The 57,671-nt window shown below is 51.6% G+C and carries 51 protein-coding genes and 1 other RNA gene (2 of these 52 cut by a window edge); 25 read left to right on the top strand and 27 right to left on the bottom strand.

Going from position 1 to position 57,671, the window contains the following annotated elements:
* The 15 genes from ACO0LM_RS20925 to ACO0LM_RS20855 form a co-directional block, all read right to left on the bottom strand.
* A protein-coding gene (locus ACO0LM_RS20925) for a hypothetical protein (protein ID WP_423039566.1) crosses the window boundary here: on the bottom strand, positions 1 to 416 show its 5' portion. It extends 193 nt beyond the left edge of the window; the window shows 416 of its 609 coding nt (coding positions 1-416); the start codon lies at positions 414 to 416; its stop codon lies off the left edge, out of view.
* Between the two features lie 12 nt (positions 417 to 428).
* Positions 429 to 1,631 (bottom strand): DUF3322 domain-containing protein, encoded by a 1,203-nt coding sequence (locus ACO0LM_RS20920; protein WP_423039564.1) that lies wholly within the window; start codon positions 1,629 to 1,631, stop codon positions 429 to 431.
* Positions 1,628 to 5,011, bottom strand: coding sequence for an ATP-binding protein (locus ACO0LM_RS20915; protein WP_423039562.1), 3,384 nt, complete (start codon positions 5,009 to 5,011; stop codon positions 1,628 to 1,630). The genes ACO0LM_RS20920 and ACO0LM_RS20915 overlap by 4 nt, the downstream gene beginning before the upstream one ends.
* On the bottom strand, positions 5,001 to 5,660 hold the full coding sequence (locus ACO0LM_RS20910; RefSeq protein WP_423039560.1) for a DUF4194 domain-containing protein: 660 nt from the start codon (positions 5,658 to 5,660) through the stop codon (positions 5,001 to 5,003). The genes ACO0LM_RS20915 and ACO0LM_RS20910 overlap by 11 nt, the downstream gene beginning before the upstream one ends.
* 2 nt (positions 5,661 to 5,662) lie before the next feature.
* On the bottom strand, positions 5,663 to 7,117 hold the full coding sequence (locus ACO0LM_RS20905) for a DUF3375 domain-containing protein (protein WP_423039558.1): 1,455 nt from the start codon (positions 7,115 to 7,117) through the stop codon (positions 5,663 to 5,665).
* Positions 7,118 to 7,438: 321 nt separating this feature from the next.
* Entirely contained in the window at positions 7,439 to 9,007 is a 1,569-nt protein-coding gene (locus tag ACO0LM_RS20900) for a sensor domain-containing diguanylate cyclase (protein WP_423039556.1), read from the bottom strand.
* 585 nt (positions 9,008 to 9,592) lie between these two features.
* Positions 9,593 to 9,904 (bottom strand): HigA family addiction module antitoxin, encoded by a 312-nt coding sequence (locus ACO0LM_RS20895; RefSeq protein WP_422985650.1) that lies wholly within the window; start codon positions 9,902 to 9,904, stop codon positions 9,593 to 9,595.
* A gap of 10 nt (positions 9,905 to 9,914) precedes the next feature.
* The gene (locus tag ACO0LM_RS20890; protein ID WP_423039554.1) at positions 9,915 to 10,196 is read right to left on the bottom strand and encodes a type II toxin-antitoxin system RelE/ParE family toxin; all 282 of its coding nucleotides are present in this window, start codon (positions 10,194 to 10,196) and stop codon (positions 9,915 to 9,917) included.
* Between the two features lie 647 nt (positions 10,197 to 10,843).
* Complete coding sequence (locus ACO0LM_RS20885; protein ID WP_423039552.1) at positions 10,844 to 12,817, bottom strand: tetratricopeptide repeat protein; 1,974 nt, start codon at positions 12,815 to 12,817, stop codon at positions 10,844 to 10,846.
* A 616-nt stretch (positions 12,818 to 13,433) separates the two neighbouring features.
* Positions 13,434 to 14,795, bottom strand: a complete 1,362-nt coding sequence (locus tag ACO0LM_RS20880; RefSeq protein WP_423039550.1) for a Fic family protein — start codon at positions 14,793 to 14,795, stop codon at positions 13,434 to 13,436.
* 411 nt (positions 14,796 to 15,206) lie between these two features.
* Positions 15,207 to 15,566: a transfer-messenger RNA gene (ssrA, locus tag ACO0LM_RS20875) on the bottom strand.
* A 44-nt stretch (positions 15,567 to 15,610) separates the two neighbouring features.
* Positions 15,611 to 16,288, bottom strand: coding sequence for an HAD family hydrolase (locus ACO0LM_RS20870; RefSeq protein ID WP_423039548.1), 678 nt, complete (start codon positions 16,286 to 16,288; stop codon positions 15,611 to 15,613).
* A 57-nt stretch (positions 16,289 to 16,345) separates the two neighbouring features.
* A complete protein-coding gene (gene ubiG / locus ACO0LM_RS20865) occupies positions 16,346 to 17,050 on the bottom strand; it encodes a bifunctional 2-polyprenyl-6-hydroxyphenol methylase/3-demethylubiquinol 3-O-methyltransferase UbiG (protein WP_423039546.1) in 705 nt (234 codons plus the stop codon).
* Between the two features lie 204 nt (positions 17,051 to 17,254).
* The gene (gene ompA / locus ACO0LM_RS20860) at positions 17,255 to 17,914 is read right to left on the bottom strand and encodes an outer membrane protein OmpA (protein ID WP_423039544.1); all 660 of its coding nucleotides are present in this window, start codon (positions 17,912 to 17,914) and stop codon (positions 17,255 to 17,257) included.
* A gap of 306 nt (positions 17,915 to 18,220) precedes the next feature.
* The gene (locus ACO0LM_RS20855; protein WP_423039542.1) at positions 18,221 to 18,838 is read right to left on the bottom strand and encodes an OmpA family protein; all 618 of its coding nucleotides are present in this window, start codon (positions 18,836 to 18,838) and stop codon (positions 18,221 to 18,223) included.
* Positions 18,839 to 19,107: 269 nt separating this feature from the next.
* On the opposite strand from ACO0LM_RS20855, the gene gyrA reads away from it, so the two are divergent.
* The 12 genes from gyrA (at position 19,108) to rfaE1 (ending at position 33,883) form a co-directional block, all read left to right on the top strand.
* A complete protein-coding gene (gene gyrA, locus ACO0LM_RS20850) occupies positions 19,108 to 21,771 on the top strand; it encodes a DNA gyrase subunit A (protein WP_422985676.1) in 2,664 nt (887 codons plus the stop codon).
* A gap of 21 nt (positions 21,772 to 21,792) precedes the next feature.
* Positions 21,793 to 22,896, top strand: a complete 1,104-nt coding sequence (gene serC, locus ACO0LM_RS20845; RefSeq protein WP_423039540.1) for a 3-phosphoserine/phosphohydroxythreonine transaminase — start codon at positions 21,793 to 21,795, stop codon at positions 22,894 to 22,896.
* A gap of 229 nt (positions 22,897 to 23,125) precedes the next feature.
* Positions 23,126 to 24,199: a prephenate dehydratase gene (pheA, locus tag ACO0LM_RS20840; RefSeq protein ID WP_422985680.1), complete on the top strand. Its 1,074-nt coding sequence runs from the start codon at positions 23,126 to 23,128 to the stop codon at positions 24,197 to 24,199.
* Between the two features lie 7 nt (positions 24,200 to 24,206).
* Positions 24,207 to 25,115 (top strand): prephenate dehydrogenase, encoded by a 909-nt coding sequence (locus ACO0LM_RS20835; protein WP_423039538.1) that lies wholly within the window; start codon positions 24,207 to 24,209, stop codon positions 25,113 to 25,115.
* A 134-nt stretch (positions 25,116 to 25,249) separates the two neighbouring features.
* Positions 25,250 to 26,587 (top strand): 3-phosphoshikimate 1-carboxyvinyltransferase, encoded by a 1,338-nt coding sequence (gene aroA / locus ACO0LM_RS20830; RefSeq protein ID WP_423039536.1) that lies wholly within the window; start codon positions 25,250 to 25,252, stop codon positions 26,585 to 26,587.
* Between the two features lie 47 nt (positions 26,588 to 26,634).
* The gene (cmk, locus tag ACO0LM_RS20825; protein WP_423039534.1) at positions 26,635 to 27,312 is read left to right on the top strand and encodes a (d)CMP kinase; all 678 of its coding nucleotides are present in this window, start codon (positions 26,635 to 26,637) and stop codon (positions 27,310 to 27,312) included.
* Between the two features lie 132 nt (positions 27,313 to 27,444).
* The gene (rpsA, locus tag ACO0LM_RS20820) at positions 27,445 to 29,148 is read left to right on the top strand and encodes a 30S ribosomal protein S1 (protein ID WP_422985688.1); all 1,704 of its coding nucleotides are present in this window, start codon (positions 27,445 to 27,447) and stop codon (positions 29,146 to 29,148) included.
* Positions 29,149 to 29,173: 25 nt separating this feature from the next.
* Complete coding sequence (locus ACO0LM_RS20815) at positions 29,174 to 29,479, top strand: integration host factor subunit beta (RefSeq protein ID WP_110256992.1); 306 nt, start codon at positions 29,174 to 29,176, stop codon at positions 29,477 to 29,479.
* Positions 29,480 to 29,735: 256 nt separating this feature from the next.
* Positions 29,736 to 30,050 (top strand): LapA family protein, encoded by a 315-nt coding sequence (locus ACO0LM_RS20810; protein WP_422985690.1) that lies wholly within the window; start codon positions 29,736 to 29,738, stop codon positions 30,048 to 30,050.
* 131 nt (positions 30,051 to 30,181) lie between these two features.
* A complete protein-coding gene (gene lapB / locus ACO0LM_RS20805) occupies positions 30,182 to 31,357 on the top strand; it encodes a lipopolysaccharide assembly protein LapB (RefSeq protein ID WP_422985692.1) in 1,176 nt (391 codons plus the stop codon).
* 168 nt (positions 31,358 to 31,525) lie between these two features.
* Positions 31,526 to 32,905 (top strand): UDP-glucose dehydrogenase family protein, encoded by a 1,380-nt coding sequence (locus tag ACO0LM_RS20800; RefSeq protein ID WP_423039532.1) that lies wholly within the window; start codon positions 31,526 to 31,528, stop codon positions 32,903 to 32,905.
* A gap of 60 nt (positions 32,906 to 32,965) precedes the next feature.
* On the top strand, positions 32,966 to 33,883 hold the full coding sequence (gene rfaE1 / locus ACO0LM_RS20795; protein ID WP_423039530.1) for a D-glycero-beta-D-manno-heptose-7-phosphate kinase: 918 nt from the start codon (positions 32,966 to 32,968) through the stop codon (positions 33,881 to 33,883).
* A gap of 66 nt (positions 33,884 to 33,949) precedes the next feature.
* Here the strand turns inward: rfaE1 and ACO0LM_RS20790 are convergent, their stop codons facing one another.
* Positions 33,950 to 34,753: a DODA-type extradiol aromatic ring-opening family dioxygenase gene (locus tag ACO0LM_RS20790; protein ID WP_423039528.1), complete on the bottom strand. Its 804-nt coding sequence runs from the start codon at positions 34,751 to 34,753 to the stop codon at positions 33,950 to 33,952.
* A gap of 226 nt (positions 34,754 to 34,979) precedes the next feature.
* Here ACO0LM_RS20790 and ACO0LM_RS20785 point away from each other — a divergent pair, with 226 nt between their 5' ends.
* From ACO0LM_RS20785 to cysM, 3 genes are all read left to right on the top strand, one after another.
* Entirely contained in the window at positions 34,980 to 35,879 is a 900-nt protein-coding gene (locus ACO0LM_RS20785) for a LysR family transcriptional regulator (RefSeq protein WP_423039526.1), read from the top strand.
* A 185-nt stretch (positions 35,880 to 36,064) separates the two neighbouring features.
* Positions 36,065 to 36,505 (top strand): ComEA family DNA-binding protein, encoded by a 441-nt coding sequence (locus tag ACO0LM_RS20780; RefSeq protein ID WP_423039524.1) that lies wholly within the window; start codon positions 36,065 to 36,067, stop codon positions 36,503 to 36,505.
* 292 nt (positions 36,506 to 36,797) lie between these two features.
* Positions 36,798 to 37,700 carry a cysteine synthase CysM gene (gene cysM, locus ACO0LM_RS20775; protein ID WP_422985706.1) on the top strand — a complete coding sequence of 301 codons (903 nt, stop codon included), beginning with the start codon at positions 36,798 to 36,800 and terminating at the stop codon, positions 37,698 to 37,700.
* A gap of 316 nt (positions 37,701 to 38,016) precedes the next feature.
* On the opposite strand, the gene ACO0LM_RS20770 is transcribed toward cysM, so the two are convergent.
* The 5 genes from ACO0LM_RS20770 to ACO0LM_RS20750 all read right to left on the bottom strand — a co-directional run bounded on the left by ACO0LM_RS20770 (position 38,017) and on the right by ACO0LM_RS20750 (position 43,753).
* Positions 38,017 to 38,316 (bottom strand): hypothetical protein, encoded by a 300-nt coding sequence (locus ACO0LM_RS20770; RefSeq protein WP_110257001.1) that lies wholly within the window; start codon positions 38,314 to 38,316, stop codon positions 38,017 to 38,019.
* 312 nt (positions 38,317 to 38,628) lie between these two features.
* Positions 38,629 to 39,735 (bottom strand): lytic murein transglycosylase B, encoded by a 1,107-nt coding sequence (mltB, locus tag ACO0LM_RS20765; protein ID WP_423039522.1) that lies wholly within the window; start codon positions 39,733 to 39,735, stop codon positions 38,629 to 38,631.
* A gap of 49 nt (positions 39,736 to 39,784) precedes the next feature.
* The gene (locus tag ACO0LM_RS20760) at positions 39,785 to 41,830 is read right to left on the bottom strand and encodes a transglutaminase TgpA family protein (RefSeq protein ID WP_423039520.1); all 2,046 of its coding nucleotides are present in this window, start codon (positions 41,828 to 41,830) and stop codon (positions 39,785 to 39,787) included.
* A 5-nt stretch (positions 41,831 to 41,835) separates the two neighbouring features.
* Positions 41,836 to 42,846, bottom strand: coding sequence for a DUF58 domain-containing protein (locus ACO0LM_RS20755; RefSeq protein ID WP_423039518.1), 1,011 nt, complete (start codon positions 42,844 to 42,846; stop codon positions 41,836 to 41,838).
* Positions 42,833 to 43,753: an AAA family ATPase gene (locus ACO0LM_RS20750; protein ID WP_423039516.1), complete on the bottom strand. Its 921-nt coding sequence runs from the start codon at positions 43,751 to 43,753 to the stop codon at positions 42,833 to 42,835. Before ACO0LM_RS20750 ends, ACO0LM_RS20755 begins: the two co-directional genes overlap by 14 nt.
* A 264-nt stretch (positions 43,754 to 44,017) precedes the next feature.
* On the opposite strand from ACO0LM_RS20750, the gene ACO0LM_RS20745 reads away from it, so the two are divergent.
* On the top strand, positions 44,018 to 44,956 hold the full coding sequence (locus tag ACO0LM_RS20745; RefSeq protein WP_423039514.1) for a histone deacetylase family protein: 939 nt from the start codon (positions 44,018 to 44,020) through the stop codon (positions 44,954 to 44,956).
* A 53-nt stretch (positions 44,957 to 45,009) separates the two neighbouring features.
* Entirely contained in the window at positions 45,010 to 45,549 is a 540-nt protein-coding gene (locus ACO0LM_RS20740) for a nuclear transport factor 2 family protein (protein WP_423039512.1), read from the top strand.
* Here the strand turns inward: ACO0LM_RS20740 and ACO0LM_RS20735 are convergent.
* A complete protein-coding gene (locus ACO0LM_RS20735; protein ID WP_423039510.1) occupies positions 45,546 to 46,073 on the bottom strand; it encodes a DUF4952 domain-containing protein in 528 nt (175 codons plus the stop codon). The genes ACO0LM_RS20740 and ACO0LM_RS20735 overlap by 4 nt on opposite strands.
* A 237-nt stretch (positions 46,074 to 46,310) precedes the next feature.
* Here ACO0LM_RS20735 and ylqF point away from each other — a divergent pair, with 237 nt between their 5' ends.
* Together ylqF and ACO0LM_RS20725 are read left to right on the top strand one after the other, a co-directional pair.
* Positions 46,311 to 47,243 carry a ribosome biogenesis GTPase YlqF gene (gene ylqF, locus ACO0LM_RS20730; protein ID WP_423039508.1) on the top strand — a complete coding sequence of 311 codons (933 nt, stop codon included), beginning with the start codon at positions 46,311 to 46,313 and terminating at the stop codon, positions 47,241 to 47,243.
* Entirely contained in the window at positions 47,240 to 48,025 is a 786-nt protein-coding gene (locus tag ACO0LM_RS20725) for an enoyl-CoA hydratase (RefSeq protein WP_423039506.1), read from the top strand. The genes ylqF and ACO0LM_RS20725 overlap by 4 nt, the downstream gene beginning before the upstream one ends.
* Before the next feature lie 77 nt (positions 48,026 to 48,102).
* Here the strand turns inward: ACO0LM_RS20725 and ACO0LM_RS20720 are convergent, their stop codons facing one another.
* From ACO0LM_RS20720 to ACO0LM_RS20700, 5 genes are all read right to left on the bottom strand, one after another.
* The gene (locus ACO0LM_RS20720; protein ID WP_423039504.1) at positions 48,103 to 48,531 is read right to left on the bottom strand and encodes a hypothetical protein; all 429 of its coding nucleotides are present in this window, start codon (positions 48,529 to 48,531) and stop codon (positions 48,103 to 48,105) included.
* Between the two features lie 139 nt (positions 48,532 to 48,670).
* Complete coding sequence (locus ACO0LM_RS20715) at positions 48,671 to 49,393, bottom strand: TorF family putative porin (protein WP_423039502.1); 723 nt, start codon at positions 49,391 to 49,393, stop codon at positions 48,671 to 48,673.
* Positions 49,394 to 49,406: 13 nt separating this feature from the next.
* The gene (locus ACO0LM_RS20710) at positions 49,407 to 50,744 is read right to left on the bottom strand and encodes a S8 family peptidase (RefSeq protein WP_423039500.1); all 1,338 of its coding nucleotides are present in this window, start codon (positions 50,742 to 50,744) and stop codon (positions 49,407 to 49,409) included.
* Complete coding sequence (locus ACO0LM_RS20705; RefSeq protein WP_423039498.1) at positions 50,741 to 51,421, bottom strand: zf-HC2 domain-containing protein; 681 nt, start codon at positions 51,419 to 51,421, stop codon at positions 50,741 to 50,743. The genes ACO0LM_RS20710 and ACO0LM_RS20705 overlap by 4 nt, the downstream gene beginning before the upstream one ends.
* Entirely contained in the window at positions 51,418 to 52,020 is a 603-nt protein-coding gene (locus ACO0LM_RS20700; protein ID WP_422985734.1) for an RNA polymerase sigma factor, read from the bottom strand. Before ACO0LM_RS20700 ends, ACO0LM_RS20705 begins: the two co-directional genes overlap by 4 nt.
* Positions 52,021 to 52,552: 532 nt before the next feature.
* Here ACO0LM_RS20700 and mrtJ point away from each other — a divergent pair.
* From mrtJ to dsbD, 6 genes are all read left to right on the top strand, one after another.
* Positions 52,553 to 52,939 (top strand): JDVT-CTERM system glutamic-type intramembrane protease MrtJ, encoded by a 387-nt coding sequence (gene mrtJ, locus ACO0LM_RS20695; RefSeq protein ID WP_423039496.1) that lies wholly within the window; start codon positions 52,553 to 52,555, stop codon positions 52,937 to 52,939.
* Between the two features lie 26 nt (positions 52,940 to 52,965).
* Positions 52,966 to 55,155: a choice-of-anchor D domain-containing protein gene (locus ACO0LM_RS20690; RefSeq protein WP_423039494.1), complete on the top strand. Its 2,190-nt coding sequence runs from the start codon at positions 52,966 to 52,968 to the stop codon at positions 55,153 to 55,155.
* A 57-nt stretch (positions 55,156 to 55,212) separates the two neighbouring features.
* On the top strand, positions 55,213 to 55,734 hold the full coding sequence (locus ACO0LM_RS20685; RefSeq protein ID WP_423039492.1) for a TlpA family protein disulfide reductase: 522 nt from the start codon (positions 55,213 to 55,215) through the stop codon (positions 55,732 to 55,734).
* The gene (locus ACO0LM_RS20680) at positions 55,731 to 55,982 is read left to right on the top strand and encodes a DUF4266 domain-containing protein (protein ID WP_423039491.1); all 252 of its coding nucleotides are present in this window, start codon (positions 55,731 to 55,733) and stop codon (positions 55,980 to 55,982) included. The genes ACO0LM_RS20685 and ACO0LM_RS20680 overlap by 4 nt, the downstream gene beginning before the upstream one ends.
* Positions 55,983 to 55,996: 14 nt before the next feature.
* Entirely contained in the window at positions 55,997 to 57,217 is a 1,221-nt protein-coding gene (locus tag ACO0LM_RS20675) for a DUF3570 domain-containing protein (protein WP_423039489.1), read from the top strand.
* 129 nt (positions 57,218 to 57,346) lie between these two features.
* Positions 57,347 to 57,671 carry the beginning of a protein-disulfide reductase DsbD gene (dsbD, locus tag ACO0LM_RS20670; RefSeq protein WP_423039487.1) on the top strand. The gene runs 1,592 nt beyond the window's last position, so only the first 325 of its 1,917 coding nucleotides appear in the window; it begins with the start codon at positions 57,347 to 57,349; its stop codon lies beyond the right edge, outside the window.

Raw genomic sequence — 57,671 nt, 5'->3', positions numbered from 1 at the left:
GCATAAATATTTGCGTCCCAGGTAATCGGGTAGTGGCCATCCCTGATTAAAAGATACAGGTCATAACACCAGCTCGCAGAAAACATCCACAAACCAATAGCGACCAGTACATGCCTGACCCTGGCCTTGCCCCTTATTCCCAAATAGATCGTTCCCGTCGCCCATGGTGCAGTCAAGAATGTTAACGCGGACATCATGGCAGCGTCAAAATAATCCCAGGTAGGATCAGCGGTATAAGGTGCAACCACAGTAACCCCAATTGCAGCAATGCTGAAAGTGATCAGTTTCCATGGCACCAGCAGAAATGATTTGTAGCCTTGCAAGGGAAAGGCGCTACGGTCGGAAAGATATAGCCACGTACACAGGATGCAGTAGCTGATCCAGGCGGCCAGATAAAATCGAAGTTCTGTTGTCATTGGGGATAATGTTCAGGCTTGATTCTGTATCTGTGGTGCATTGGTAATTTTGAATAATTCATTCATTACATACTCAAATTGTATGCGTTCTTGTTCCAGTCTCAGGTTTTTTCCCAAACGTTGGTTACGCAAGTCTTCAAACACAGAAAGCTCTTCAGCGTTTAGCATGTGCAGATCATGTGTGACTTGATTACCCTCCTCACACCAATGCATTTCATGACTCAGCAGACTTTCCCTATCCATTAAAAATGAAGTGACATGCCGGAAATGTTCACGCAACTGGTTGAGAATCGCGAAGCCATGCGTATCGATATCTCCCCAATAATACATTGTGCAGTTATGCAACCATTGTGCGGGTGCCAGTGCGTCCCAGCCATAGCCCGAGCCAAAAATAGCGATGGCATTAGCGACTTTAGGAAAAGCCAGGAAATTGGTTTCATTCTCGGTAATAAAAACAGTCTTGCCAGATAAGTCAAGACGGGCAAAGCTGTCTGCGTCCAGGGTGATGTCCGGGTGACTGATGCCAGCTAAAATTTGCATACGCTGGTCAAGTACCCTAAAGCGCAAGCGTAATGGCTTGTCCAGAAATCCATATCGCGCCGCGAACTGGCTGCTCCCTGTGTAGTGCTCATCAATGGCATCTGGAGTTAATGCCAGATCCAGCAACTCTGATAATACGGCACGGTTTGCCTCGATGAATTTGCTGTGTACGCCAGCAATATCTACCTGACGCAGATAAATCGCAGGGCGTGGATGTGCGCATAACCATGCGACAATGGCCAGCAACTGCGGCCAGCGATCATATAATTCCAGCGCCTGCATAGGCCGTTTCTTTAGCCACGATTGCAAGGCCGGGAGTTTATGAAGTGTGTCATCAAACATCAATTGAAAACGTGCAGCTTCTCGTTTTCTGCCTGCTACAGCTAAAGCCGCATCCAGGCTGTCTACCCACACTTGACAGGGCAGGCGTTGCAAGCCATGTACGCGGTGGCGTACTTCGCGCCACTCTATGCGTATGTGGGGCGCTAAAGTCAGTTCTGCAATCCATTTCCGCACAGCGTCAAAGCGATCACTTACATCGCTGGATGTTGGCACTTTCAAATTCAAGCGCAGAGGGAAGTGCACATCTGGCTCCAACTGCATGCGCGATAAATCGCCACGTTCCCATAGACGATGCAACTGGGCTTTTAGTTCTGATGGACCAGTCCAGCTCATGTCAGTGCATCCACCAGCATATGCATTTTTTGCTCGCGATATTCTTCTATCGATAAATTACGCAATTTGGATGCCTGGCCATCTTCGTTGTGGACATAACCGACACTGGATACATAAGGTTCAATAATATGGATTTTTTGCAATGGCGTGACAATCAATAATTGCAGATTCAGCTGCTGAAACAGATTCAAGCCATATTGTGCTGATTCGTCAGAGCCACGTCCAAACGCTTCGTCAATCACCACAAAGCGGAATGAGCGTGAACGTTGCCTGTCCCAACCGAGACCAAATTGATAGGCCAGGCTGGCAGCCAAAATGGTGTAGGCCAGTTTTTCTTTTTGACCGCCTGACTTACCGCCCGAATCTGAATAGTGTTCATACTCGCCGTCGTTGCTGCGCCATCTTTCACTGGCGGCGAACAGGAACCAGTTGCGCACATCCGTTACTTTGCCGGTCCAGCGCTTGTCCTGTTCTGACAATCCTTCACGCCCGCGAAAGCGGTCTATGATGGCCTTCACTTGCAAGAATTTGGTCTCTGAATACTGTGCTTCATCTGAACCGCTTAAAGTACCCTCGGTACAGGCCCGCAAATCAGCCTGGAAGTCGCGTATGTCGGCATCCGGGCTGATTTGTGACTCTACGATGATGTAGCGGCCAGGGTTATAGTCAATCTGTATCAGTGACTGGTTGATATGCGCAATGCGTTCTTTGATGGTTTCACGTTCCCGTGCCAATTGCGCATTGAAATTGGCCAATTCATTGATGGTATTGACGTTTAGCATTTCTTTGAAGCGTGCTTCAAAGCGTGGCAAGTCATCGCGATGCAATTGCTCCAGAAGGTTCTTGTATTCAAACCCGGCATCAACGTGGGAATCAAAATCAGCGGTCTCAAGCTTGAATTCTGCTTTGAACATGAACATTGCTTCTCCGACCTTTTTAGCCAGTTTCCTCAGCTTATCGTCTTCCGCTTCTAAATTTTTTTGTATAAAACTGCGAACCTCCTGCTCTTGTGGGTCGCATGATTCAACCGTGAGTGTGTGCTTGCCCAAAGCCTGGTTACGTAATTTCTCAAGGAGTATGCTGACATCATTTTGTGGTGTGAAGCGTTGTAGCAGTGCCAGTGCTGCGCTCTGCAAGTTTTCGGCCAGTTCTCTATTGTTATTATTGATGGAACGCTTACTCTTGAAATCGTCAAGCTGGGCTTCCAGTTCTTTCAGTGCATGCCTGGCATTTTTTAAATCCTGGTTCAATGACTGCAGTACATCAGAGGCAGCTTCCAGCCTTTGCCTTTCAAGCTGCAGATTGGCAATCTCTGCGACCAGACCTGTCCAGTTGATTTCTTCAAAATCCTTGAATTCTTCCAGTTTGTCGAGAGCGCTAATCTTGGCTTTTGCTGCGTTTTGTACGGCTTTGGCGTCGTTCATCAACTTCATGACGCGGTGCATATCGGCTTCCAGTTGGCGGCCTTTCTTTTCCAAAGCTGCAAGCTTGGGGGCATTGGACCAACCCAGTACATAACGGCTGCGGTCACTGATGCTGTGGCTATCATCTTTCTCGTGACGGCCACTGGGGTCTTTGATTTGCCCGGCCATGGTAATTGCCCTGGCCTCCTGGCGGAATTGCGCCTGACTTGCGCAACAGGCCACATCAAAGCGGTGCAGCAGCTCACGTTCCAGCCATTCATAGAATGCAGAATCAGGTTTGATGGCGAGTTTCCTGGTCAGTGAATCAGCATGAGTGGCCGGCAGGTTGCCACGTCTTTGCTGATGTACACGGAAATACACGAAGCGCCCATACAGATGATTACTATTGACCCATTCTGCAACTTGCTGATAGTACTTTTCTGGCACCAGCATGGACAGAGCAAAACCGCGCATGAGTCTCTCAGCTGCACCTTCCCATTCTTGCTCGTTATCGCGGATTTGTATCAACTCACCGCAAAAGGGCATTTCATCTTCTGTGATGTCCAGCGCATCGCACAAGAATTCACGTATTTTGATCTGCTTACTGTCGATATTATTGGGGCGGCGTTTCAGACTGTTGATTTCAGTCTGCAATTCGTCTCTTTCAATTTTTGCTTGCCTGAACGTAACGCCATGTTCTGTATGCGTATTTTGCAGGCGACCTTCATCAGTCTTCAAGTCCGCAGCCAATAAGCGTAAAGCCTGGTTTTGATCCAGAAAATCGTGCTGCTGGTCGGCTGCTTTTTCACCGAGTTCGCTTAACAACTGGCGATAACGGTCAGCCTTGTTCTTGCGATTTTCGCGCAGGATTTCTTTTTCTCTTATCTCTACCTCGATTTTTGCCAGTCGATCTCCACCATTGTGGGCAATAGCAATGATGATGTCGTCAATCTCAAAACTCTGCTTTTCACGTTGCAATTCCAACTGCCTGATCTGCGCATTGTGTTGGAGCCATTCTTCTCCCAAATGCGCAAGACGTTGCGTCAGCAAGTGCAATTTCAAACTGGCGAAATGACTGGGCAAGCCTTCGCGGCATTGCTTCAATTGTTCGATTTCTGCCGCCTTGACGATATGCAATTCATAATCTGCGACCAGCGGTGTCAGCATATTGGTCTGCCGCTTTGCCTTCAATACTGCTTCGTGGGCACGATTTAAATCTTCAAAGTGAGAAATCAGCGCATCGGTACGACTGACTACATCAAAGGGTTCCAGCATGTGGGTACGTACAAAGTCGGTCAGGTTACCGACAGATTTCATCGATACAGTCTGATGGAATAACTCCAGCGCCTGATCATTTTCTATACCAAAACGCCGCCTGAACCAAGCCGCATATTTAGGAAAAGTCTCTTCTACATCCGCGCCTGATGCACGTAGTCTTTTGCGTAATTTATTGATGTCTGCATCAAAATTGGCAAAGTCAGTTGTGATAGAAAGATCTTTTTCTGCCCCGACAAAAAAGCGGGCAGGTTGGCCATGCGGCTCTTTCATCCAGAACATCTGTGCCAGTGTCACGGTCTGGTCAAAACCAGCGTTGCGAAAAACAGCCAATATCACGGAATAACTATTATCTTTGCGCAGCGAAACCGGCTTGGCAACACCGCTGACTTCATTACGTTCTGATTTGAAATAGCCCAGCACATACGAGCGCAAATTTCTCTCCCGGCTGTCAGCGCCAGCGGCCTTGTTGTACGCCGCTTTTTGTGCCGGCACCAGCAAAGTGGTGATCGCATCGACCAGAGTGGATTTGCCTGAACCGATGTCGCCTGTCAGTAGGCCATTTTTTCCATCCAGATGCAGTGTCCAGACCTTGCTGTCAAAGGTACCCCAGTTCAGCACTTCCAGTCTGTGCAGGCGAAAGCCTGACAGCTCTGCCTCTGCCATGAATTCACTGTTTAATTGTGTCACATCATTCATCATTGCTATTGTCCTGCACAGGTTCCTCATCTGCAAGTTGCGCCTGGTAGCTGGCTAATCGCACATCAAAGTCGGCCAGCCATTGCGCATCGACAAAGGCTTTCAGTATACGTCGCACCTCATAATTCTGTGGATTGTTGCCCGTTTTTAATTTGCGCACGAAGCCAAGGTCTATCACCTTGTTGATATGGGTTTCCACCTGATCGACCAGCCGGGCCTCGTTACTGCTGTCGGGCAAAAACACACGCATTAGTCCGGCGATATCGTCCTTGCTCAAAACCAGGCGGGTGTCACCACCACTGGCATCAAATTCTGCCAGCCTTTTTCTGAGCAAAGCCAATAACAGACTGACAGGAAATGACAGGGGGCGTCGCGCTATCAGGCGCGGTACCCTGGTTTTGGTTTTTGCCTCCTGCTCGCCTGGCTCAGGGCAGCTTTTGAGAAAGGCGTAGCCTTCTGCTTCATCAAGCACCAGATCAAGATTGAGCATCGCAACATAGTCACGTACCCTCGCTTGCAGCCTCAATAAAGCCCCCCACAATTGCTCGTCATCTTCACGATATAGTACCGTTTTGAGTAAATTGATCAGTAGCGGGGGTAAGGCATTGTCCTGATCGGATGTAGATTGGCTATTGACAGTATGCGCTTCCACGCTCACCTCACAAAAATGACACGTGGCAGGGTAGCCTGTTTTTGCACCTGCTTGCCTTGGGCCGTGACCGCATTCCAGCCTATGGTTTCAGTATGATCTTCATCGATAACGGTATTGAAGGACTCGCTTCCCAAATGCAGATAACTGATCAATTCTGCCAGGCCATGCTGCAAGGGATGCTTGACGGTGATTTCTTGCAACGTCGCTTGCGATTGCAATTGCAGCGCATGGCGTATATGCAGCATTAACTCTGCTTTGTCTATGGTGAAGTGATTGTACAAGGCATTGGTATCAAGGTCGGCTTCCCCCGCCTGCAATATCAGGTCCGCAATGACAGGTTTAAAAGAGGGTGTGTGCAAAGGGCGTTCCATCGGCAATTCTATCTCAGCTGTCAATTCATCTATGCTGGTAAATTCGCCTGTTGGCTGCTGCTGGCGCAGAGCCAATGACTTGGATTCTATGCCACGCAATATATCCATGATGCGGCGATTTTCCAGCCAGGTCTGGTCATCCAGAAAACGCCTTAGCTGTAGCGATAATTGTGCGACTGTGCGTTGAGTATGCTCACCAGCTTCCAGCCAGTCATAGTGTACTCGTCTGGTACGCGGGCCGGGGGCCAGTTCCAGCACGGGCGTCAAATTCAAAACGCGATCCAGTAGCTGCGTTAGTTCCTCCTGGCGGCGGCTGGACATCAAAAAATCCCAAAAGGCACGAAAACTCTTGCCCTGATCCGAGTCGCTGATCGCATCACGTTCGCCCATGATCTGTTCCAGCAACGCACCTTTGGATCCCTCCCACAAAGCAATATGCTCACGCACCCTGCGGTCAAGCTGACGGAAGTTGTATTCAACTTCACGAAAATCAGTCAAGAGATCACGAGAAATTTGCATGAATTGCTGAAAACGATCCTTGATCGCCGTGTCATCCAGCAAGCCCAGATCGCCACTCAAGGCACGGCTGATCTCTGCATCAATATCTTCACGCTTCTTTTGTAGCTCTGCGACGCGCTTTGCGGGGTCAGCTTCGCTGCCCTCACTCATTTGCTTGAGCAAGTCAAACAAGGTCAGCAAGCGAGATTCCGTACCGACAAAGCTGCGTTCAGTCAGACTGCTCAACCAATTGATGGCTTTTTCTGTTGCTGGCGTCAGGTCAAACTGCGCGTCATCTGAACCTTGTTGATAAAATTTGCGCAGCCAGGCTTTGTCCGGACTGGCCCAGTCATTCAAATATTCCTGCGCCCGCTTGGGAAACTCGTTTTCGCCCAGACGCTCACGCAATGCAAACAACTCGTCTTCCAGCATTTCAGCCAGATCGGCTGCATTCACAACACGTACATTGGGGGCGACAAAGATACGATGCAAAAAACTGGCAATCAAAGGTGCATGGTCAGAACATAGCAAGCGCCAGGCAGGGTGATGAGTGCGCAGGGCGGACAGGGTAGTAAAGTCCAGGGACATGCGGGATTGCTCGCTATTCGAATGAGATATTGAAGGACAATTATCCTACTGCATAAGGAAGGATGCTGCCATGTTAATTTGGTAATGATGCTTCATTTGATTGTATAGTTGGCAAGTAAATCATCCATTTCGTCGCCCACGCTATAGCCAAAGCGGTGGCAAGTGATAGATTCTTTCTCAAGCCTGTCCTAGCATGATTGAACTTGTTTATCAGGGGGATATGAGATGTTTTCCAGGGCTTGCTCAGACATTTTGATCAAGGCATCAAAATATGCCCTATCTCGGTCATTGAGAACCACTTGCAACAACTCCTGCGACCACTTAACTGGCCGCACTCATTATATTGAAATTGCTGCAAACACGATTGCGTCCGCTTTTTTTGGCCGCGTAAAGTGCGTTGTCTGCGGCTTCAATCAATTCAATGGGCTTGTTCACATCCTTGACGGGAATCATTGCGTCCACTCCGGCACTGATGGTGACGATGCCAGTCTCGTTACCTGCATGTGAGATTCCCAGATTGCGGATTGTGGTGCGGATTCTTTCGGCTATGATTAGCGCGCCTTCGGCATCTGTAGTGGGAAGAATAACGGCCAGTTCTTCACCTCCATAACGTGCTGTCAGGTCGCCAGCGCGATTCTGGCAAGATTTGACTGCCTGACTGATTTTGCGCAGACATTCATCACCGGCGGCATGGCCGTAAAGATCGTTGTATTGCTTAAAGTGATCAACATCAATCATGATCAGAGCCAGTGAACTGGCATTCCGGATAGCACGGCTAAATTCTTCTTCCAGGGCAATGTCAAAATTGCGCCGGTTGGCCAATTCGGTCAGCGCATCCTGCAGCGACAGTTGTTCCAGCGTTTTATTCAGGACGATCATTGCATCGCGTGCCCTGATGACTTCTGCTTCTGCATTGAGGCGCAATTTCATTTGCCCAATCAGATAAAAGCCAATGGAACCCAGTGCGATGACGAGTAGCGCTACGCCAGCAGAATGCAAATACGTATCTGTCAGCCAGTCGGCAAGAATTTCATCTTCCGATACGGCTGCTGAGACAAACAAAGGGTACTTGTCCAGACGCCGAAAGCTGTTGAGTCGCTTTACACCATCCTGCGCTGATTTGACCGTGAACGTCCCGGACGGCTTGGCGCTACTTTCTTTAAAAACCGTGGTTGACTGCATATTCTTGCCGATAGAGTCTGGCAAAAGCGGTCGGCGAGTCATCAGGTTGCCACTATTGGATACCAGAACGATTGCCCCCGATTCGCCAATATCAAAGCTGTCATAGAATTTATTGAAATAATCAATTTCTATCGCGGCCAGGACCACACCCGCAAAACTGCCATCCTCATGATTAATTCTGTGTGACAAAGTCATAACCCAGATCCCGCTGGAACGACTGCGTATTGGTGGGCCGATATATGAGTTTTTGTCCTGATGCGTGCGGTGGTAGATGAAATAGTCACTATCTGCGTTATTCATGTTTGCAGGTGTGGAAGCCAGCGAACTCACTACCGAGTTACCATTTTCGTCGTAAATGAACAGGCCCTTCAACTGAGAGAGTTCGGCCGTTTTGCGTACCAGCAGATGGTGAAGTCGCTCCAGGGCGGCAGGGGTAGCCCCGTCAGTCTGGATTCGTTCGTCAATTCCCAGAAGCGCAGTGTCTGCGGCTTTGATGGTGTCGTCAGCGTGTTGTGCTATCGCGCGCGCCATATTGGCCGTGGACACCTGCATCTCACGCAATTGATTTTTTCTGGCAGTCCAGCTACGCCCGGCATCTATGCATATCAGTGACACACAAACAAAAATCACAAACCCCATAGCCAGCCACGTCAACGACAACCTGGGTGTTGAAGCAGGCGCGTTGTTCAGTGTTGTTGGAGGGTTCATAAATGGTCAATAAAGGTGCAATGTTTTTTTGCTGCAGCGACCTCAGTTATTACATAAGCCTGGGGGATGATGGCACCCAGAACCATACCGACAAAGTTTGCAATGCATATGTCTCGCGACTTGCCGGGGCTACGGGGGCGAATCATTGGGTTTTGATACAAATTAAGCCAAAACAATGACTACTACTTTGTAGCCTGGCACGTTGTCGAATGTGATTGATGGTTATGGTCTGGCCATTATTATCTATCTCGCACTGCGACTGTAAAAATCTTATATCACGCGTCAATATGCGCGTCATCAATAAATGATTGTCAATTTGCAATATTTTGCAGTTTTGTGCCTATGGTGTCTCGTTACGCGATTCGGATGGTGAGTTTCTTAGGGCCTGTTAGTTTGGGGGAAATATAGTGAAGATGAACTATTGGCGTAGTATCCTGGCGTTCTTGGAATTTTCGGATCATCGCGATTCAGAATAAGATCAAACGAAGTAGGGGCAAGAAATCTGGAGCATGCCTTATCGGTGCTCACCAAAAAAATCCGTAAGGAACTTCATTTCATTGTGTACAAAAAAATGAAATTTCAAGACTAATGGTTGGCTATCTCTCTAGGGACGATTTCAGCTAAATGAATGGTATGTGATGCTTCTGCCATTTTTAAGTCAAATGCGGTTTGAAGATTTAGCCATGTATGCGCATCGCCGCCAAAATATCTAGCCAGGCGCATGGCGGTATCTACAGTTATTCCACGCTCTTGTTTGACGATTTCATTGATACGCCCTGGCGTTACGTTTAACTTCAATGCGAGTGCGTGCGGAGACATATCTAACGGGAGCAAGTATTCCTCCAGTAATATCTCGCCTGGATGAATTGGTCGCATTCTGTTTTTAAATGTAGACATAATGAAACTCCTAATGGTAATTAACAATTTCGACTTGCGTTGGACCTTGGTTGGTCCAGATAAAACAAATTCGAAATTGGTCATTAATTCTGATACTGTGTTGCCCCAAACGATCGCCACGTAATGCTTCCAGCCTGTTGCCGGGTGGTGACCTTAGAGCGTCAAGAGTGACAGCACTATCCATGATTTGTAACTTCCGTTCGGCAACAGACTGAAAAGATACAAATCTAGATACACGAAACCCCTCGAAAAGTTTTTGTGTTTCGCCACATTTAAATGATTGTATTGTCATGCTGTTTATCGATAAGCGATAAATTCAGTATAAATCTTAATCAAATTTGATCAAGAGTTTTCTGCAGAATTTTTCGTGCTATGGCCTGTCCATCATTGACTGTCACACCTCACTATTTCCCTTCAGGTTAGTCTGGTGCTCCTTAGGTTTGATATCGCCACGATTTACGTCACTGTGTTCTACCAAAAGCGCCATCAGGGGCTTTAACTATCCCAGGCCCAGCTCTGGCGGGTGGCATATTTCCTTTGCAGTCACTGTGGCAGATACGGATACTGGAAAGACTTTTTCATGATGTTGCAACGGTGGCACGACATGTTGGCTGCAGGTCGATCATCTCTATGAAGAGGATGTCCCGTCCAGGTTGCCAGGCTTTTGTCAGAATCAATATAACTTGAACCAATTAGAGCCTGAAATTCGAAATCAAAGTACATTTTTTTGGGGGAAGCGCGTACGACCTCAATCCACTCTTCGATCGAAATGTCTAATCCCTGATCCATCCAACTTTCACGGCGAGTAATGTTAACGTCGGCGCCCATTGGTTCTATTAATTGATTGATTCTTAGATTTCGACAACAAAAAAAGCGACCTAAGTCGCCTTTCGATTCTGTCAGGCTTTACAACTGACTACGGTTCCGGCCAGCAGGAAATTACTGTTTGCTGGTCCGGATTGTCGCTACCTGTGCTGTCAATTCGTCTGCTTCCTTGAATCTTTCCATTGCCCGGTATAGCGTTGCAAGGCTATTCAAAGTACCTGCAGTATTTGGGTGGTTCGGACCGAAAGTTTTTTCTTGTATCGCCAGAGCGCGCTTGAATAGTGGCTCTGCTTGTACATATCTCCTCTGGAGAAGATAGAGCTCGGCAAGACCTTGCAACGGTTCTGTCAACAAGATATGGCTTGGACCAAATACTTTTTCCTGAATCGCCAATGCCCGAAAAAAAAGCGGCTCTGCATTGGTATACTTAAGTTGCCTGGTATAGACTTTTGCCAAGTTGTAGAGGGATGTGGCTACTTCGGGATGATCTGGGCCAAAGATCTTCTCGTTGAGTTCCAACCCACGTTTGACGAAGGGTTCGGCCTGTGCATATTCGCTGCTGAAGTAGTAAAGTCCGCCAAGGTTATTGACACTGTTGGCCAGGTCTTGAATTTGCGGGTTTACAGCCTTCTCACGGATTGCCAGCGCGCGCTTCATGAGAGGGGCTGCCAAATTAATCTCGCCCCGGTTGAGATACAATACGCCGAGATTGTTAAGGCTTTGTGCAACATCTGGATCGTCTGGTTTAAGAGTCTTCTCCCTGATCGCCAATGCGCGCTTCAGGAGGGGGGCTGCCAGGTTAGTATCGCCCTGATTGAGATACAAGATGCCGAGATTGCCAAGGCTTTGTGCAACATCTGGATCGTCTGGTTTAAGAGCCTTCTCTCTGATTGCCAAGGCGCGCTTCCAAAGTGACATTGCCTTGGGGTAATTTGCCTGTACCTGATACAGAGCACCAAGATTGTTGAGAATATTGGCAACTTCTGTATCTTCCGGGCCCAGTTGTTTTTCCTTGATTTCCAGGGAGCGTATGAGTAGTGGTTCAACCAGGTCATACTGACCTAGCGCTTTGTAACTCATCGCGAGGTTATTGAGTGTTGTGGCCACTTCCAAGTGTTCAGGGCCAAGGGCTTTCTCCTGTATCGACAGCGCACGCTTGTCAAATTGCACCGCCTGAGCATATCTTGCTTGCTTTTCGTTGAGAGTCGCGAGGTTGTTGAGACTTCTGGCAACTTCCGCATGATTTGCCCCAAGCCATTTTTCCCTGATTGATAGCGCTCGGTTGTAGAGTGGTTCTGCCAGTTGATACTGGTCGGTGGAAATGTATAGAGTCGCTAAATTACGCATGTAGGTCGCCATGTTCAGCGGCACATCAGCTTGATTGGTATCAGGGATTTTTTCCAGGATGGTGATTGCGCGCTGGTAGAGTGGTGCTGCCTGTGCATACAGGCGCTGCTCGCGATAGCTTTCCGCCAGGGTATTCAAGCTGGCTGCTACCGCTGAATGCATAGTCCCCATGGTATTTTCACGAATAGCCAGTACACGTTTAAACAGTGGTACAGCCTGATCATACATTTTTTGGTTATTGTAGAGAGTGGCAAGCTTGCTCAAGATGTCGGCAACGCTGGGGGCGTCCTGGCCGAGTGTCTTTTCAAGATTGAGCAAGGCACGTTTGAATAGCGGCTCTGCCTGCTGACTCTGCTTCTGGTCGATTTTAAGCAATGCCATGTTGGTCAACAGGGTAGCCAGTTCAGGGCTTTCTATGCCATACAGCTTTTCGGCTATTGTCAAAGACCGGCTGAAGAGTACCTCTGCCTGTGCATACTGGCCTTGTCCCTGGTAGATTTGGGCGACAAGATTAAGGCTGATCACTACGGTTTCGCTTTCTGGATTGCCGGTTTTTTCGGCCAACCCCAGCGCCTGCTTAGCCAGCACCATTCCGCGTTCGTAATTTTGTTTATGATACAGATCATCGGCCTCCCGTATCAGGGTCTGCCATTCTTTTGGTTGTTCGACCCTTGCAAGCGCGATAGGAGAAAGCAAACTCGCCAATAATATGGCAGTGATACATGCGTTTACGCGTCTCATCTGGAGTCCAAGGTCGTGTCAAGTAATGTCAGTAGTGTAATTTAATAGGTCGACTATGGCGAAATTATGAATCACAAATAACCAAGCGAAGCGGCAATTTCGTGCTTGTGTACAACTCACCATCTGTAGGAGTAGCCGTAACGCTTGATTTTTTTGCAAATCCTGCAGGATTTATGCCCCAATCTCAGAGATCGCCTCTTTCTTAATAAACTGCCAAAAATGACTCTGCAGCCTTGCTGTAGGTGGGGTTTCTTAACCATCTCTTGATTGAAGCAAGTACTTTTGTAGGCTCGTTTTTAGAAAGAGGCCAAGTTTTCTGTGGGCTTAGGTGTTTTTTGTACTCGCTCAAGCTTTCAAGCTTCATCATATTTGTTGGTCAAAATAAAAAAGCCACCCAATAAATTGGATGGCTTTTCATATTCTGGTGGTGGGGGCGCCCATTGTGTCCAACACCGTCAGTATCGCAGTTGTGGAGCGCCGCAAACCGGTGCGGAAGATTGAGGGTTCGGCGGTTCGCGGGCGCTTTTCCCTCTCCGGGGAAGTGTTTTTTCACATTTTTTATGGCATTAACTGGACGTGGGTTCGATTCCCAAACCCGCAATCGAACCCGTGTCCGTCAATGCCCGTGCACGGCCTTCCATGCGGCGTACTCAGAGGGGCGCAGACCGTAGCGCGCCAGCACTCCTTCGTGCAGCCGCCTAAGTTCTTCGACGATAAGCGCCTGCACGTCGGGCTGCTCTTGCTCTGGAACACGCTTTGCCACGGATCGCTGAATGTTGGAGAGCGGATCAAGTTCCGGATGCGTGATGACCTCACGGATGGCCTGTTTGATGAAATCACGCCAAGCCAAGCGAAGAGGGTCTGGTTCCGCCAAGTCTTGCTTGATGGACAGATATTCCTGCGTCGAGCGTTCGTAGGCCCAGACGTAAAGGTCGCGCAGCAACTCCACTCGGGTCATTTCGTACACGCCGAGCGTGGCGCGGCTGTAGGCTTGCTCCGGTACGTCCAAAAATGTCAGCGGACACAAATTAGCGCGGAACAGCGGCAGATTTGCGGCCAATCGGGAGGTGCGTTTATTGATGTCGGCAAAGGGTTGTAGGTAGGGCAAGTGCACCATCATGAAGAAGGACTGTTCGAAAGGGTCACGAATCTGGTTGGCCTTGTTTAGCAGTGCGTCAAGCGCGTCTTCGATTTGCTGCGGCGTGGACAGTGGGCGATAGACGCTTCTTCCGATATCGACGGCGTGCTGACGAATGCGCCCCTCATCTGCAGGGTTGGGAAGCAAGTTTTCCGCCAGCGCACTGTGCAGGTTCATCAATGTGTAGCGGTTGAACTCGGCACTGTCGATGCCTTCGACCAGCAGTTCTATCGCCGTCTTATGGTTCAGAATCATTTGTGTTTCGATGGCGGCCTTGCCACGCGCGGCCTTGCCGTGTTCGATGAGTTCACGCGTGTCGAGCCGGGAGTAGGTGTTGCCTTCCAAGTGGCTCGATGCCCATGACAAATCGATCAGGAGCCGGTTCAGAATGGCGCGGCTGTATGTACCTGCAGGCTCATCAACGTCGGCGGTTCTGCCCATCTTGCGCAATTGTCGGCGCAGCGCCCCGGACAAATACCAGGTCTCGTTGGGGCGGTAGGCATTCAGAAAATCACGCTGGTAGCCCACGGGTTTGCGCGCTTCCGGTGGCTGGTCGATATAGGCAAGGATGTCCTGACTGTCAGCTGACAAGGGTATAAAGTGGGGAAAGCTATCGGCTCTGGCGATCAGTGTGGCGGTGCTAGTTTGGGTGTCGGCTCCAAAATAGCGGCGGGCTCTGCCTTCACCCAGTGCTGTGACTTGGCCAGCCTCAATCAGTTTTGCGATCAGGCGCTGTGCCGTTCGCCTGGCGATGTCAGGGTGTTGAGTCAGGAGTTCGGCCAGCGTCAATCCATTCCCAGATGCCTGAATGCTGTTCAGTAAGTTTGTAGTGGATGACATTGCAGTATTGGCGCCGTTTGAGATTTCTGTGGCACAATTATGGCGCAGTTTCTAGAACTGCGCCAGTTTCACTTGTGGAAATGGCGCAGTTTTGAGCAATCTGTGCCACTGAAGGTTGGGTTGGCTGCTGTCGGTTCGTGACAGCAACCAAGAGTACGCCCATTTACACTCAATCTGGCGCAGTTCAAAAAATTGCGCCAACCGTTATGCGGCGAATACGGTGGCTAATCGGATACGTTACACTTACCCACAGCCGGACCAGTAACGGACGGCAAACACAGAACATTATGTCTGATTTAGACAACAAAAAAGGCGACCTAAGTCGCCTTACAATGCTGTCATTCCAGTGCCAAAACAGCCCCAAATTAATGACAATCTTAAAACCTAAGTTCTTGATTTTAAAGGAAATTCTGGTGGAGTCGGCGGGAATCGAACCCGCGTCCAGAAGCACTCTACAGACAGTTCTACATACTTAGTGCTGCCATTTGATTTAATCCAGCCGACGCGGACGCACACGCTGCGGCAAGACGAGTTACCTATTATTTAATCGAGAGTCAAGTAACCCGGCTCAAGACGATTCCATATGAATGTCCTTACTGCTGTTGCCAGCCCACCCTATGGACGAAGTGGTGTAAGGTTAGCCGGTATTAAGCGGCTAATGCGTACGAGTTATCGTTTGCAGTTATATAGTTCAGATTGTATTTACGAGGTAGTCTGGCCTCGGTATGCCCTGCGCTGCTTTGCAACCCCTGTCGAAACCTGGTCGACCCCTAAGCATTGCTAGTATATCTCATATGTGGCTGTGGGCGTAAGATTCAAGAGCTGACGGCCTGTAAATGTTTGGCGCGTACCAGCTCCAACAATTCCAGCGGGCTGTCGATGATGGCGTCGGCTTTCCAGTGCTTGGGTTCGGTGGCACCGCAATAACCCCAGGCGGCGGCAATGCTGGTCATGCCGGCGGCTTCGGCGGCCTGGATGTCGCGCAGGTCATCGCCCACGTACCAGCAGTTTTCTGAACGGACACCCAGTTGCCTTGCAGCTTCCAGCAAGGGGGCAGGGTGGGGTTTGGAATGGGGGGTGGTGTCGCCGGAAACCACGCAGCGCGCCTCTTGCAAGTCCAGCAGCGGGATAATTGGCAGGGTAAAGCGCATCGCCTTGTTGGTGACGATGCCCCAGCTGACGCCCAATACATCCAGCCCCCTGAGCAAATCGGGTACCTGTTTGAACAGGGTGCTGTGCACCACCAGGGCGGCTTCATACTGGTTCAGGAATTCTTCACGCATGGCGATGAAATCAGGGTGTTCCGGGGTGATGTTGAACCCGGCACCCAGCAAACCCCTGGCACCAGCAGACGCATGTGGCCGCAGGCTTTGGTAGTGGGCTGGTGCCAACTGGCGCCTGGTACGCATGACGTTGATTGCGGCTGCCAGGTCGGGGGCTGTGTCTGCCAGGGTGCCGTCCAGGTCAAAAAGGATTGCTTGAGGTGTTTGCATATGAAAAAATCAAGATGGCACCCTGGGCTGGCGGCACAGGGTGCGCGGTTATTCAATTCACTCTGGACGTGTGCAGGCGACCAGGTAGTTGACGCTGGTGTCTGCGTTCAAAGAATAGATTTGGGTCAGGGGGTTATAACTCAAGCCCTTCATGGATTGTATTTGTAACCCGGCGTTACGGATGTCTTGCGACAATTCTGCCGGGGTGATGAATTTGGCATAGTCATGCGTACCCCTTGGTAACATTTGCAGCAGGTATTCTGCGCCGATGACGGCAAACAAATACGATTTGAAGTTGCGGTTCAGGGTGGAAAAGAATACATGGCCGCCCGGTTTGACCATCTTGGCGCAGGCTTTGATGATGGATGCCGGGTCGGGCACGTGTTCCAGCATTTCCATGCAGGTGACGATATCAAACTGCCCGACTTCTGCTTCGGCCATGTCTTCGGCGGCAATTTTTTGATAACACACACTGATGCCAGATTCCAGGCCATGCAGGTCGGCCACTTTCAGGGCCTTGTCGGACAGGTCTATGCCTGTGACATCGGCTCCCTTTTTTGCCATGGATTCTGCCAGGATGCCGCCGCCACAACCGACGTCGATGACGCGCTTGCCAGCCAGGGGTGCCAGCTGATTGATCCATTCCAGGCGCAGGGGATTGATTTCATGCAAGGGGCGGAACTCGGAAGTGGGGTCCCACCAGCGATGGGCCAGCTCACTAAATTTTTGGATTTCTGCGGGATCGGCGTTCAAAGTGGACATGGTGTTTACCTGGAAATGCCCGCATGGGCACAAACTGCAAAAACCGTATTGTAGGCTATTCAAGCCCTGGCCGCATGGGCTAAGCCTAGCAAAGCTAAATTACTGTCGGGGTAGAGGATAAGGGGCTTTATGTACCGCCAATAAACAAAAAACCCCGCAAATGCGGGGTTTTTGGCAGCAAAACGAGTTTTGCCTGGTGCTGAATTACTTCAGGTTGCGTGTACCAACAACTTCGATTTCTACACGACGGTTTTTGGCGCGGCCATCTGCAGTTTTGTTGTCTGCAACTGGTTGTTTTTCGCCTTTGCCTTCAGTGTACACACGGTTAGCTTCGATACCTTTGCTTACCAGGTAAGCTTTGACAGCTTCAGCGCGACGGATAGACAATTTTTGGTTGTATTCATCTGAGCCAACAGAGTCAGTATGACCAACAGCGATCACGACTTCCAGATTGATGGCTTTCAGTTTCGATGCCATGTCATCCAGTTTGACTTTCGCTTCTGGTTTCAGAACAGCTTTGTCGAAATCAAAGAAGGCGTCAGCAGCAAACGTTACTTTTTCAGAAGTAGGTGCTGGTGGTGGTGGTGGTGGTGTAACTGGAGCGACTACTGGAGGTGCAACCACTGGTGCTGGTGCTGCCGGTGGTACTGGTTGTACTAATGGTGCGTCGCAACCTGGAACCGCATCAGCCGGTGTCCAGTAGCCAGTGCGCCAGCACAGACCAAATGGATCACGAGCAATTACACCACGACCATCTTGCACATATGCGCTATAAGGTGTGTTGGCTTTGATATCTTGCTGTGCGGAAGCAGAAAAGGATGCAACTGCGGACGCTGCGATAACGAGCTTGACTAAATTTTTCATATTTCTCCTCTCGGGTGAGATTATTACCGCAGATGAACTGCGCGAATTACTGCATAAAACCAGATATTAACACGGCGATGATGACATTACTATTTCGTCAAACATCTTCACTGCCATAAATCAACATGCGTTCTATTTTGCCATAATCATCATTACTAAGACGAAAATTGTTAAATCGGCAAAGTTACAGTTAGTTAAATATGTCGTATTTTGACAACGAAATGCGTGCTTTGGCAAGCCAATACCAGTTTTGAAGCAAAAATGTTTGATTTCTGACCAGAAATTAGATGGGTTTCTCCACTGCAATTATTTGGCCAAACCACGTCCTTCGATGACTATGCGCCGGTTTGGTGCAAGACATTCTGTCAGTTTTGCTTTTGGCAATTTGTCATCGCAAGACTTGATTTGTTGGGTTTTGCCCATGCCCATGGTATCCATAGAGGCATTCAAGCCCTTGCTGCCAAGGTAGGCGACCACGACATCGGCATTCTTTTCAGATAATTTTTGGGTTTGCGCATGGCTGCCGATCAGGTCGGTATGGCCACTTACGACAATCAGGTCAACTTTGGTGCAGTTTGCCAGCTTGCCCATGACTTCATTATCGATGCGCTCTTTACCTTTGCCATTGAGTATAGGTAATTGTAGCGATTTCTTGTGTTCAAAAATTTCATCACTTTGCAAGGTGATAGCAAAGTCGCAACGCTTGGGTGGTGGGGCTGGTGCTGGTGGTGCTGGGGGCACAGGTGGCGCAGGTGGTATCACCGGCGCTGGAGGCGTTACTGCTGTAGTGGCTGAAGCGGCCGACGCGGGAGGTTCTGCGTTTTGTGCTGCTGATGCTGCAGCGGTGCTGGTTTCGGCAAGAACTGTTGAGACTGGCAGGGCGAATGCTGCGAGCACGCAAAGGGCTGTCAATTTTTTTAACATGGTGGTCTCCGTGGGGTGTTGATTATTTTGTCAGATGTTTTTTATTATGCATTTGATTAAATCATATAAATTTGTGTGGAGGCTGTCATTTGAATGACAGTCTTACCCGCTGACAGTCTGTCAGGTCAACATCTCCTGGTTGCAGGTTTAGCTGACTTAATTGCTATAAATGGAATTCAGTGGGGGAGGCATGTTAGAATCAAGAGTTAAACGTCAGACTTTGTGAAAGACGTTACCAATTAACCAAGCTCTAATTTGCCGGCCCGCCAATGGATCAATTCGCAAAAGAAACACTCCCGATTTCCCTTGAAGAAGAAATGCGCAAAAGCTATCTCGATTACGCGATGAGCGTGATCGTAGGTCGAGCTTTGCCGGATGTGCGTGATGGCTTAAAGCCTGTGCATCGTCGCGTCTTGTTCGCGATGCACGAAATGAACAATGTCTATAACCGCCCCTTCGTCAAATGCGCGCGCGTGGTCGGTGAAGTCATGGGTAAGTACCATCCCCATGGCGATGCCTCCATTTACGACACGCTGGTGCGTATGGCGCAGGATTTTTCCCTGCGTTATACCCTGGTCGACGGTCAGGGTAACTTCGGTTCTGTCGATGGCGATAATGCCGCGGCGATGCGTTATACCGAGTGCCGCCTGGACAAGATCGCCAATGAAATCCTGGCTGATATCGAAAAAGAAACAGTCGATTTCGTCCCCAACTATGACGGTAAGGAAAGAGAACCTTCAGTTCTGCCTACCCGTATCCCGAATCTGCTGATCAATGGCGCATCCGGTATTGCGGTGGGTATGGCGACGAATATCCCGCCACATAATATTACCGAGATCATCAACGGTGCCCTGCATGTCTTGCGCAATAGCGATTGCACGATCGATGAACTGATCGAGATCATCCCGGCGCCAGATTTCCCTACTGGCGGCATTATTTATGGTGTGTCCGGTGTGCGTGATGGTTATCGCACGGGCCGTGGTCGTGTGGTCATGCGCGCCAAGACTCACTTTGAAGAATTTGGCAAAGAAAATCGCACGGCACTGATCGTCGATGAGCTGCCTTACCAGGTCAATAAAAAATCCCTGCTGGAACGTATTGCTGAACTGGTGCGTGACAAAAAGCTCGATGGTATTTCTGATATCCGCGACGAATCCGATAAATCCGGTATGCGCGTAGTCATTGAGCTGAAACGTGGCGAAGTGCCGGATGTGGTACTGAATAATCTGTACAAACAGACGCAGTTGCAAGACACCTTTGGCATGAACATGGTGGCGCTGGTGAATGGCCAGCCTAAGTTGCTGAACCTGAAGGAAATGCTGTCCTGCTTCCTGTCGCACCGCCGTGAAGTGGTCACACGCCGCACCTTGTTTGAACTGCGCAAGGCGCGTGAACGTGGGCATGTGCTGGAAGGCTTGGCCGTTGCGCTGGCGAATATTGATGACTTTATTGCCATCATCCGTGCGGCACCGACACCACCGATTGCGAAACAGGAATTGATGACCCGCGCCTGGGATAGTTCCATGGTGCGCGAGATGCTGGTGCGTACTGCGGCTGACAATTCTGGTGGTATCGACGCTTTCCGACCAGAGAACTTGCCCAAGCATTACGGCATACAGCCTGATGGGCTGTATAAATTGTCTGACGACCAGGCGCAAGAAATCCTGCAAATGCGTTTGCAACGCCTGACCGGTCTGGAACAAGACAAGATCGTCAATGAATACAAAGACGTCATGGCGGAAATCGCCGATTTGCTGGACATCCTGTCCAAGCCAGAACGCGTCACCGTCATCATCACGGATGAACTGACCCTGGCCCGCAATGAATACGGCGAAGGCAATAAAGATGTGCGCCGTTCAGAAATCACCCATAACGCCACCGACCTGGGCACAGAAGACCTGATCACACCGCAAGACATGGTCGTGACCCTGTCGCATACCGGTTACATGAAGTCGCAACCATTGTCCGAATACCGTGCGCAAAAACGCGGTGGCCGTGGCAAGCAGGCGACAGCGACCAAGGATGATGACTGGATCGAACAATTATTCGTGGCCAATACCCATGACTATATCCTGTGCTTCAGCAACCGTGGCCGTATGTACTGGCTGAAGGTATGGGAAGTGCCACAAGGCTCGCGTACTTCACGCGGCAAACCTATCGTCAACATGTTCCCATTGCAGGACGGTGAAAAAATCACCGTTATCCTGCCTTTGTCCGGCGACAACCGCACTTTCCCTGAAGACCATTATGTCTTCATGTCCACCAGCCTGGGTACGGTCAAGAAAACACCTTTGACTGATTTCAGTAATCCACGTAAAGCCGGCATTATCGCGGTCGATCTGGATGAAGGCGATTTCCTCATCGGCGCAGCGCTGACCGATGGCAAGCATGATGTCATGCTGTTCTCTGATTCCGGCAAGGCAGTACGCTTTGATGAAAACGATGTCCGTCCTATGGGCCGTACCGCCCGTGGCGTACGTGGTATGAACCTGGATGAAGGTCAGCAAGTCATTGCACTGCTGGTGGCTGAAAACGAACAGCAATCCGTGTTGACGGCAACTGAAAATGGCTTTGGTAAGCGTACACCGATTACTGAATACACCCGTCATGGTCGTGGCACCAAGGGCATGATCGCGATTCAGACATCTGAACGCAATGGCAAGGTGGTAGCGGCAACACTGGTAGAAACCACCGATGAAATCATGCTGATTACTACCGGCGGTGTCCTGATCCGTACCCGTGTTTCTGAAATCCGTGAAATGGGCCGCGCAACACAGGGCGTAACCCTGATTGCCGTTGAAGACGGAACCAAACTGTCTGGCCTGCAACGTATCGTTGAAACGGATGCCGATGTGGACGCAGCGTTGGAGGCAGGTGATGCCGGTGCCAGTGATGCAGAAGGCAGCGCACCAGAAGCCGATGCAGCGGAGTAATGCATAAATAAGATGACGAAGATGACGACGATCTACAATTTCTCTGCAGGTCCGGCAGTTTTGCCGAAAGAGGTATTGCAGCAAGCCGCTGCCGAAATGCTTGACTGGCATGGCAGTGGCATGTCCGTCATGGAAATGAGCCATCGCGGACCTGAATTCATGTCCATCCTCGCCGCTGCGCAAAGTGATTTGCGTGAGCTGCTGGCGGTGCCGGACAATTATAAAATCCTGTTCCTGCAAGGTGGTGGCCTGGGCGAAAACGCCATCGTTCCCATGAATCTGATGGGACGCAAGCCACAACCGGCAACGGCAGATTTCATCCATACCGGTTCTTGGACGAGCAAGTCCATCAAGGAAGCAAAAAAATATGGCAATGTGCATATTGCGGCTTCTGGTGAAGCCAGCCGCTATACCGCTGTGCCTGCGCGTGACAGCTGGAAGCTGACACCAGATGCTGCCTATGTGCATCTGTGCACCAACGAAACCATCGATGGCGTTGAATACCAGTTTGCGCCGGATATCGCTGCAGAAACCGGTGATGCACCGATCGTTGCCGACATGTCTTCACATATATTGTCGCGTGTGATCGATGTATCGAAATACGGCGTCATCTTTGGTGGTGCGCAAAAGAATATCGGCCCGGCGGGTTTGACTATCGTCATCGTGCGTGAAGATTTGCTTGGCCATGCCTTGCCAATCTGCCCATCGGCCTTTGACTGGAAAATTGTTGCTGACAATGATTCCATGTACAACACGCCGCCTACCTATGCGATTTACATTGCTGGCCTGGTGTTCCAGTGGCTGAAAAAACAGGGTGGTGTGGCAGCGATGGAGCAAAGGAATATCGCCAAGTCCAGCTTGTTGTATGAATACCTGGATTCCACTGCCTTCTATGAAAATCGCGTGGAGAAAAGCAGCCGTTCCCGCATGAATGTGCCGTTTTTCTTGAAAGATGAAAGCCTGAACGCGGCATTTCTGGCAGAAGCCAAGGCCAGCGGCTTGCTGCAATTGAAAGGCCATAAATCAGTAGGCGGCATGCGTGCCTCGATTTATAACGCCATGCCTATTGAAGGCGTACAGGCATTGATCGGCTTTATGCAGGAATTTGCCCGCAAGCATTCCTGAGCAAGCTTGCATTACAATCATTATTATTCACGTTATTAGTCACGTTATTATTCACGTCATATACGCTCCAGTCAGCCCTTTCTGAGCATGGCACAACACCATCACCTGGAAACCGTGGCGCTGACAAACCGGATCAAAAGCCCGGCGAGTAGCAAAGTATGATCGCATGGCACAGTAGAACACTGCTAACCATGCCCGCACCTTATCAAACACGGTTTTTAGGTACAGTATGAGCGACAATAAATTACTCCCGTTGCGCATCAAGATCGATGCCATCGATGCACAAATCCTGGATTTGCTGAACCAGCGCGCCCGTGTGGCCGAAGAAGTCGGCCACGTCAAAGCTGAAACCAATGCCCCGGTGTTTCGCCCTGAACGTGAAGCGCAAGTCTTGCGTGGCGTGGCGGAACGCAATCCCGGCCCCTTGCTTAGCGACGATATACAACTGATCTTCCGCGAAATCATGTCTGCTTGCCGTGCGCTGGAACGTCGCGTAGTCGTGGCTTTCCTGGGGCCTGTCGGCACTTTCAGTGAACAGGCTGTCTACAAACAATTTGGCCATGCGATACAGGCTTTGCCTTGCGTCTCGATTGATGAAGTTTTTCGCGCGACAGAAGCCGGCACCGCTGATTTTGGTGTCGTGCCTATCGAAAATTCATCGGAAGGGGCGATCAACCGTACCCTAGATCTGCTCTTGCAAACCAGCCTGGCCATCAGTGGTGAACTGGCGATACCAGTCCAGCACAGCCTGATGACCAAGTCTGGCAATATGGAAGGCATTAGCCGCATCTGCGCCCATTCGCAGGCACTGGCGCAGTGTCAGGCCTGGTTGAACCAGCATTACCCGCATGTGGAAAGACACGCAGTTGCTTCCAATGCAGAAGCGGCACGCATGGCCAGCGGTGATTTTACCGTTGCCGCCATTGCCAGCGAAATTGCCGGTCACCAGTACAACCTGGGCATTGTCTCTGCGCATATCCAGGACGATCCGCATAACCGTACCCGTTTTGCTGTCATTGGCCGCCTGCAGACCACGCCCAGCGGCAAAGACCAGACTTCCATCGTGCTGGCTACACCAAACAAAGCCGGTGCTGTCTACAACCTGCTGGCACCGCTGGAAAAACACGGCGTCTCCATGACCCGCTTTGAGTCACGTCCTGCACGTACCGGCAATTGGGAATATTATTTCTATGTCGACGTAGAAGGCCATGTCATGGATGGCAAGGTGGCCGCCGCCATGGCCGAGCTGAATGACAAGGCAGCCTTCTTCAAGGTGCTGGGCTCTTACCCTTGCACCTTGTGAGATCGTGATGCAAAAAGCTTTTCAACGCATCGCCATTTTTGGTGTAGGTTTGATCGGTGGTTCGTTTGCCCTGGCCTTGAAAAAGGCGGGGGCAGTGGAGCATATAGTCGGCGTAGGGCGCAGCCAGGCTTCGCTGGAAAAAGCGCAGCAACTGGGTATCATTGATGACATTGCGGCCAATGCTGAACAGGCATTGCGCAATTGTGACCTGGTCTTGATTGCCGCACCGGTAGCACAAACCGGCGCGATATTGACTGCGATTTACCCGCACCTGCAAGCGGGCACCATAGTGACGGACGCTGGCAGCACCAAGGCCGACGTCGTGGCAGCCGCACGCGCCAGCCTGGGTGAAAAGATTGCGCAATTTGTACCGGCCCACCCCATTGCCGGGCGTGAGTTGAACGGGCCAGAAGCTGCACTGGTGGATTTGTATGTCGGTAAAAAAGCCGTCATCACCCGTCTGCCAGAAAACACGGATGCCGATGTGGCAAGAGTAGCCTGGGCCTGGCAGCAGTGCGGTGCCATCATCCATCATCTGGAGCCTGCGGCGCATGATGCCGTGTTTGCCGCCGTCAGTCATTTGCCGCATTTGCTGGCCTATGCACTGGTGGATGATATTGCCCGCAAGCCGCATGCCGATACCTTGTTCCAGTATGCGGCCAGTGGTTTCAGGGACTTTACCCGCATCGCCGGTTCATCGCCGGAAATGTGGCGCGACATCAGCCTGGCGAACCGTGCCGCGATGTTGCAGGAACTGGATTCTTATACCGCCAGACTGTCCATCCTGCGCCAGCACCTGGTGGAAGCAGACAGTGCCGGTATCGAAGGAATTTACGCCAATGCCCAGCGTGCGCGGCATAACTGGATAAGTGCCATCGAGGCAGCCGAGAAACAGCAACGTGAAGGTGGGGATTGATCACGCTATTGGCGTTTCTTTAACCCACGCTAACCCACGCTAACCCACGCTAAACCATGCTAACCCACGCTAAACCATGCTTGAAGCGTGAGCCTTCAAGCTTCAACGTTCAGATCAGAATTGAAAACAAAACCATGACACAAGCAAGCAAACATTATCCGAACCACATCGATCTGCAACCTGTCATGCAGGTGCAGGGCACAGTCAAATTGCCGGGTTCAAAAAGCATTTCCAACCGTACGCTGTTGCTGGCGGCACTGGCCGAAGGCAAGACCCAGATACTGGAGTTGCTGGCATCGGATGACACCCTGGTCATGCTGAACGCGCTGAACCAGCTCGGCGTGCATTGGGAGCAGGATGGTGATACGCAAAATTACACGGTGCAGGGCGTCAAAGGGCAGTTCCCCAGGCATCAGGCTGATTTATTCATGGGCAACGCCGGTACTGCCATACGTCCGCTGGTCGGCGCTTTGGCGGTCTTGGGTGGCGATTACACCATCCATGGCGTGCACCGTATGCACGAACGCCCGATTGGTGACCTGGTCGATGCGCTGAACCATGCCGGTGCGCAAATTGAATATACCGGCAACCCGGGTTACCCGCCTTTGCACATACGCCGTGGCCATATCCATGCCCAGCGCCTACAGGTCAAGGGTAATGTCTCCAGCCAGTTTTTGACGGCACTGCTGATGGCCGCACCGCTGATGGCGCGTGAACATGATGTGACGATAGAAGTCGTCGGCGAGCTGATTTCCAAGCCTTATATAGAAATCACCTTGAACCTCATGCAAAAATTTGGTGTGACGGTAGAGCGTGATGGCTGGCAGGCTTTTACAGTAAAGATGGGCCAGCACTATGTGTCGCCTGGCGTCATCCATGTGGAAGGCGATGCATCCTCTGCATCTTATTTCCTGGCTGCGGGTGCGATTGCGGGCGGACCCATCCGGGTTGAAGGTGTCGGCAAGGCAAGCATACAGGGCGACGTACGCTTTGCCGAAGCACTGGAAAAAATGGGCGCGACCATCACCCGTGGCGATAACTGGATAGAAGCCAGTTCAAACGGCGGCTTGCAAGCCATCGACATGGACTTTAACCATATCCCCGATGCCGCCATGACGATTGCCGTGGCTGCCTTGTACGCCAATGGCACCACGACCTTGCGCAATATCGCCAGCTGGCGCGTCAAGGAAACGGACCGCCTGTCCGCCATGGCAACCGAATTACGCAAGCTGGGCGCAACAGTGGAAGAGGGGGCTGATTATATGAAGGTCACGCCACCAGCACAGATTTTGCCGGCGACGATAGATACCTATGACGATCATCGCATGGCAATGTGTTTCTCTTTGGCAAGTTTGGATGGTCATGCCCGCCGTGGTGCTACTATGCGCATCAACGATCCAAAATGCGTGGCAAAGACCTTCCCTGATTATTTCGAGGTGTTTGCCAAGATTAATCACAAAGATTTATTTTAATTTGTTTGATCTTGTTTGATTTTGTTTTATAAGGCTTTTTTGCATTTATGACTACGCGTAGTCCTGTTATCACTATTGATGGTCCCACCGCCTCGGGCAAGGGCACGGTGGCGCACAGGGTGGCCAAACACCTGGGGTTTCATTACCTTGATTCCGGTGCCCTGTACCGCCTGACCGCTTTAATGGCTGACCGTCAGGGCATCGCCCTGGATGATGAAGCTGCCATTGCTTTAATGGCAAGAACTTTGCCCTGCCGCTTCGTGCACGGCCATGTTTTTCTGGAAGATGATGATGTCACCGATGCCGTCAGGGCAGAAGAAGTCGGCGTCGCCGCCTCGCGTATTGCGGTTTTACCAGCAGTGCGTCAGGCCCTGGTTGATTTGCAGGTGGCTTTTCGCTATACACCCGGCCTGGTGGCGGATGGACGCGATATGGGAACCGTCATCTTCCCTGATGCCAGCTTGAAAGTTTTCTTGACAGCAAGTGCTGAGGCGCGCGCAAGCCGTCGATATAAGCAATTGATTGAAAAGGGAATTTCTGCTAATATGGAAAACTTGGTAAAAGATTTGATGGAACGTGATGCAAGGGATAGTGCCCGTGCAACAGCGCCACTCAAGCCTGCGCCAGACGCGATCATCCTGGATACTTCTGAATTAACTGCTGAAGAAGCGGTCAATAAAGTGCTGGTCTGGTATGCGCAAGCACAGAAAAGCATAGTTTCTTAATCCTCCCGCTCAATGTGTTGCAATAAGTGCCTTTGATAACGCAAGGTTGTCAAAGGGATGTTTAACCTAACCCGGTAAACAGTGCCTTTGTTCTGTTCCGGCTAACTCGTAAATACTATGTCTACTGTTTTCATGTCCCAAGATTTCGCAACCGGTGCAGATAGCTTCGCAGCTTTGTTCGAAGAATCCCTGTCACGCCAGGATATGCGTTCCGGTGAAGTGATTTCTGCTGAAGTCGTCCGTATCGACCACAACTTCGTGATCGTTAACGCTGGCTTGAAGTCTGAAGCCTTTATCCCTGTTGAAGAATTCAAAAACGACCAGGGTGACCTGGAAGTTAATATCGGCGATTTCGTTTCCGTAGCGATTGATTCGCTGGAAAACGGTTTCGGCGACACTATTTTATCCCGTGACAAAGCTAAACGTCTGGCTTCCTGGCTCGCGCTGGAAAAAGCGCTGGAGTCTGGCGAGATCGTTACTGGTACAGTAAATGGCAAAGTCAAAGGTGGTCTGACTGTTCTGACGAACGGCATCCGCGCTTTCCTGCCAGGTTCTTTGGTTGATACACGCCCAGTTAAGGATACAACTCCTTACGAAGGCAAAACCATGGAATTCAAAGTCATCAAGCTCGACCGCAAACGTAACAACGTTGTGCTGTCCCGCCGCGCTGTTGTTGAAGCGTCCATGGGCGAAGAGCGTCAAAAACTGATGGAAACCCTGAAAGAAGGCACAGTGGTTACTGGTGTTGTTAAAAACATCACCGACTACGGCGCGTTCGTTGATCTGGGCGGCATCGATGGCCTGTTGCACATCACCGATCTGGCATGGCGTCGTGTACGTCACCCTTCCGAGGTGTTGACAGTTGGTCAGGAAATCACTGCAAAAGTATTGAAATTCGACCAAGAGAAAAACCGTGTATCCCTGGGTGTAAAACAATTGGGCGACGACCCATGGACAGGTTTGTCACGTCGTTACCCAGCGAACACACGTCTGTTCGGTAAAGTAACCAACCTGACCGACTACGGCGCGTTCGTTGAAGTCGAGCAAGGTATCGAAGGCCTGGTTCACGTTTCCGAAATGGACTGGACTAACAAAAACGTTGCACCAAACAAAGTTGTTCAATTGGGCGACGAAGTTGAAGTCATGGTTCTGGAAATCGACGAAGAACGTCGTCGTATCAGCCTGGGCATGAAACAGTGCAAAGCCAATCCTTGGGATGATTTCGCGATCAACCACAAGAAAGGTGACAAAGTTCGCGGCGCGATCAAGTCCATCACTGACTTCGGCGTATTTATCGGTTTGTCTGGCAATATCGACGGTTTGGTACATTTGTCTGATCTGTCCTGGAACGAAACCGGCGAAGAAGCCGTACGTCGCTTCAAGAAAGGTGACGAACTGGAAGCCATCGTTCTGGCTATTGATGTTGAGCGTGAGCGCGTTTCCCTGGGCGTCAAGCAACTGGAAGGCGATCCATTCAACAACTACTGCGCAATGAATGACAAAGGTGCAGTGGTCATTGGTACAGTTAAATCCGTTGAAGCCAAAGGCGCAGTCATCCAGTTGGCAGACGACGTAGAAGGCTACTTGCGTGCATCCGAAATCTCCCGCGACCGCGTGGAAGATGCTGGTACACACCTGAAAGTCGGCGACAGCGTTGAAGCCCTGGTATTGAACATTGACCGCAAAGCACGTGGTATCCAATTGTCTATCAAAGCTAAAGATAGCGTTGAAACACAAGAAGCCATGCAAAAAATGTCCACTACTGATTCCAACGCAGCATCCGGCACAACCAGCCTGGGCGCTTTGTTGAAAGCCAAGCTCGACAATAAAAACTAAGCTTAAGTCATAAGGTTTTATTCGTATGACTAAGTCGGAGCTGATAGCTCGTCTGGCAGAGCGATATCCGCAACTGGTAGCAAAGGATGTGGATATCGCTGTTAAAACCATACTCGACGCCATGTCGGATGCCCTCGCAACCGGGCAGCGCATAGAGATTCGTGGTTTTGGCAGCTTTGCTCTGAACAGTCGTCCACCACGCATAGGCCGTAATCCCAAATCGGGTGACAAGGTGATGGTGCCTGAAAAACGGGTGCCACACTTTAAACCAGGCAAGGAATTGCGCGAGCGTGTGGATGCCATGGTCGGGCAGCCTATACACGATGACTGAACTCTCTTGAGTTCGGGTATTGAGTTTGGATTATCGGGCTTCGCAAGCGATGTAAAAATAAAAACGGCATATCGGTACTCCGATATGCCGTTTTTTTTCAGTACAATGCACTTTTATCAAATGATGACTACCGGGACAGCCCCACCATGCCAGTGTGGCAGTGGCATAATGGGCAGATGGAGCAAGGCTGGCGCAACTGTGCGTAAATCAGCCTGATAGCCGGGTTTTGTTCCTGTTTATCTTCAAGGATGCATACATGAAATATATCTCCAGGTTTCTCACGGCGGTGCTGTTTGTCTTTTTCTTTGGCTTTGCCCTGAAAAATGATCAGATTGTCACCCTGCAATACTTCTTTGGTTACCAGCAATCGGCACCGCTGGTCATCATGCTGCTGATTTTCTTTGTTGCCGGCGCTACGCTGGGCGCGTTGGCGATGGTACCCATGGTGTTTCGTCATCGCCGGGATTTGTCTAAACACAAGAAAACCCTGGCTGAAATTGAAAAAGAGCGTGAAGCTGCGCAAAGGGCAAGCACACAGGCACCGCCAGCTGATAGCATTCGCAATACCTGAAACACGCGCCGCTGAGGCAGCGCACCTGCGGGCGGCTTGAAATACATGTACAAGAGACATACCGACCGCAGCAAGCAATAAGTAGCTTACCCAGTCTTAGTGCCTGGCCTGTTCAACAAGAAAAAATACATATGGAATTTGAAATTTGGTGGTTGCTGGGTATACCCCTGTTTTTTACACTGGGCTGGGTCGCAGCTCGTATCGATATCCGGCAACTGATCTCGGAATCGCGCAGTCTGCCGCGTGGCTATTTCAAGGGCTTGAACTTCCTTCTGAATGATCAGCCGGACAAGGCAATTGACGCCTTCATTGATATCGTCAGGCTCGATCCTGAAGCCGTGGACCTGCATTTTGCCCTTGGCAATCTGTTCCGCCGTCGTGGCGAAACCGAGCGTGCCATTCGTGTCCACCAAAACCTGCTGGCCAGGCCAGATCTGCCGAACGAGCAAAAGATCCAGGCAATGTATGAACTGGGGCAGGATTACCTGAAAGCAGGTTTGCTGGACAGGGCCGAAGAAACCTACAACCAGCTCGTGAATGGCCCGTTTGAAGCACAGGCCAGGCGGGCGCTGCTGGAAATCTACCAGCGCGAAAAAGAATGGGCGCGTGCGATTGAAGCGGCGAATGCCTTGCAGGAATGTGGCGCCGGTGGACGGCAAAAAGAAGTCGCCCAGTTCTATTGCGAAATCGCCCAGGATGAACTGGTGCACACCAATGCCGATGCGGCACTGGCCATGCTGGACCGGGCGCTGGCTACTGATCGTCATAATGTCCGTGCGATTATCCTGATGGGCGATGTGTTCCTGGCCAATGGTGATGTGGAAAGAGCCGTCCTGACCTGGCGTCGGGTTGAACAGCAAAGCGTGCCGCATGTCGCCCTGGTAGCCCAACGTTTGATGGATGGGTATCGTAAGCTTGAGCGGCCACAAGAAGGTTTGAACCTGTTGAAAAATTACCTGGCCGAAGCGCCATCGATAGATTTGCTGGAAGTCGTCTTCAAGGCCACCCAGGAACTGGAAGGCATCGATGCAGTTCATTTGTTGGTCAGCGATGAATTGCGTCGCACTCCGACCTTGCTGGGCCTGGATAAATTGCTCGATGCGCGCCTGATGTCAGCGCCGCCAGAAGTGCGCCCTGAACTGGCCGTGGTTAAAAACCTGGTCCATGGTTATGCGCAGAAACTGGCACGTTACCAGTGTTCGCATTGCGGTTTCAAGGCAAGGCAGTTTTACTGGCATTGCCCGGGTTGCAGTAAATGGGAAACCTATCCGCCACGTCGGACGGAAGAATTGAACGTAATGAATTAATGAAGCCCTGCATCTGAGCTAAGCATGGTCAGATTTTTTGGTGATGCGCACCATGCAGAAGCAGGGATGTACTGTGAAAAATCTTGAATAAGTGCTGTGATCTGAATCTGTTGGATGGTCAAATAATCAGATAAGCAGCGTGACTTATTTTTATATGGTGATCAAAAAATGAAAATCACAATTATTGGTACAGGTTATGTCGGCCTGGTCACAGGTGCTTGCCTGGCTGAATTAGGGAACGACGTATTTTGCCTGGATGTTGACCAGCGCAAGATTGATATCCTCAACCACGGTGGCATCCCTATTCATGAGCCAGGTCTGGAAGAAATCGTGGCACGCAATCGTGCTGCTGGCCGCATACAGTTTTCTACCGATGTAGAAGCCAGCGTCAAGCATGGCGACGTGCAATTCATCGCCGTGGGTACCCCGCCGGATGAAGACGGTTCTGCCGATCTGCAATATGTGGTGGCTGCGGCAAAAAACATCGGTAAATACATGACTGGCTTCAAGGTCGTCGTCGATAAATCTACCGTGCCGGTGGGCACGGCTGATCGCGTGAGTGCTGCTATTTCTGCAGAATTGGCAACACGTTCTGTGGCGGCAGAATTCTCTGTGGTATCGAATCCCGAATTTTTGAAAGAAGGCGCAGCGGTCGAAGACTTCATGCGCCCTGACCGTATCGTCATCGGTTGCGACCAGACACCGCAGGGTGAAAAGGCACGCAGCCAGATGAAAAAACTGTATGCACCTTTCAACCGCAATCATGAACGTACTTACTGGATGGATGTGCGTTCGGCCGAGTTCACCAAATACGCAGCAAATGCCATGCTGGCGACCCGTATCTCCTTCATGAATGAGCTGGCCAACCTGGCTGACCATGTTGGTGCCGATATCGAAGCAGTGCGCCACGGTATAGGTTCTGACCCGCGCATAGGCCACAGCTTTTTGTATGCCGGTTGCGGTTATGGCGGTTCCTGCTTCCCTAAAGATGTACAGGCGCTGGAACGCACGGCACAAGACTATGGCTTGAACCTGTTGATCCTGCAGGCAGTGGAAGCCGTCAATGCGCGTCAGAAGCAAGTGCTGGGCAACAAGATACAGCAACGCTTTGGCGACAATCTGAGTGGTCGTCATTTCGCCATCTGGGGCCTGGCATTCAAACCGAATACGGATGACATGCGCGCCGCTTCTTCGCGTGTGCTGCTGGGCGAATTATTGCGTCAGGGCGCGACCGTGGCGGTGTATGACCCGGTCTCCATGCAGGAAGCCAAGCGTGTGCTGGAACTGGATTTCTATGATGCGCCAGAATTACTGGCCTCGATACGCTATGCTGCCAACCCCATGGATGCCCTGGTGGATGCCGATGCGCTGGCCATCGTCACTGAATGGAAGGCCTTCCGTAGCCCTGACTTTGATGAAGTCAAGGCACGCCTGAAACAGCCGGTGATTTTTGACGGTCGCAACCTGTTTGAACCAACTGTCATGACCGAGCTGGGGATCGAATACCATGGCATAGGTCGGTCTGTGCTGACCCGCACTGACCAGTAAATACGCCTGCAGAACAAGGCAAAGCTAAGGACATAGGCAATAGCGAGGATAAACAAGACAATGAATAAAAAAATCCTGGTGGCTGGCGACGTGATGCTGGACCGCTACTGGTTTGGTGAAGTCAACCGTATTTCGCCAGAAGCACCAGTCCCCATCGTGCGTGTGGAAAAACGTGAAGAACGTCTGGGCGGTGCCGCCAATGTGGCACGCAATGCCGTGGCTCTGGGCGCGCAGGCAGCCCTGATGGGCATCGTTGGTGACGACGATGCCGGTAACAGCGTTGAAAGCCTGTTGGAAGCGTCAGGCATACAGGGGTACCTGATCCGCGACCCACAGATTTCCACCATCATCAAACTGCGGGTGATAGGCCGTCAGCAGCAATTGCTGCGCATTGATTTTGAAGAACGCCCAACTGAACCAGTATTGCGTGACAAGCTGAATCGCTTTAATTCACTGCTGGCGGGTTTTGATGTGATTGTCTTGTCTGATTATGCCAAGGGCAGCCTGGTGAATGTCAGCGCCATGATAGAAGCGGCCACCGCTGCTGGCAAACTGGTGCTGGTTGACCCCAAGGGTAGTGATTTCCATCGCTATGCCGGTGCCAGCCTGCTGACCCCCAACAAGTCAGAACTCAGACAGATCATCGGCGACTGGAACAGTGAAGAAGAATTGACCACCAAGGCACAGCAACTGCGCCGGGATTTGCGTCTGCAGGGTTTGCTGCTGACCCGCTCTGAAGAAGGAATGACCCTGTTCACCGAAGAAAGAATCTCTCACGTACCTGCCATGGCAAGGGAAGTGTTTGATGTGTCCGGCGCTGGTGATACCGTCATCGCCACCATGGCCGTGATGCTGGCAAATGGCATGTCCATGCAAGATGCGGTAGCGATTGCCAACCGTGCTGGTGGTATCGTGGTAGGCAAGCTGGGTACAGCAACTGTGACCAAGGAAGAGCTGTTCGCTGCTACGGCAATATAAGCAAAGCTTTTTTCTAAAAAGGACGGACTGATCAAATCGGCCCGTCCTTTTATTTTTGTGCAAATTTTACTTTATTGCGCCAAAACGAAAACTCGACGCCACCACGCCACCAAACATATTCTCTTCATGATAGACGCAGACCCCAGCTTCGTTCTGTGCCGCACCGACCGCCACCATCAGTGGCAATAAATGATCTTCCCTGGGATGGGCGATACGTGCCGCTGGTGCCTTCGACCAGTTGATCAGGTGTTCCACCCGCTCTGCCGGGGTGGATTCCAACAGGGTCTGTTGCAGCCAGTGATCAAACTGGGAAGAGGGTTCTTTTGCCTGTGGGCCAAAATACCTGAGATTGTGATAGCTGAGCCCGCTGCCTATGATCAGCACGCCTTCATCCCGCAAAGGTGCCAGCGCACGACCCAGTGCCAGATGTTGTTCCGGGTCCAGCCCGGTTTTCAGCGATACCTGGACTACCGGCATCTGAGCTTCTGGATACATCACTGCCAGTGGCGCAAAAGTGCCGTGATCAAAGCCGCGTTTGGCATCCGCCTGTGTCGGCAGACCTGCCGCCGTGAGCAAGTCCATAAGCTGTTCTGCCAATACCGGCGAGCCAGGGGCAGGGTAGCTGACCTTGTAAGTATGGGCCGGGAAACCGCCATAGTCATACACCATCGGTGGTTGTGGATTGCTCATGACGTGGAAAGCAGTTTCTTCCCAATGTGCCGATATCATCAGCAAGGCTTTTGGCACTTGCGGCAACTGGCGTGGAATATCGACCAGAGAAGCTTCCAGGATGTGCATGCGGGCGCGCAAGTCATCCATATACGGCCAGGGACCACCGCCGTGAGAAATAAAATAAGTAGGTAAACGCATGTTTGAAAATTCCTTGGTTCTGCAACGACGACTTCAGTGCGTGAGGATAAAGAACTGATTCGACATAAAAAGTGTGCCCATACTTAAGATCATAATGTTTCCCAATTGGGAAATCGATAGTGGTAAAGTCATTGAATCATTGCCAAATTTGGAAACATTGGCTGGAAGTAATAGTTGAAAGCAATAGTTGGAGGCAAAAGATGGAAGCAACATTTGGAAGTAATACATGGATGAACTAGAACTCAATGGCATCAGGGTCTTTCGCGAAATCATCGAGTCTGGCAGCTTCACCGCCGCCGCTGACAGGTTGGGTATGGCTGCGCCCATGGTCAGCAAGCACGTCGCCAGGCTCGAACGTAAACTGGGGGCCAGGTTATTGAACCGCACTAGCCGCAGCATGAGCCTGACCGAAGCCGGCAAGACCTTCTTTGAACAAGGGCGGCAGGCGCTGGATATCCTGGATGCTGCCGTCGCTGCCGTCGCGCAAGAAAGTGGGCCGCCGCGTGGTGAATTGAAAATCAGTGCCCCGGTCTGGTGTGCCACCGCCAGTTTTGCCAGTCTGCTGACAGAATTCCGTCGGCGCTATCCAGAAATACGACTGGATCTGCACCTGGATAATCACATGGTGGACCTGGTTGCTGCCGGCTTTGATCTGGGCTTGCGTGCCACAGCCGAACCATCGCCCACCCTGATTGCAAGACGCCTTTGCAGCGTGCCTTTTTATCTGGTCGCTACACCTGTCTATCTGCGCAGTTTGAAGGCGGCGACCGATACGGCAGAGCCCTTGTCGGTTGCCACGATTTTTCCCAACTATGTGCAGTTGGAACGCCTGAAATTCCCTGCAACGGCAGATGCCGTGTCTTTCAAGCTGGATGCGGTCATGAAGTCGAGTGACACCACGCTTAGCTACCACTGCGTGCTGGCCGGCATGGGTGCAGCTTTTTTGCCAGCCTGGCTGGTGGCTGACGATCTTGCATCTGGACGCCTGGTCCAGGTCAGTAATCATGGCCCCGGTTTTTCCGGTCATTTGTTCGCTGTGTATGCCAGCCGACGCCAGATGCCGCCCAAGCTGCGCTGCTTTATTGATTTTCTGATTGAAAAGCTGGGCGATCAGTCACAGGCTTGATCTGGGATAGCAAAATAAATCCCTGCATTAGTAATATTCTTCAAAGAAATCTGTGAAATACTTGTCAACGACTTGCTGGCTGCGCCGTTGATAGACCTGCAGGGAAGGAATTCAATCCGGACTATGCGTCTGAATAAAAACAGTTGTTCAATCAATGTTTGTTCCATTTAAGAGGGAGTATTCGCATGTTTAAGAAATTGATGTTTGCTATGCTGGCTTTGTTGGCCGCTTCGGGTTTTGCATTTGCTGACGTGGATGTCAACAAAGGTGATCAGGCTGCACTGGATGGTATCAAAGGCATAGGGCCTGCCAAATCCAAAGCGATTATCGAAGAGCGTACAAAAAACGGTAGCTTCAAGGATTGGTCTGACTTTGAAAAACGCGTCAAAGGCATAGGCGAAAAGAATTCCACCAAATTGTCGGAAGCAGGTTTGACTGTCAACGGCCAGGCGAAAGCTGGTGCTGCTGCCAAACCAGCAGCCAGCGCAGAGAAAGCGTCCAAGCCAGCCAAAGCTGACAAGGCTTCTGCATCCGCCTCGGCGTCTGCACCTGCTGCCTCTGCACCAACACCGTCAGCATCGGCATCAGCCAAAGCATCGGCCAGTGCCAAGGAAACCAAGAAATAAGTGATTGTGCGGACTACCTGTCCGTATCTTGATCAGGTAGTCGACCCCAAAAACCTCTGATGACGAATCAGAGGTTTTTTCTTTGCTTATTTGCTTATTTAAATTCTGTATAAGCTACCCGCAATTTTGTCCAGCCCATGGAGGTACCTGATTTTCATAGGGGAATCAGGTTGTCGGCCAGTTTTTGCAGCCAGTGCTGGTGGTGCTGTCCCTGGATTGACTGGCTTATACGGCAAGCATCTATAGGTAACTGGGATTAGAATAAGCGTTTGATTCTTTATAGCAGCTCACTATGTCTTATTTGACCATCGAAGATACTATTGGCAATACCCCGCTTGTCATGTTGCAGAGAATACCCGGTGCTGAAAACCAGCGTCGCAACAATGTCATCCTGGGTAAACTGGAAGGGAATAACCCAGCCGGTTCCGTCAAGGACAGACCAGCACTATCGATGATCAAGCGGGCAGAAGAACGTGGCCGCATCAAGCCAGGCGATACCCTGATTGAAGCAACCAGTGGCAATACCGGGATTGCGCTGGCCATGGCAGCTGCCATGCGTGGTTACAAGATGGTCTTGCTGATGCCGGAAAATCTGAGCATAGAACGCCGCCAAAGTATGGCCGCCTATGGGGCGCAAATTATCCTGACACCCAAGACTGGCGGTATGGAATATGCACGCGACTTGGCCGAGCAAATGCAAATTGAAGGCCGGGGCGTGATCCTCGACCAGTTTGCCAATCCCGATAATCCACTGGCCCACTATGAAACCACAGGGCCGGAAATCTGGCGTGATACCAAGGGACAGGTGACCCACTTCGTCAGCGCCATGGGTACCACCGGTACCATCATGGGCGTGTCTGCCTACCTGAAAGAGCAAAACCCGCAGATACAGATTGTGGGCGCGCAGCCTGAAGAAGGCTCGCAGATTCCCGGTATACGCAAATGGCCAGAAGCGTATATGCCCAAGATTTTTGACAAGGCCAGGGTTGACCAGGTGGAGTCTGTCAGTCAGTCAGATGCAGAACACATGGCGCGTCGCATGGCGATTGAAGAAGGTATTTTTTGTGGTATTTCTGCCGCAGGGGCCTGCGAAATTGCTCTGAGAATTGCACAGAATGTAGAAAATGCCACGATCGTTTTTGTGGTGTGTGACCGTGGTGACCGTTACCTGTCTACAGGCGTGTTCCCGGCCTGATGGCGGGATTGATGCAGTGGCGCGCGTCAGTGCACGCTGTTTTGATGTTTCACAAGCCTGTCATAAAGCTGTGGTATTACTATAGTCAGCCAAGTCAGTTCAATAGGACTTAGAACCTATTCATAATTGAGTGCGGCGACAGCGCTTTGAATAAACATACCTAGACCGCAAGCAGACATGCGTCTGTTTGCGCATGCCAGGCATGCAAATAAAAAAATACCGAAATCGCACTTGTGGAGCGCTTTCGGTATTTTTCAATATGCAATAGCCGTTGATTTAAAGCTTTAAACCAAGCAACTACCAAATCAAAACAAAATTATGCTGCGTCTTTTGGTTTGAATTGTTTGTCGCTGATACGGAATTTCGCACGACGGTCGCCCATCAATTCACGCAATTCCTTGATGCTGACATCGCTGATTTCATGCATGCGGATCAGCAGTGATGCGCCAACCGGCAGGCGACGATGCCTGATTTTACTGATTACTGGTGGTGCAACTTCTAATGCCCGTGAAAGTGCAGCATCATTTTTCAAATGCAATTGCTTGATCAGAGTATCCAACAGATTGTTTGGATCATAGTCGATTTCATCGGATTCAAGCTGGGTCAGATTTGCCATAATTACCTCGCTGTTTAGTTTATTGACGCCGAAATAGTTGCTTCAATAAAAAATTAATCAAACGGTAATATTGTATCTTTAAAATAGAATTTGCTTATCAGAAAAATAGCAAACCATTGTTAAATCTCTTGACACATTGCCTTATTCATACGTAAATGTATCAACTAGATAACATTACTCTAGTTTAAAACATACCGATTAGCAATGTTTATTAAGAAAATTAATTCACAAAAACAATATTACTTTTTAACCTCTCTTCTTTAAACATACAGCAAAACCTGATTTATCTTCTGTTAAATATCGTTAAGTCTCTTATTTTCCTCTGGCCGCAGCAATCACTCGACCGAGGTCGAACACCGACATCGCGTAAAAGTAGCTACGGTTGTAGCGGGTGATTGCATAGAAGTTCTCTGTTCCCAACCAGTACTCTGTGGCATCAGTGCCATTTTGCAAGTCAATCAAGCCGTACAATACGTCGGGGGGAGCGTCGCTGCTGGCGGTGCTGACCAGGGTTTTTAAGTCCTGCAACTGAAAACTGGCAGCCAAACCTTTCCCTATAGCATGGGAAAGTGCCTCTGATTTGTCGTGACTCAGGAGCGTGGCCGGAAATGCCACCGGTAAATTTTTCTTCCAGCCATGTTCTGCCAGGTAATGGGCAACGCTGCCTATGGCATCGACCGGTGAATCGGTCAGATTGATCTTGCCATCACCATCAAAGTCCACTGCATACTTCCTGATGCTGCCAGGCATGAATTGCGGCCAGCCTATGGCACCCGCATAGGAGCCTTTAAACACGAAGGGATCGAGCGTGGATTCGCGCGCCATCAGCAACATATTTTCCAGTTCAGACTGGAAGAACTGCATGCGGGCCTCACGTGTCGGTGTATCGGGATAATCAAAGGCCAGCGTCGTCAGTGCATCCATGACACGGAAACTGCCGGTCTGTTTGCCAAAGATAGTTTCTACACCGATGATACCCACGATGATTTCTGCCGGCACGCCATATTGCTGTTCGGCGCGCGCCAGGTCATCGGCATATTTGTCCCAGAAGGCAACGCCAGCTTCAATCCGGTAAGGTTCAACAAAACGCGCGCGGTAGGCTTTCCAGTTTTTCGGGCGGCCTGGTGGTGCCGGGCGCATCAATTGCCGGGTCTGTTCCACATAACGCACCTGCTTGAAGGTGGCGACCAAATCAGCCTCAACAAAGCCATGCCTGCTGACCATTTTGCTGATGAAGGCAGAGACTTCTTTCCACTGGTCAAAATGCACATCGTCTTTCTTGATGGTCGCATTTTTGCTGGACGGATTGTCACTGGTAGCGGACGCATTGTTTGCCGTGTTGACTTTCCTGGGTTTTTTTGTTGCCGTGGCCTGCGCATGTGGAGCCAGAAGCAGGGTACTGACTATCAGCGTCAACAAGCGGCCTGCAATAGAAGAATAAGAATAGTTCAAAATTCGGTATCGAAAATTAGCGGCATTCAGCCAGCAAAGTTTTTAAACGCCGGACCACCAGGGTTTCCGGCTCAGAGATTTTACCGTAGCGAGTAGCCGCATACAGCAATAAAAAGCGTTCCACGCTTGCCACTTCAATGGCAGGCAATACAGTCCGCAAGCGTTGCAGATAGGCTTGCGGGCCTTCGTGCATTTCTCGTGCTGCGGTTTTTTTTGCCATTTTGCGACAGAAAGAAAAGTATACCTTATCAAGTGCACTTGTACGCTGCTGGTTACGCATCAAAGGCAGCGCCATTAGGCCTATGACCAGGCTGGCTGCAATAAAAAACAGCAGGGTGATCTGGGCCCAGTCCACATCCAGAAAACCCAGCGAATTCAGCAAGTTTCTTTGCGAGCCCTGATTGTAGTTCAGCACCCACTGGTTCCAGGAATTATTGATGGCATCCCATTGCATGCGTGCCACATTCAAGAGTGAGATGCCGGTTGGCCCCAGATTCACCAGCCCGGCCAAGCCACGACGTGGTACGGCATAATTCAGTGATTGCATCACGCGTTCTGGCGCTACTGCCGCAGTGGGGTCAACCCGCACCCAGCCCTGGCCTTCGAGCCAGACTTCAGCCCAGGCATGGGCGTCAGATTGCCTGATTTCAAAGTAATCATCGACTGTATTCATGGCACCGCCCTGATAGCCGGTGACAACCCGTGCCGGTATCCTGGCTGCGCGCATCAGTATCACAAAGGCGCTGGAATAATGTTCACAAAATCCTGCCTTGGTATCAAACAGGAATTCATCCACGCTGTGCAGACCCAGGCGGGACGGTTCCAGCGTATAAGAAAATGCCTCGCGCCGGAAGTGGTTCAGCACTGCGCCTATCAATTGCCGATTATCCTGATAGGTGGCACGCAGCTTGTTGGCAAAAGCCATGGTACGCGGGTTATAGCCTACCGGCAGGTCCAGGGCTGCAAGCAGGGTATTCTGGTCCGCATTGGTTTCCAGCTTGTAGACCGGGTAGGACTCAACTTCATAGCGCAGTCTTTGGCTGATGTTACGCGCATTGCGTATTTCCATTCGTGCATTCACCAGGCTGCTGGTGATGGGCGCACCTTCTATTTGCGGTTGACCCGCGGCCACATCGAGGGCAAACATCCAGTTTTGGCCATTGGGTTCGAGGATGATTTCCTGGCGTATCTTGTTGCCGCTGAAGACCACGTGGTGTTTGGAAACCGGCCCGGCTCTTTCGTCCTGCGACCAGGTGCGACCATCAAAATCAGTCATGACCACGCCGCGCCAGTAAAGCAGGGATTTTTGCGGCACCGCTTGATTGAACCGGACCCGGAAAGCAATATCTTCCGACAGCACCAGTTCACTGATATTACCGGGTGCCATGGAACCCGACAGGCCGGTGCGCCCGCTTTGCGCATCCCCTGGCAAACCCCATAATGGACCCTGTATGCGCGGGAACAGCAGGAAGGCGATAATCGTTACCGGTATCGCCAATCCCAGAATACTGGCACCGAGTTTCAACCTTTGTTTCAAAGGTGGTACTACGCCAGTGTAATGAAAAGACAGTTGCGCCGTCAGCAATAAGCATAGCGCCAGCATGGTGATCAGGGCCGTACCTATGGTTTGCTGATAGAAAAAACTGGTCAGCAACAAAAAGAAACCCAGGAAAATCACCACGAACAAATCACGCTTGGCATGCATTTCCAGCAGCTTGCAAGTCAGCAGCAAGACCAGCATGGTCACGCCGGCTTCGCGTCCGAAGAAGGTTTTATGCGTAAGAAAAACGCCGCCCATCATGAGCAGGGCAATGGGCAGCAACAGCAATGCTGGCGGCAGCCGTTTGCCATTCAGTGTCAGCCAGCCGCGCCAGGTCAGCAACAGGGCAGAAGCCGCGCTGACCCACCATGTGATATGTGCTGTATGTGGCAACAGCACGCAAACGCAGGCAAAGATCAGCAGCAGCGTGTCGGATTTGTCACGCGAGAGAATCGGATGAAACTGCGTTGGACGAAACCGCGTTGGATTAAACCCCGTTGGACGAAGCCGCAGAGATGGCATGATCTTCATAAGTCATACAGCGCCAGCGCGCGCAGACAGGTTTCGCAGTGTTCCGGGCCCTGCGCCGGGGGTAGGTCAGTCTGGCCCAGGCGAAATCCAAACATCAGGCCATGCTGATCAGCTTCCAGCACCCAACTGGTCATGCGTGACAGTTTCAATTCGGTATCCATATGGGTGGGCAAGGCAGAGAAATCGATGATGACATCACTGCCAGAACCACCTGAAAATTGTTTCGTCACCAGTTGCCCGCCCAGGGACGTGTCGACCCTGGCGATATGTTTCCAGGCCAGATGTTTCATCGGGTCGCCGGGCTGGTAGGCACGGACCCCGGAAAAATCTTCTTCGCCGGCGTGACCCTGCACTTCGTTTTTGGCTTTGCCAGAAACCGGCAGCGGTGGTGGATTCTGTTCCGGCTGTGGATAGACGATGGCCTGGGCATCTGGCAGCCAGGTACTCCAGGCGCGTAACAGCCCCAGTGGGAACCAGGTCTGCAAACGTACTCTGGGAATGGCCTGCAGGCCGCGTGTCTGGGTCGGGCAGCTCAGTTGTATGGCAGTCTGGCTGTTCGGCGAAATATCCACAGCCTTGTCGGGATGACCGGCAAAACCGACCCAGATCGCATACCGCTGTATGGGCCGGCGATTGATCAGAAAGACCGTATATTCGGTTTCTTCACCGGCGAACACCGATTTGCTGGGACCGGCCAATAAGTGCAGGTAAGCCAAATTGCGAAAGCCAAAGAAGGTATTTACCAGGGCGATGCCGCCCAACACAAAAGTCAGGGCAAAACCCAGGTTCAGGCTGTAATTGGTTGCTGTCACAAACAGGATCAGCAATAAAACCACATAGGACCAGCCGGCCTTGCTGGGCAAGGTGAACACGCGACGCTGCTTGAGGAAAATTTCACCGCTTTCCGGTTTGCTTTCCAGAAAAATGATTTTTCGCAGTTTTTTCTTGATGGCGGTCAGCATGGTCTGGGGACTGAAGATAAAGACGGCACTATCAGACGCTGACACGCTTCATCAGTTGCGCCAGCAATTCACTGCTGGCACTGACTTTTCCTGTAGTGGATTTCAGTGGACGCAGGCGATGGGCAATCACCGGTATCAGTATCGCCTGCACATCTTCCGGCAAGACATGGTCGCGACCCTCAAGCGCGGCCCATGCACGGGCAGCCTGCAACAGGGCGATAGAGGCGCGCGGGCTCATACCCTCGGCAAACAGGTCGCCCTGACGGGTGGCGTGCGCCAAGGCTTGTACATAATCGATCAGCGGGGCCGAGGTATGGATTTGCCGCAACTGCTGTTGCGCCTGCATCAGTTCTTCTGCCTGCATGACGGCTGGCAAGGTGGCCAGCAGGCTGCGCCTGTCTTCACCCAGCAACAATGCGCGCTCTGCCGCTGCATCCGGGTAGCCCAGTGACAGACACATCAGAAAGCGGTCCAGTTGCGATTCCGGCAAGGCAAAGGTGCCCACCTGATGCGCCGGGTTTTGCGTGGCAATCACAAAAAATGGCTGAGGCAGCATGCGGGTCTGGCCTTCGGTCGAGACCTGCCGCTCTTCCATGGCTTCCAGCAGGGAAGACTGGGTCTTCGGGGTGGCACGATTGATTTCATCGGCCAGCAAAACCTGGGTAAACACGGGGCCGGGGTGAAACACGAACTGTGATTTTTCCCGGTCAAAAATCGAAATACCGATGACATCTGCCGGTAACAGGTCGCTGGTAAATTGCAGGCGGTTGAACTTCAGGCCCAGGGAAATAGCCAGCGCATGGGCCAGTGTGGTTTTGCCGACACCGGGTAAATCCTCGATCAGCAAATGGCCGCCGGCCAGCAGGCAGACCAGTGCCTGGCGAATCTGCTGCTCTTTGCCTATGATGATGCCATTGACCTGTTTTGCTACTTTATGTACTTTGGAAAACATTTTTTCCCTCAATTAAACGCTCAGACCTGATACAAATCCGGTGTGTCAAGGCCTGCCACATTGCTTTTGTCTACACCAGACAGTGTAAACGGAAATGTCGCAAACTGTTGCACGCGGCGAAAAGTTTTCAGCGTGCAGGTTTGCAAAATCGGTGAAATAGGGTGAAACTGATGCCAAGACAGATAAGATAAACAGGTGAGACGTAAAATTTCTCCGGTTCGGTAAAGCCACCGGGGTGATTTTTCCAGGGCCTGGCAAAGAGACATGACTACTGCGTATTACACCCATGCTGACTGCAAACGCCATGAAATGGGCTCCTGGCATCCCGAGTCACCGGAACGCCTGCAAGCCATAGACGATCAGTTGATCGCCAGTCGTATCAGTGATTTTCTCGACCACCGCGATGCACCCCAGGCCAGTGTAGCCGCCCTGGCAAGGGTGCATACCGAAGACGCGATTTTCCGCATACGCGAGAATTGTCCGTCCGAGCAATCCGGCTACAATCATTTTCCGCTGGATGCTGACACCTGCCTGAACGCCTATACCTGGCGCGCTTCGTTGCGGGCGGCAGGTGCAGCCGTGGCTGCCACCGATGCCGTGCTGGATGGCGAAGTGGAAAACGCTTTTTGCTCCATACGCCCACCTGGCCACCACGCCACACCAGGCGAAGCCATGGGTTTTTGCATGTTCAATAATGTCGCGGTAGCGGCCAAACATGCGCTGGAGGCACGTGGCCTCAAGCGTGTCGCCATTGTCGATTTTGATGTGCATCATGGCAATGGCACAGAAGAAGCTTTCCGCAATGATGAGCGGGTATTGATGGTCAGTTTTTTCCAGCATCCGTTTTATCCGTATACCGGTACCGATCATCCAGCCAGCAATATGGTGAATGTACCAGTGCCAGCGCATAGCTATGGTGATGTGGTGAGACAACTGGTCACCGAAAAATGGTTGCCAGCCTTGCGTGAGTTTGAACCGGAAATGATTTTCATCTCGGCCGGTTTCGATGCCCATCGCGAAGACGACATGGGGCAACTGGGCCTGGTGGAAGCAGATTATGCGTGGCTCACGCGGGAAATCATGGGCATCGCCAAAGAATTTTCCAATAAACGCATCGTCAGTTGCCTGGAAGGTGGGTACAACCTGTCGGCCCTGGGCAGAAGTGTGGTTGCCCATCTCAAAGTGCTGGCTGATCTGGATTGATGCATGTATCCGTTTGATCAATTGCACAGCATCAGGATTGAGTGAGCCAGTCGATGAAAAAACTCTTAGCAGCGCCGTTTTTGACACTTGGCCTGGCACTTAGCCTGGCACTTAACTATACCTGCACATGCGCGCAGGTCGTCGATGAACGCAGCATGCTGACCGAAAAAGTCGCCCGCTTTATCGATGAATGGCATGACGATGCCGCCCATGCACGCCTCAGTTATTTCGACAAGATGGCCAAAGAGGGCGTATACATTGGTACCGACCAGACCGAACGCTGGACGCGTGATGAATTCAAGGCCTGGGCCAAACGCTTTTTCGAGCGCCCTACCGCCTGGGCTTTCAAGTCGTTTAATCGCCATATCAGTTTTTCCGAAGACGGTCGCTGGATCTGGTTTGATGAACAGCTACACACCCAGATGGGGATCTGCCAGGCAAGCGGCGTCATCCAGCAGACTGCGCAGAGGCTGGAAATCATGTATTACCAGCTATCGCTGACGGTACCGAATGAATTGACGGATTACCTGGCTGCCGGCGTCAAAAAACTCGACGAAAAAAAAGCTGAACAAAAGGCCGCTCCCATGCCCTAAGGAGATTCCAGCGGCAGCTCGACAGTCACATAAAACCATTTGATTTTTGGCCAGTCTGCACGGCGGCTGACCAGGGTTTCTTCCGAAGCCATGCTGATGCTGTAATCAAATTCATGGCCACTGGCAAAACGTCCGCTGCCAGGGTGCTGGTGGTTGGGGAGGGTTTCCCAGATACAGCATGCATGTTTCATCCTTCCCATGTGTGCTTGCATGACGAAATAATCTTCTACCCTGGCAGCCGCCGGCCCGGCAACACGGTACCTGACACGCAGGACATGGATTTGTGCCAGCATCGTCGCTTCGCAAGACATGAATTCTAGTGAAGCAGGTTTTTTCGCTATTTGCTGTAAAAAATCAGCGCAGACAGGTGCGCCGTCTGGCGCATTCGGGTTTGCTGCCTGGGCCAGGTTCATGCAGACAGACAGCATCAAACACATAATGCCTGATACGGCCATCTTGAATACGCGTAAGGCTGGTGGAGCAGTGTGCATGAAGTCGCCAGTAATTTTTTGCTTATTGTTCATCTTGAACACAGCTGCCTATGTGCTATGACAATAACGAGAGTATGTCCAAACGGTATGCGGACACGCCTCCGCGTAAGTATAGTTAATTTACCCAGTTTCTTATAAAGGAAACAGGATGAATGTTGTCATACCTATATGCTTTTGTGCTTGCAGTGGCAGAAGAAGAGAAACTTCCGGCGCAAGCAGGGCAGACTTCCGTACAATATCGCTTTGTTTTTGCTAAAAAGAAGAATAAGCATGTCCATACAATGGTTCCCCGGCCACATGAACGCCGCCCGCAAGAAGGCGGCGGAAACCATGGAAAACACCGATCTGGTGATAGAAGTGCAGGATGCCCGCATTCCACAAGCCTCATGCAACCCCATGGTAGAGTCGCTGCGCAACTTCCGCCAGCGCCCCTGCCTGAAGATTTTGAACAAGGCCGACCTGGCTGACCCCAATGCAACCAAAGCCTGGCTGGATTTCTACAATGCCCAGAAGGGCGTGTTCGCCGTCGCCCTGAGCTGCAAAAAGCCATCTGATGTTGCCAAAGTTCCTGGTCTGGCCCTGAAGCTGGCCCCGCATCGCGGCGTGCCGACCAAGCCCTTACGCATGATGATCATGGGCATACCCAATGTCGGCAAATCGACGCTGATGAATGCCTTGCTCAAAAAACGTGTCGCCAATGTCGGTGATGAACCGGCCGTGACCAAGACCCAGCAACGCCTGTACCTGGGCAAGAACATGATCTTGACCGACACCCCCGGCATGCTCTGGCCCAAGATAGAACACCCTACTGACGGCCTGATGCTGGCGGCCAGCCATGCAGTCGGTGTGAATGCGCTGATTGAAGAAGAAATTGCCACTTTTTTGGCCGAACAATTGCTGATTCATTATCCGAAATTCATCACAGCGCGCTATGGTTTCCCGGTAGAAGGCATCGATGCCGTCTCTGTGATTGAAGGCGTGGCCAAAAAACGTGGCTATAAACTTAAAGGTGGTGACTGGGATTTTGAAAAGGCTTCCCATACCTTGCTGCTGGATTACCGCAGTGGTGCACTGGGACGCGTCAGCCTGGAAACACCGGCCAGCCGCGAGCATTTGCTGGCGACTTATGTGCCACCCGTTTTGCTGGGGCAAGGCAAGAGCGTGCAGACCGGCATGGAGCCAGAACCGGAAGACGCTGAATGAATTTCGCGGCGGACATGCCCTGGGTATTGCGCAATGATGCAGCAGGTGTCACCACCCTGACCCTGAACCGGGGCGAACGTTTCAACCCGTTGTCAGAAGAAATGCTGGCCGCTTTGCTGGCTGAATTCAAAGCCATTGCACTGGATGACGCCGTACGCGTGGTCGTATTGGCGGCTGCCGGCAAGGCATTTTGTGCCGGGCATGATCTCCGGCAAATGCAGGCTCATCCGGCAGAAGACTATTACAAGACCCTGTTCCAGCAATGCAGCAAACTGATGCTGGCTATCCAGAAATTGCCACAGCCAGTGATCGCCCGTGTGCAGGGCCTGGCAACTGCTGCCGGTTGCCAACTGGTGGGCATGTGTGACCTAGCGGTGGCCAGTGAGGATGCCAGCTTTGCTGTCTCTGGCGTGAATGTAGGCTTGTTCTGCTCCACGCCTGCGGTTGCCCTGTCGCGCAATGTCTCACGCAAACAGGCGATGGAAATGCTGCTGACTGGTGATTTCATCGATGCCGGGACGGCAATGCAGCGTGGCCTGATCAATCGCGTGGTCAGCCCTGAACAACTCGACACCTGTGTGGCCGCACTGGCCGCCAGCATCATCGCCAAACCTGCGTTGGCAATCAGCATGGGCAAGCAATTATTCTACAAACAGCTGGAAATGGGGATCGATGCAGCCTATCAGCTGGCCGGGCAAACCATGGCTTGCAATATGATGGATGAGACAGCACAGGAAGGTGTGCAGGCTTTCCTGGAAAAACGCCCACCGGTCTGGAAGTAAGCGCGGTATTAAACGATGTATTGAAACGATGTATTGAAACGATGTATTAAACGACGTACTAAGCGCAGTACTAAACTCTACTGATTACGTGAACTGAAGTGATCACCAATAATCGCCCCCAGCGAACACCATACCCCCGCCACAAAGCAGGTATATAACACGGTGTAGGTGCTAGGCAGGGAAGCTGGCGTATCGCTATAGGCCACGCTGGCATAGGTATACACCAGTGCAGTGGTGGCAATGCCCAGCAGGTAACCATGCATCATGGGCGAACGTCGCGCCAGGTAACCCACCACCAGACCAGGCAGCAGGTATTGCATAAAGCCAAAAATGGTCATGAAAATCTGGTTACCCCACAGACCTGTATCGCTACTACCCGCATCCGCGGCCGGACTCATGGATACCTTCAGCGCCGTAATAAACACGAAATACAGCAAACCATACAGTACCGTCGCCAGTGCGATGGCGTGAGGATTAGGTTTGGAAATGAAAGGTTGGAAAGCCATAAGGGCGAGATTATACCCTGTGCTGCTAAAGATTTGGGCAGCTTTGGGCAGCTTTTTGATTGCAATCTGACTACATCGCAAGATTCATCCAGCCATTTTTATCCCGCAGATTGCTGATGGAGAGGGAGATGGCCAAAAATCAGAACAGGTAACTGGCGCTGAATACCAGGTTGCTGCGTGCGGGGCTTTGGTATCTGACCGCACTATAGGTGTGCCGCTGCTTCGTTGTGCCGTAAGCCAGTTGCAGCTTCCAGGATGAAAAATTGACACCAAATCCTATGCGGGCATCAAGGCGGTTATTGGCAACCTGGCCAGCTTTGGCATCTGGATAGGTCAGCCAGCCTATGTGGGAGAACACGTCAATACGCTCGTGCAATGCATAATCTGCATTTGCTTCGAGGTACAGGCTTTTCATGCTCAAGCCTATGTAATCAGGGGAATAGTAAATTCTGGCACTGAGATTATCCATCATGATGCCGGTGAATATTTCTCCATAGTTGAGGCTGGTGGCGTTCGGGAACAGGGAACCGGTGACACCCGCTTCCCAGATCATTCCCGAAGCCAGGCCCAGGCGTCGTGAAAGACCGGAGTACAGCAAAATCTGCTCGCCATCGCTAGTCCAACTATAGACCCGGACTTTTGAACCAAAGGCCCCGGCATACCACCCGTCCGGACTATCATAAACCAGGTTCAACTGGGGCACCGCCTGTCCGTCACTGAGAGAAATGCCACGATAAGAATAATCAGACACCAGCGTCATGCTGCCACTGACCTGTGCGTAGGCCTTGCCTTCAAAAGCAAACAGGGTAAGGATGAAAATCGCACAAAATTTCAGCAATACCGCACCTTTATGAATGGCCATCAATCACACATGCTTATGGATGAGTGGCGACTGTTGTGGTTGGCGTCGTACTGACAGCAGGGGCTGCCATTTGACATGAACACGCACATTTATGTGTGACCCTATGCAAGGTGGCACACAGATTGACCTGCCCGCTGATGTTGGCATCGCTCTGGTTGACGGGGTTGACCACCAGATCAGCGCGTACCTGCGCCAGGCTGGCAGAAGGCTGCAGTTCGCTGAGCAATGCCATCATTCCTGAAATATGCGCTGCCGAATACGATGAACCGGAGACAAAATTCCAGCGCGCACCCGGTGCCGTGGTCGGTATGTCACGCCCCGGCGCTACCAGAATGTCATTCGCCAGCAGTGTGGTCTTGCTGTCTGCCACCGCAAACACACCGGGGTGCGAGGCCGGGAAGCCGCCATCAGCACGCTTGGGGTCCATGGCACCGACGATCTTGATGTTGCGAGAAATAGCCGCATCCAGCAATTGCTTCAGCAAGCGGTCCGGCGGGCCGGACAGGCTCATGTTAATTACCTGCACACCTTGCGTCAGGGCGAAATTCAATGCCTTACCCAGCGTGAAGCTATTGCATCTGGTTTTATTTTCGGGCTCTTGCCAGCAAGCTCTCAGGGCCATGACACGGGTGTCGGGCGCTATGCCTTCTATGCCTATGCCATTTCCGGCACGTGCAGCGATCACACCGGCAACACCAGTGCCGTGGGTTTCGCCTACATAGGGGTTGCCGTCGATAAAATTCTGGTTCAGTGAGATTTGTCCAACCAGGTCGGGGTGTTTGATTTCTACACCACTGTCGATGACGGCCACGACCACATTGCGACCAGTGGCAATTTTGCGTACATCATCGAGCTGCCAGTATTTGTTGACCGGCTGCACCGGGAACAAGGGGTCATTTTTGGCCTGCGCATCAAAGGTATTGATGGTCTGTACCCAGGCGACGCGGGCATCCTTGCTCAGTATTTCCATTATCTGGGCTTCGGACGTGGTCTCGGTTTCTTCCATCACAAAGCAATCCACATTCAGGACTGGCATGGGCCAGTCTTCCAGCAGTTTCAGGCCATGCACACGCGCCAGTTCTTCGGCGATACGGCGGCGGGCGGTGCGGCTGACATCATTGCTGTAACCACCGCTATAACTGACATCCGGGCGAAAATGTGGTGCTGGCAGATGCAGCATCACCAGCAGCCGGCGTTTGGCTTCCGGCTCTTTCTGCATCACCGGTTCGGCGTCGTTGTCGTTGCGGGCACTGACTGTTGATGTGCTCAGTCCCGCCGCCAGTGCCAGCAAGGCAGCAAGCCCGATTCTGAGCCACAGCCTGATCCAGCGAGGCTTACCGGGCTTATTCATTTGGCACCTCCGGCTTGCAGGGATTCCACCAGTTCAATCACTGGTTCAGAGCGTAACTCGTCCATGCTTTGCGTCAACCTGTCGTCAGGGACATTGAGCAGATAGGCATTGGTGACCGTGGGGCCATCGATGATGCGGGCGTCATTCAGTGACATGATGCGTTGTATATCTTTGACTGTAGTTTCCGGTTTGAAGATGACGACAATATTGCCGGACGAGCGTTCGCCGCTGCCCAGCACATGATAACTGGTATTGTCTTGCACGGGCAGAACCAGATGCGCCACCAGCCCGACGATGATGGCCGTCTGTGCCGCCATGACCCAGCCCATGGACCGGTTAGTATTTGTCGACAATAAGGCCCGCAAGCGCGCCAGCAGGCTATTATTTGCTGTGGCGCTGGCTGCTTGCACCTGTTTATTCTGCGTATCCAGTCTTGGCAACAGGCTGGCGAGGGCACGATCAAGGTCGGGTGCGCTGCTTGTCGCCGGTTCGCTGGCTTGCAGGTCAATTTGCCATTGCAGGTCATGCTTGCAAGCTGTACATGTTTGCAAATGTTTTTGTACTAACTGTTTTTCGTCAGGCTGCAGGGTATTGACGACATACCAGGGCAGCAAGTCCTGGACGATGGCATGCGCTGCCTCGTCAGACGGATAGGACTGGCTTGTTTTCATGTTCATAATATTTCCTCCATGCTGTCGGAAAGCATGAATCTCAAACGCTGTCTTGCGTGGAACATCCGGGTTTTGACGGTGTTGACCGGGCATTCCATGGTTTCAGCAATTTCCTTGTATCCCATCTCATGATAATAAGTGAGGCTGACGACCACGCGCTGCTCCATGGGCAGAGCACGCAGGGCCCGGTTCAGGTCACCTTCCAGTTGTTGGGCAGACATCTGGTGTTCGGGTTCATAGCGGGATTCTGCCGCATGATGTTCAAAATTGGATTCCACTGCTGCATCAAATGTCTGTATGGCCTTTAGTGCCTGACGATAGGCTATCGCAAATATCCAGGTAGATACCTTCGATGTCTGGTTAAAGGTATGGGCTTTTTGCCAGACCACCAACATCGTATCGTTGACTATCTCTTCTATCAGATGCGTATCACGTGTCATCTTGTCAAGAAAACGGGCCAGCCTGCCAAAGTACACGCGATACAAAGCCTCAAACGCCTGCCGATCGGCATTGGCAATCGAGGCGATCAACTGAACTTCATGTGCTTCCGGGGTAGTTGGACGCTTGTTGTCTGTTTTACCTCGCCATCCCCAATTCTCAAACATGCCTGCGTTCTCCTCGATGAAACGTTAATACCTGATCGGGTAGAAAAGGTTCATTGCATGTTCAAAAAAATTGCGTATGGTCGCTTGGCGACGGCCTTACCTAAAAAACAGCAGGCTGGACTTTCAAGCCGGATGCCTGATGTTAACTGTCGTAACGGGTATCGGGACTGTTGAATGATTGTAGCGCATCGGTATGCTGGTATGACTGCTTTAGCGTTTTTTTGACCAGGCATTTTTTCATTCCTGTCTTTTTATCTCTCAATTCAACTTTCACAAAATACTGCGTATTACGTATTACGTATTACGTATTGCGTGGTGTTGCGATGCGGTTTTTGCGTGCATCAAAAAATATTTCATTTTTCTTTGAACCTATTTGAATGATTGGCGCATTAACCGCTTGAAACAACCCGAGAGGTCTCTTTTTTTTAAATCGAAACAAAAAAAAGACGCTGCCTCTGGTCACATTTCAGATCGTATTTCAGGTCGCGCAAACGATGCGCGATTTTTTGAAACCAGCATTGCAGGACAGTGAATGCTTGAACAGGTGAACGTGATTTTTCCTTTTTTTGTTCAGCATGCAATGTGTGGAAATAAACTACGCGCACCGGATGTGGAAGTGTTGTTGCGGCTCTTGCTGCTGGCACCGGTACTGGAAGAACTGGTTGTGCGTGCCGGTCTGCAGCAATACCTGACAGGGCGGTTGCGGCAATCCGGCATCAACGCAAGCTGGTTGCCGGTGTTGATTTCGGCGACGGTATTCAGCGCGCTGCACGTGGCAGCGGGCTGGGCGATGGTGGTAGCGATTTTTTTGCCAGGACTGTTGCTGGCGATGCTGTACCAGTGGACGCGTGATTGGCGACTGTGTGCGCTAATGCATGCTGTCTTCAATGGGATGGCTCTTGGTGTTTGCATGCAGTGACCTATTTTAATCATTGAAGGGAAACTATGATGAAGTTGAATTTTCGTTTTACTCGCTTAGTGCGACAGGCTGGTGTGCTGGGTGCTGCCTTAAGTGCAGGCATCGTGTTTGAACTGGCAACCGGCATGTCGGCCGCCTATGCTGCGGATGCCTTGAATGGCAAGAGCCTGTACCTGAATGGCCCGGTTTCTGGTGGTACCAGTTGTACCGCCTGCCACGGTGCCAGCCCCGCCAATAACGTCAACGGCATTTTGCGCGGCGCGAATAATCCGACGGAAATCAGCAATGCCTGGGCCCAGAACAAAGGCGGCATGGGTACTTTGTATAACAATAAATTCAGCCAGGCAGAAATCGCAGATCTGGCCGCATTTATTGGTAACCCTGGCGTAGTTGCCGGCCCGATCGCAACAGTTTCCCCAGCCAGCCTGGTCTTCAATGGCACCACCATAGGCCAGACCAGCACTGCACTCAGCACCACGGTCAGCAATACCGGTTCCGCTGCATTGAACCTCACGGCCATTGCGTTGACTGGTGGTACCAGCGGCGACTTCAGTCTGGCTGGCGGCAGTTGCGCAGCGGGCGCTGCACTGGCGCCTAGCGCGACCTGTACTGTGCTGGCCACCTTCAAGCCGACTGCACAAGGCACGCGCACCACCAGCATCAGCATCAGTCACAACGCGACGGGTGGCTCCAGCCTGGTCAGTCTCAGCGGTACCGGCAATGCTGCCGCCCAGGCAGGTGTGGCAGTGTCAGCCACCAGCCTGAACTTTGGTTCAGTACTGGTCAATGCCGCATCGGCAGCGCAGACCATCACCATCAGCAACAGCGGTCAGGCAGCCTTGAATTTCAGTTCCATCGGCCTGACTGGTGCGAATGCAAGCATCTTTGCCCTGGGCGGTAGCTGCAGCACACAGACAGCCGTTGCTGCCGGTGGCCAATGTACAGTGACTGTGCAGGCTACCCCTGCCGCAGCAGGCGCTTTTGCTGCCGCACTGAATATCGCCTCGAATGCCTCGAACGGTAGTGTCGTCATCAGCCTGACTGGTAGCGGCGCTGCTGCCACACCTGCCATCACCGCCACGCCTAGCGTGCTTGCCTTTGGTGCGCAGACCGTGGGCGGCAACCCGGTGACGCAGCAGATCAGTTTGTCAAACACCGGTAATGTGGTGCTGACACTGTCATCTGTTAAAGTCAGCGGTTCTTCTGCGATAGTGATCGGTGCCGGCAATACCTGCGGCAGCAGCCTTGCAGTGGGTGCCAGCTGTAATGTCCCTGTGGTATTCACCCCGGCGACGGAAGGTGACGCCAGTGCCAGCCTGGCAGTGACTTCGAATGCCGCTGCATTGCAGGTGGCCGTTACTGGCACGGCAACCAGCAAGGCAGTCGCCAAGCCAGTGCTGTCCGATACCAGCACCGTGCAGTTCACGGATACCCAGGTAGGTGTCAGTTCTGCCAAGCATACGACTACGCTCAGCAATACTGGTACGGCTGCATTGAAGATCACCAGCCTGGTATTGAATGGCAGCCAGCTCAATGACTTTGCTCTGGCAGGTACTTGCGCCGTCAATGGCACAGTCAGCCCAGCGGCCAGCTGCACCATAGATACAACGTTCAAGCCAAGCAGTGCCGGTAGCAAGATTGCAGATGTGCTGGTAGTGACCGATGGCGGTACACAACTGAGTGTGCATCTGGCTGGTACCGGCATTGCCATCCCGGTCAAGACGGTGACGCTGAACATTAATCCGCAATCTTTTGATTTCGGTTCCGCCACCATAGGCAGTGCCAATTTGATCAAACGCTTCACACTCAGCAACCCAAGCACCAGCGCCATTGCCCTGACCAATGCTGCCTTTACCGGGCCGTATGCCGCAGTGGTGGATAGCGCATCCTGCCCACGCTTCCCGTTCAGCCTGCAGGCGAATACCTCATGTGACCTGGTGGTGAGTTATGCACCGGCAAACGCAGGTACCAACAATGGCAGTGTCGTCATCAGTTCATCTGACACTACCGCGACCTGGAGCATTTCCCTGGCAGGCACTGCGGTGGCCACCACAGTGCCTGTTGTGACTGGCAATGCACCCAGAAGTGAAGGCGGTGGCGGTTGCTCGGTTGCCCGTGATGGCAATGACCCGATGTTGCCCATCCTGGTGATGCTGGCAGCAGCGGTCATCCTCTGGCGCAGACGTCAGGCCCGTCAAGACGCAACGCAAAGGTAATAGTGGAAGCCGGACTGCGGTCCGGCTTTTCTGAATTAAAAGAAAACAGGTAGAACGATGAAATTCACATTACGCATAAATAAAAAACGGCTAAGCCAGATATTGTCTGGCCTGGCAGCCACACTGGTAGTCAGCTCGGCAATGGCACTCGACAAAGGTAGTGCCGCACCCGCATTTGAGCTGAGTGGTGCTGAAGGAAATGTCAGCCTGGCGAAGTATCAGGGCAAGCTGGTGTACCTGGATTTCTGGGCTTCATGGTGTGGCCCTTGCCGCCAGTCTTTTCCCTGGATGAATGAATTGCAAGCGAAATACGGTGCCCAGGGTTTGCAAATTATCGGCGTCAACCTGGATCAGAAAAATGACGATGCACGCCAGTTTCTGGCAACTACGCCAGCCCGCTTTGTGGTGGCATTTGACCCCGCCGGAGCCACGCCGCGCAGCTATGGCGTCAAAGGCATGCCCAGCAGTGTGCTGATTGGTCCGGATGGAAAAGTCCTGTTTGAACATGCGGGCTTCAAGGAAGCCGACAAGAGCGTACTGGAAGCAAAAATCAAATCTTCGCTGGGAGCCATCAAATGAATACACGCGTGAACCGCATGTTTAAAAAAACTGCCTGCCTGTTACTGGTTGGCGGCAGTGTACTTGCCACCTCCGGATGCAGCCTGATCATGGTCGTGCAGCCTTGGGAAAAAGGCAATCTGGCAAAGCCGGCAATGACATTTGAAGGCGACAAGCTTGAATCCCGTTACAGCGAACACATCTACACCAGCCGTGAAGCGGCATCCGGTGGTGCCGGTGTGGGCGGTGGTGGTTGTGGTTGCAACTAAGAGAGAACTCCGACATGAATAAAATAACCGCTCCTCTTTCTGTTTCGACTTTATCTGAAACATCGTCAGCTTCAGTCAACCCAGTTTCAGTTAACCCGGCTGCTGTGGAATCGCAAGCCATAGGTGCTGCCTTGCTGACTGCGGCCCTGTTGTTGCCCGGCCTGGGCGTAGCCCGTGCCGAAACGCCACCAGAACATGCCAGCCTCAGTCTCAAGTACCTGAACTATGAAGAAAAACAGGATGGCCTGAAACGCATTACTGCCAATTCTCCTTCACTGTCCCTGATTACCCCTCTGGGTTCAGAATGGTCGCTGGATGCCACCCTGACGTCGGATGATGTATCCGGCGCATCGCCGCGTTACCACACGGCGATTTCAGGTGCTTCACGTATGAATGACCAGCGTACTGCCGGTGATGTAGCGTTCACTCGTTACTTCCCGCGTGCCAGCCTGACAGTGGGCACTGCCTATTCAACTGAACATGATTACGAGTCACGCGCCTTGTCGCTGACCGGCACGTATTCCAGTGAAGACAAGAACACCACCTGGACCGCTGGCCTGGGTGGTAGCCATGACCGCATCAATCCTACCAACCTGATCGTCAAAAACGAAACCAAAAAAACCCTCAGCCTCATGGCAGGTGTGACGCAGGTGATCACTGCGCAAGATATCGCACAATTGACGTTCAGTCATAGCCGTGGCGAAGGTTATTTTTCCGACCCTTACAAGGCGCTGGATAACCGCCCCAGAGAACGTAACCAGACTACCTTGCTGGCGCGCTGGAATCATCACTTCCTGGAGACAGGTGGCACCGGTCGTTTCAGTTACCGCTATTACAGCGACAGCTATGACGTGAAGGCACATACCCTGACGGCGGAATATGGACAGCCCTTGTCGCAAGGCTGGACGGTCACACCTTCGCTGCGCATGTATTCACAAAGTGCGGCCAGTTTCTATTTTGATCCGGTCTATGACGCCAAACTGGGCGCACCATTTCCGCCTGGTTTTGTGTTTTCTTCCAACCAGCTAAATTCTGCCGACCAGCGCCTGTCAGGCTTTGGTGCGCTGACTTTTGGCATCAAAGTGGCGAAGCAGTTGACGCGTGACTGGACGGTAGACGTGAAACTGGAAAACTATGAACAGCGCGGCAACTGGCGCCTGTTCCACAAGGGTAGCCCGGGACTGGCTGCGTTGGAAGCGCAAAGCATACAACTGGGCATTAGCAAGCAGTGGTAGGTGCCTGATGGCAATCGATGATTGCCGTTTCCTTGCGCCATGCGTGGTGCGGGACGGTCTACGCCCTGACTATCCTGCACCCGCAAACTTGCCCATGGGTTTATCGTCCCAAAAAATTCGGGAGTTTGAATGAAACATAATTTTTTCTATAAATGGTTTTCTGCATTGTTGCTCTTGCTGATGTGTGGTTTGTCACAGCAGGCAGCGGCAGCAGATGATTTCCTGGACCCGGAACGGGCTTTCCAGTTACAAGCCGAGCTGCGTGATGCAAAAACCCTAGTGCTGTCCTGGACGATAGCCAAGGATTACCATCTCTACCGTGAGCGTCTGAGTTTCAATGCAGTTGAAGCGGGTGTCACCCTGGGTGAACCCAAGTTGCCGGATGGTATACGCAAATTTGATACCACTTTCAACAAGGAAGTGGAAACCTATGCCGGCCGCCTGCTGGTGGAAT

This window comes from Undibacterium sp. Di26W, from assembly GCF_049340265.1.
In the GTDB taxonomy this organism is placed as follows: Bacteria; Pseudomonadota; Gammaproteobacteria; order Burkholderiales; family Burkholderiaceae_D; genus Undibacterium.
The sequence above is the reverse complement of the archived record's forward strand: the minus strand, read 5'-3'. Positions and strand labels throughout refer to the sequence as shown.

Coding starts and splice junctions, on each gene's coding strand:
- ACO0LM_RS20715 (WP_423039502.1), bottom strand. CDS start 49,393: ATGGCCATTCATAAAGGTGCGGTATTGCTGAAATTTTGTGCGATTTTC.
- ACO0LM_RS20785 (WP_423039526.1), top strand. CDS start 34,980: ATGGATGAACTAGAACTCAATGGCATCAGGGTCTTTCGCGAAATCATC.
- ACO0LM_RS20700 (WP_422985734.1), bottom strand. CDS start 52,020: ATGTTTGAGAATTGGGGATGGCGAGGTAAAACAGACAACAAGCGTCCA.
- ylqF (WP_423039508.1), top strand. CDS start 46,311: ATGTCCATACAATGGTTCCCCGGCCACATGAACGCCGCCCGCAAGAAG.
- ACO0LM_RS20885 (WP_423039552.1), bottom strand. CDS start 12,817: ATGAGACGCGTAAACGCATGTATCACTGCCATATTATTGGCGAGTTTG.
- ACO0LM_RS20895 (WP_422985650.1), bottom strand. CDS start 9,904: ATGTCTACATTTAAAAACAGAATGCGACCAATTCATCCAGGCGAGATA.
- ACO0LM_RS20815 (WP_110256992.1), top strand. CDS start 29,174: ATGACTAAGTCGGAGCTGATAGCTCGTCTGGCAGAGCGATATCCGCAA.
- ACO0LM_RS20685 (WP_423039492.1), top strand. CDS start 55,213: ATGAAATTCACATTACGCATAAATAAAAAACGGCTAAGCCAGATATTG.
- gyrA (WP_422985676.1), top strand. CDS start 19,108: ATGGATCAATTCGCAAAAGAAACACTCCCGATTTCCCTTGAAGAAGAA.
- rfaE1 (WP_423039530.1), top strand. CDS start 32,966: ATGAATAAAAAAATCCTGGTGGCTGGCGACGTGATGCTGGACCGCTAC.
- ACO0LM_RS20710 (WP_423039500.1), bottom strand. CDS start 50,744: ATGAATAAGCCCGGTAAGCCTCGCTGGATCAGGCTGTGGCTCAGAATC.
- ACO0LM_RS20680 (WP_423039491.1), top strand. CDS start 55,731: ATGAATACACGCGTGAACCGCATGTTTAAAAAAACTGCCTGCCTGTTA.
- ACO0LM_RS20780 (WP_423039524.1), top strand. CDS start 36,065: ATGTTTAAGAAATTGATGTTTGCTATGCTGGCTTTGTTGGCCGCTTCG.
- ACO0LM_RS20720 (WP_423039504.1), bottom strand. CDS start 48,531: ATGGCTTTCCAACCTTTCATTTCCAAACCTAATCCTCACGCCATCGCA.
- ACO0LM_RS20725 (WP_423039506.1), top strand. CDS start 47,240: ATGAATTTCGCGGCGGACATGCCCTGGGTATTGCGCAATGATGCAGCA.
- ACO0LM_RS20855 (WP_423039542.1), bottom strand. CDS start 18,838: ATGTTAAAAAAATTGACAGCCCTTTGCGTGCTCGCAGCATTCGCCCTG.
- ACO0LM_RS20760 (WP_423039520.1), bottom strand. CDS start 41,830: ATGCCATCTCTGCGGCTTCGTCCAACGGGGTTTAATCCAACGCGGTTT.
- ACO0LM_RS20915 (WP_423039562.1), bottom strand. CDS start 5,011: ATGATGAATGATGTGACACAATTAAACAGTGAATTCATGGCAGAGGCA.
- aroA (WP_423039536.1), top strand. CDS start 25,250: ATGACACAAGCAAGCAAACATTATCCGAACCACATCGATCTGCAACCT.
- pheA (WP_422985680.1), top strand. CDS start 23,126: ATGAGCGACAATAAATTACTCCCGTTGCGCATCAAGATCGATGCCATC.
- ACO0LM_RS20735 (WP_423039510.1), bottom strand. CDS start 46,073: ATGAACAATAAGCAAAAAATTACTGGCGACTTCATGCACACTGCTCCA.
- ACO0LM_RS20770 (WP_110257001.1), bottom strand. CDS start 38,316: ATGGCAAATCTGACCCAGCTTGAATCCGATGAAATCGACTATGATCCA.
- ACO0LM_RS20705 (WP_423039498.1), bottom strand. CDS start 51,421: ATGAACATGAAAACAAGCCAGTCCTATCCGTCTGACGAGGCAGCGCAT.
- ACO0LM_RS20905 (WP_423039558.1), bottom strand. CDS start 7,117: ATGTCCCTGGACTTTACTACCCTGTCCGCCCTGCGCACTCATCACCCT.
- ACO0LM_RS20800 (WP_423039532.1), top strand. CDS start 31,526: ATGAAAATCACAATTATTGGTACAGGTTATGTCGGCCTGGTCACAGGT.
- ACO0LM_RS20920 (WP_423039564.1), bottom strand. CDS start 1,631: ATGAGCTGGACTGGTCCATCAGAACTAAAAGCCCAGTTGCATCGTCTA.
- ACO0LM_RS20690 (WP_423039494.1), top strand. CDS start 52,966: ATGATGAAGTTGAATTTTCGTTTTACTCGCTTAGTGCGACAGGCTGGT.
- mrtJ (WP_423039496.1), top strand. CDS start 52,553: ATGCTTGAACAGGTGAACGTGATTTTTCCTTTTTTTGTTCAGCATGCA.
- ACO0LM_RS20890 (WP_423039554.1), bottom strand. CDS start 10,196: ATGACAATACAATCATTTAAATGTGGCGAAACACAAAAACTTTTCGAG.
- cysM (WP_422985706.1), top strand. CDS start 36,798: ATGTCTTATTTGACCATCGAAGATACTATTGGCAATACCCCGCTTGTC.
- cmk (WP_423039534.1), top strand. CDS start 26,635: ATGACTACGCGTAGTCCTGTTATCACTATTGATGGTCCCACCGCCTCG.
- ACO0LM_RS20870 (WP_423039548.1), bottom strand. CDS start 16,288: ATGCAAACACCTCAAGCAATCCTTTTTGACCTGGACGGCACCCTGGCA.
- lapB (WP_422985692.1), top strand. CDS start 30,182: ATGGAATTTGAAATTTGGTGGTTGCTGGGTATACCCCTGTTTTTTACA.
- ACO0LM_RS20810 (WP_422985690.1), top strand. CDS start 29,736: ATGAAATATATCTCCAGGTTTCTCACGGCGGTGCTGTTTGTCTTTTTC.
- ACO0LM_RS20900 (WP_423039556.1), bottom strand. CDS start 9,007: ATGAACCCTCCAACAACACTGAACAACGCGCCTGCTTCAACACCCAGG.
- rpsA (WP_422985688.1), top strand. CDS start 27,445: ATGTCCCAAGATTTCGCAACCGGTGCAGATAGCTTCGCAGCTTTGTTC.
- ACO0LM_RS20675 (WP_423039489.1), top strand. CDS start 55,997: ATGAATAAAATAACCGCTCCTCTTTCTGTTTCGACTTTATCTGAAACA.
- ompA (WP_423039544.1), bottom strand. CDS start 17,914: ATGAAAAATTTAGTCAAGCTCGTTATCGCAGCGTCCGCAGTTGCATCC.
- ubiG (WP_423039546.1), bottom strand. CDS start 17,050: ATGTCCACTTTGAACGCCGATCCCGCAGAAATCCAAAAATTTAGTGAG.
- serC (WP_423039540.1), top strand. CDS start 21,793: ATGACGACGATCTACAATTTCTCTGCAGGTCCGGCAGTTTTGCCGAAA.
- ACO0LM_RS20740 (WP_423039512.1), top strand. CDS start 45,010: ATGAAAAAACTCTTAGCAGCGCCGTTTTTGACACTTGGCCTGGCACTT.
- ACO0LM_RS20745 (WP_423039514.1), top strand. CDS start 44,018: ATGACTACTGCGTATTACACCCATGCTGACTGCAAACGCCATGAAATG.
- ACO0LM_RS20880 (WP_423039550.1), bottom strand. CDS start 14,795: ATGTCATCCACTACAAACTTACTGAACAGCATTCAGGCATCTGGGAAT.
- ACO0LM_RS20750 (WP_423039516.1), bottom strand. CDS start 43,753: ATGTTTTCCAAAGTACATAAAGTAGCAAAACAGGTCAATGGCATCATC.
- ACO0LM_RS20835 (WP_423039538.1), top strand. CDS start 24,207: ATGCAAAAAGCTTTTCAACGCATCGCCATTTTTGGTGTAGGTTTGATC.
- ACO0LM_RS20790 (WP_423039528.1), bottom strand. CDS start 34,753: ATGCGTTTACCTACTTATTTTATTTCTCACGGCGGTGGTCCCTGGCCG.